Here is a 57,671-nt window from a genome sequence, read left to right as displayed (position 1 = left end):
CCGGAAGAGCAGGCAAAGGCGGCTGAGCGGCAGGGCGGGGGCCAGGGGTGATGGGTCTCGGCGACCTGATCGACGGAGGCAAGAACGTCCTCAACTCGGGCCTGGGCAAGCTCGAGGAAGGCTGGGAGGCCGGCAAGGAGCTGGTCGGCGAGGGCGTCGACCAGGCGACCGACGTCATCGGTGACGGCCTCGAGTACGTGGGCGCGGAAGGCATTGCCGACAGAGTCGAGGATTGGGGCGACGAGTTCGCCTCCGACATGGGCGCGCGGGTCGGTGAGCAGCAGCTCGGTGAGACGAACGAGGCCAACGAGCTGATCCACGGCAAGCCGGACAGGATCCGGAAGTCGGCCAAGCACCTCGATGACTTCCGCGCGGCCTTCGACAAGGTCGGCCAGGGCATGCGCAAGTTGGACTCGTCCCACTGGAAGGGCGAGGCCGCCGAGTCCTTCCGCGAGAAATTTGCCATGCAGCCGACGAAGTGGCTGCAGGCGGCCGACGCATGTGAAGCGGCGGGCAAGGCGCTGGAGTCGTACGCCGACACCGTCAAATGGGCGCAGACCCAGGCTCAGGAAGCCATCGAGCTCTACAAGCAGGGCAAGGACACCTCGACCAAGGCGGCCGACGCGTACGACCGGAAGATCGACGAGTATCGGGCGGCGGTCAGCGCGGACCGCGACCCGGGCCCTCAGCCCGGGCCCTTCCACGACCCCGGCAAGGCCGACCGGGAGCGTGCACACGAGATCCTGAACGAGGCCCGGCGGCAGCGCAACGAGGCCGCCACCACGGCGCAGCGGCTGGTGGACGCGGCAATGGCACACGCGCCGAAGGAGCCGCCGCCGTTGGACAGGGCGACTGCGATGTACGTGGACGGTATGGGCGCCATGGCCATCGAGACCACTCACCTGGTGGGCGGCGTGGTCAAGGGCACGGCGGGCGTCGTCAACTTCGCCCGCGGACTCAATCCGCTGGACATTTACAACCTCACACACCCCGCCCAGTACATACAGAACGTCAATATGACGCTGGCGGGCCTCGTGTCGACAGCGGCGCATCCGGAGCGGGTTCCGGGTGCGCTCATCGAGAGCTTCAGCAAGGACCCGGCAGAGGGCATCGGACGGCTCCTGCCCGAACTCATCGGGACCAAGGGGCTCGGTACGCTGCGGACCGTGGGGCGCGTGGCGGCGAAAGAGGGCATGGAGACGGCCGCAGAGAGCGCGGTGAAAAAGGGGCTGGACGACATTCCGGCCCAGCGGGTCCCGGATCCGCCGAGTCACCCGCCCACGGTCCACGACAAGCTGCACGCGGCCGCCGACCGGTCCGTCGACGTCTCGAAGATCCCGGACCACGCACAGTGGCGTACGACGGACGAGCCTCTGTGGCGCAACGACGACCGAGGTCCTGACGAGATCTTCCGGGACGGCTTCAAGCCGTGGAACAACCACAACACGGATCTCGACGGCTACGTGCGGCACAACGAGCACTCGGTCTACGTGGGCACCACCCGCGACCCCGATCTGGGCTGGGGGTCGCGCTACCGGTACGACGTCGACGCTCCCGGCGGTATCGACGTCAACGCGTCCATTCCGGACAACATCTTCGCCAACGAGAAGGAGATCGCGTTCCCGGGCGGCGTGCGGACGGAGAACATCAAGGGCGCCTGGGAGAAACTGCCCGACGGAACGACGCAGTACACGCCCAATCCCCACTACAACCCCCATGCCGGGGCAGGCGGCTCGGCTTCCCCGCCGCCCCCTGCACCACCGAACAGTCTGCTACCCCCTGGATGGACGCAATGAGCGAGAGGCTGCTGGGCAGCCGCGACGACGCCACCGCCGTGCACGGCACGGAGCAGGTGCGGTGCACCGTGCGGTGGTGGATCGACGACGCGCTGGCCATGCCGTACGGCGTCGAAGCGGCTGGGCCGTGGGGGTCCGCGCTGGCCCGGGGCAGAGACCTGTCCGGGGCGCTACGGGACGTACGGATCCGTCTGGAGGGCAGTGGCTGGCTGCTGGCCGTCAACGGGGCCCGGGCGGAGGTGCGGCAGAGTGGGATGCTGGCCGGCAGCGGGAGCGACCGGGCGTATGTGCTGAGGCCCGGTGAGCCCGCCGATCCCCAGAACACGGTCGGTCTCTTCGACGACGCTCCGGTCGAGAGTGTGCTGAGCGTCGAGCAGCAGGAGGCCGCGTACCGAAGGCTGATGGACGAGTGGGACCGTCGGGCGGCGGAGCGGCTTGCCCCGGCCAAGCCCCAACCTCAGCCGCAGGCCCAGCCCCGACCCCAGCCGCAGGTCCCGTCGCAGCCGCAGCCCCAGCGTGAGGCGGAGCGGCCCGTGCCGGAGCTCTCCGAGGAGCTGCGGGCGCAGGCGCGGCGGGCGCCGGGCACGTGGCTGTACTCGATCGACCCGATGTACGACCCGGCCGGGCAGGTGCCTCCCTTCGCCGTGATCGGGGCCTGGCAGGTGGACGCCCAGGGGGAGCCCGGAGCGTTCCAGCACAACCCGAACTACCGACCCTCTCCCGTGAGTCTGGGCTGGCCGCGGCCGACCGACCCGGTGGACGCGTCCCTGCAGCTCGCGGCGAGCGGGCACGGACCCGACGAGGCGGTTCCCGAGGCGCTCGCGGCGGCGACGGTGTACCTGCCGGACGAGGGCGCGGACATCGCCGTCTACACGGACGCCGACGGCCGGTTCGTCCCGGTGCTCACCCACCCCGACCACGCTCCGGCGAGCGTGCCGCGGCTGCGCCCGGTGAGCGGAGCGGAGTTGGCCCGCCTGCTCCCGCCCGATCTGGCGCTCAAGCTCAACCCCGGTGGTCGGGTCTCCGTACGGGTTCCTGTCTCCGATGTACGGGCCGCGGCGGAGCGGCTCGGCCACTAGGCTGATCCACACGCTTGATCACAGCACGAGGCTCGTTCACAGCACAGATAAGGATCGCGCCGATGGCCGACGCCAGTGAGAAGGAACGACAGAAGGAAGAGCTCTACGCGCTCGACATCTCCGACGTCGAGTGGCAGGGCGCTCCCGGGACCTCTCCGGACGAGGAGCGGGTGGAGATCGCCCAGCTGCCCGACGGGGCGGTGGCGATGCGGTCGTCGCTCGACAAGGAGACCGTGCTGCGGTACACGAAGGCCGAGTGGGACGCGTTCGTCCTGGGCGCGCGGGACGGCGAGTTCGACCTCAAGTAGGCCTCACGGCGAAGGGGCTGCCCGCGGTGTCGCGGGCAGCCCCTTCATGGTGAGATCGGCCGGTCAGCCCATCATCATGCGGAACCGGGCCGCGTTGCCCTTGTCGGTGTCCTGGTAGCCGACAACGGCGTCGCGGAGCAGGCGGGCGATCGTCCCCAGGTCCTGGTTCATGCCGTTCATGTCGGTCGCGAGCTGGCGCTGGATGGCCACGTAGGCCTCCTTGGCCTCACCCTGCCACGTCTCGGCGACGCGGCTGACGTGGCCCAGCAGGGTGTCGAGTTCACGCTCCAGGTCCGACGCGGTCTTGAGCGTGTCGCGGGCGGCCTGGGTCACTGTGTCGTAATTGACGGCAGTCGTCATTGTGTGCTCCTGGTGGCGAAGTTCGGCGAAACGACGGTCGGATCTGCCGGATCAGACGTCGAGAATGGCGCTGGTGTTGCCCTTCGCGTTCTCCATACCGGCGAAGGACGACAGGCGCTTGCGCTCTTCCTCGTCGAAGCCATCGGCGCTGATCTTCACCATGCGCTCGAGGTTCTCGAGGCTCTGCTGAAGGTTGCTCAGACGACGGTTCACCCGCGTCTGCACCGCGTCGTACTCCTGGCTCGCCGCACCCTTCCAGCCCGCCTGAATGGTGTCCACCACGCGGTTCAGGGATGTGATCCGGTTGCCCAGCTCGATCTGGAAGCTCTGGATCTTGCCACCGAGTTCGGTGATATCACCGGTGGTTACGTCGAGATTCTTGTCCGACATCGTGCCCCTTCTTCCTGCGACAGTGACTGTAGACGGAAGCCGTTCGGATGCCGCCCCCGTGCCGGACCAATGGTCCGACGGTCACTCTATCCACTTGGTACTACAGTTCCAACTGCAAAGCGGCCTACGGATGTTCGGCTCAGCGCGCCCGTTTTTGCGTGGTGTCCCTGATGACCGTCGCCGTGCCGGCGATCACCGCCACCAGTACGACGCAGATACCCACCGCGTAGGTTGCATAGCGCGCGTTGCGCTCCTGCACCGTCTCCGTCATGGCCAGATGGGCCGGTTCCGGCGCCGGCGGTTTGGCCGGGCCCGGGTCCGGGCGGGGTGCGGGCTGCGGCTTGTCGTCACCACTCAGCGCGCGTACGGGGTCGATCACGCCCCAGCCGACAAAATTGTCGTGGCCGTTGATGCTGCGGGTGGCCGTCTGCTCGATCTCGGTAATGATCTCGGCCGGCGTCCACTTCGGGTGCTTGGCTTTCAGCAGCGCCGCCACACCGGCGACATAAGGCGCGGAGAAACTGGTGCCGTTGTCGATGCACTGCCCGTTCCCGGGGACGGTGGAAACGACGTCGACACCCGGGGCGGCGACTCCGACGAACTCGCCGGCCTGCGAGAAGACGGCGCGCTCGTTGTTGCGGTCGGACGAGGCCACGGCAAGGACGCCCGGAAAGGCGGCGGGGTAGGTGTTCTTGAGTTTGCCGTCCATGCCGTCATTGCCCGCAGAGGCGACGACAACGGTGCCCGCCTTGATCGCCCGCTGCACCGCCCTGTTGAGGACCGAGTCGAGGCCGAGCGGCTTGGTGGTGTCCTGGGAGATGTTGATGACGTCCGCACCCTTGGCGATGGCGTGGTCGATCGCCGTGGCCATGGTCCGGTCGTTGCCGCTGTTGTTCTCGTCGTTCTGGCGGATGGGGATGATCGTCGCCTCGGGCGCGATCCCGACGAAGCCGGTGCCTTCGCGGGGGCGTGCCGCGATGATGCCGGCGACCTTGGTGCCGTGGCCCACCAGGTCGACTGTCCCATTGGTCTTGCCGCGCTTCTCGTCCCCGATCTTCTTGTCGGGTTTGAGGAGGTCCCGGCCTGCGGAGGCGTCGACGGCCGGTTTCAGCTGGACGTTGTCGTTGTCGACACCGGTGTCGATCACGGCGACCCGAACACCCTTGCCCTTGGTGTCCTGCCACAGCTCGTCGAGCAGGACCCGCTGGAGCGGCCACGGAGTTCCCTCGATCTGCTCCTTCATGGGGAAGGTGCACTCGCCGCTGCCGTTGACGGCGAGTTCGTGCGGGGCTTCGGCCGCCAGTGCGGCCGAAGGCGCGAGTGCGAGCGCGGTGAGCATCGAGGCGGCGGCGAGCGCTGCGGCTTTACGGAGCGGTTGCGACATCGGCCCCCCTCACGAACCCTGCGGCTGGCGTGCGCTGTTGGTGTCCAGACGTGGCCCCTTGGACACGAACTCCGACCAGGTGATCGGCACCAGCGAAGGGACGATCTTGCCGTATCCGAGCCGGATCTGCGCCTGGCTGGGCTCAGGACGGCCGTCCTGCTGCTGCCCTCCCTGCTCCCCCGCGCCGATGTCGGAGCGGTCGGAGTCGCTGTCGCCGTTCGCCTGGACCGCGTACCGCAGTCCCGTGTCGGTCACGAGGAAGAGAGAACCGTCGGGCTTGGTCTGCTTGCCCTGCACCTGGGTGTAGAGCAGACCGGACCCCGGGGTGACGTACGTGCTGGTGCCGCCCGCGGTGATCTCCGCGGGGTAGGCGGACCCGGCCCAAGTGGAGAGCGTCGTACGGCCCTTGTCGTCGACCTTGCGGAGCACGCTGCAGACGGTGTCACGGCCGCCGATCGCTGAGTTGACCTGTTCGGCCTTCTCCTTCGGCCAGCGCTTCTCCGCGGCGAAGTCCTCCGGTTCGGGGGCGAAGGAGGCGGCGTCGACGACCGTCGCCGCGCCTCCCATGTCGAGCTTGTCCGTCTGGGGAGAGTTGATCAAGAGCCAGGCGGTGAAGTCCGACACCGGCTGGACCTTGCCGGCGAGGACGACGTAGTGCTGCGGGCCGGCACCCGTCTGCGCCTGGAGCACCATGCCCACCTTGTCCTGCCCGGCGGTCAGCCCACCACCGACGCCGGCCGCTGCGCCCACGTCGCCGGGGATGACGGGGAAGTCGATCGGGCTTCCCTCGTGCAGAGTCGCGAGCCAGTCGTCCGTCACCGGCTGCGGCTGCGTCCGGTCGTCGACCAGTGCGCGCGTGAGGAAGTCCGCATCGGCCTCGGTGCCCCGGACGAGGTACTTGGTGCCACTCGCGTCGACCAGGTAGCGCCCGGTCTTCCCCTCGACGTACAGAACCTGACCGCCAGTCAGTTTCCCCTTGCCCTCGGTCCTCTTGAGGTCGCGGTCGGCGAAGATGAACGTCGCCTTCTGCACGGAGGCGCCTTGACCTGCGCCCGGCTGCTCGCACACCGCCCAGCGCTTGGCCTTGCCCGCTTCCTTCTCGCTCGGCAGCCGGTCGGGTGCGTAGGGGATGCCGAGGATGGGACCGCGTGGCGGCTTGCCGGAGTCGAGGATGTCGTCGGCGACCTGGATCACCTTGAACTGGTCCGGTGTGAGGAGCAGTCGGGCGGAGGCCAGATTCAGCACCGGGTGCAGCAGGGCCTTCTTGTCCTTGCCCTTGCCGGTCTGCAGCACCACGTAGCGGGTGGTGGAATCCTTGCCGACGATCACCCTGGTGCCGGGCGTCGCCCAGTCCTTGGGCGCCTTGGGCTTGAACATGCCGAAGGCACCGAAGCCCGCCAGAATCAGCACGCCCACGATCAGGCCCGGGAGGATCGCGCGCAACGGGCGGGGCGCGCCCTCCTCCGTGCCGGACACAGAGGGTTGGAGGAATGCCGCCACCGTGCGCTTCTTCGCAAAGGTGTACGCGTTGAGCTCATCCCGCCGTGATGCCATGAGTCCCCATTGGTAAAGAAGGCACTGTCTCCCCGCGGGGCCCTTGTGGTGAGTGCGGTCCCCGGGCCCTGCCTGTCGGACCGGCCCCCTACTATGCCTGTTGATCGATGGTGCTTGTGGGGCGGGTAGGGTGATCCAGCCGCCGGAAGCCTTGCTTGGCGGGGCTGGACAGGGGTGATCGGGATGAATTGGGGCCTAATGAACCGGGGGGTGCCGGAATAATGGCTTCCGCGACGCGCGCGCGGCCCACGGCTCGCAGACAGTCCTCCGCACCGCCCGCGACCGCTTCCTCCGGGCCGGGCGCCCCGCGCCTGCGTGCCCGGCCCGGTCACTTCGGGACGTTCCGACTGCAACAACTCGTACTGGTGGAGATAGCCGGCGCCCTGCTGCTGGTGGCGTGGGTGGTCAACCCGCTGCTTCTCCTGCCCGCGGGCGTACTGGCGGCTCTGCTGGTGCTGCTGGCGGTGGTGCGCAGGCACCGCCGTTCACTGCCCGAGTGGCTCTCCACGGTGTTCGCGCTGCGCGCCCGTACGCGACGGGCCAAGTCCCTTGTCATCGCACCGGACACGGAGCCGGGCCTCGCTCCTGTCGTCGAGTGCGACCCGGCGCTGCGGACCTACACCTACGGCGACCGCGACCGGCGTCCGGTCGGCATGATCGGCGACGGCACGTTCCTGACCGCCGTGCTCCAGATCGAGGCGGACGCGACAGCGCTGCGGCCCGATCGCACAGCGCGGCCACTTCCGATGGCCCTGATCAGGGACGTCCTGGATGTGGACGGCATCCGGCTGGAGTCGGCCCAGATCGTCCAGCACACACAGCCCGCGCCCGCGCCCCACCTGCCGCAGCAGTCGATCGCCGCACGCAACTACGCGCCGCTGCAGGCCCAGACGGGCTCGCCGGCGCTGCGGATCACCTGGATCGCGCTGAAGCTCGACCCGGAGCTGTGCCCGGAGGCGGTCGCCGCTCGCGGCGGCGGCCTCGAAGGTGCGCAGAAGTGTGTGGTGCGCGCCGCCGACCAGTTGGCCAGCCGCCTCACAGGAGCCGGGTTCCGTGCGACCGTGCTGACGGAACAGGAACTGACGGCGGCCATCGCCACCTCGTCCTGCGCCAGCCCGATGGCCATCGCCCAGGCAGGCCGGTCCGACGTGCCCGTACGGCGCACCCAGGAGACCTCCCGCACCTGGCGCGTCGACGACCGCAGGCACACCACGTACTGGGTCGGCCGCTGGCCTCAACTCGGCGGCGGCGGCGCTCCGATGCCGCAGCTCGTCGCGCTCCTGACCTCGATCCCGGCGCTGGCCACGACCTTCAGCCTGACGCTCGGCCAAGGGGACCGTCAGGGCGTGAGCATCACCGGCCATGTCCGGATCACAGGGCGCAGCGACGAGGAACTGGTCGCCGCCCGCCATGAACTGGAGCGCGCCGCTCGTGGCGTCAAGACCGGGCTGGTGCGGCTCGACCGCGAACAGCTGCCTGGGATGCTCGCCACACTGCCGCTCGGGGGTGCCCGCTGATGTCCGCGTCCGCCGCGAAGCCACGCCTTGGTTTCGGTCTCATCGGCCCCCGCCGCGACCGGCATGCGATGTCCCTGGAGCAACTGGCGGCGCTCACCCTGCCGGTCGGCGACGACGGCATGGTGATCGGTGTCGACGCCGAGGGCAGGCCGGCCGTCCTCGGCATCAATCGCCCCACGCCGTACGACGTGACACTGATCGGCGGGCTGTGGACGGCACAGGTCATGGCGCTGCGCGCGGCTGCGACCGGCGCCCGGGTCACGGTCGAGACGGGCCGCGCACCCGCGTGGACGTCCCTTGCGCAGGCAGCGGGCGGCGGGCAGCAGTGCATCTCGCTGCACGACGTGGGACGAGTGCCTCCGCAGGGCGCCTCCGCCGGCAGCCCGGTCGTCGTGATCCGTGACTGCGGAATGCGGCCGCCGCGGGGGCGCGTCGTCTCGGCACCGTGGCAGTCGGTGCTGACGCTGCTGCCCTATCTGAGCCCGGTTGCACCGCGTTTGATGGAAATGTCCGGCCTGGTCGGCATCCAGCGCGTCTCGCCGGACGAGGCCCGGCAGATCGGGCGCATCATGCATCTGCCGCAGGCGGAGTCCGAGGCGCTTTCGACGCTGGCGGACGGGGTCACCCTCTGGTGCACGCCCAAGGACAGGCGGTTCGTCATGACACAGGCCACCGACGCCGAGACCGGATTGTTGGGCAGCGCCCGACGGATGGACTGAGCTACCCCGGTCCGTACGCAGTTGTACTGGTTTGACGCGCCGGATTCCTCACGCTCTGCCGTACCAGGGTCACCTGGGGGCAGGCCGTGACGTACGGGACAGCAGCCCGGCGCCGGACGGGCCTGCCGGAGCGGTGTTGTTGGCGATTAGGCTGGGTCGGGGCGCGGCAGGAGAACCTACGGGAGGGCCGTCCGCGTCCCAGGGGGAGAGCCGGGCCGATCCGAAGAAGGCGGTGGCCCCCACCCACGACGGCACAAGGGTGCTCGACCACACCAGGAGGCAAAGTGAACGGCGATCGGGACGACATCCACGGGGGCTGGAACATTCCCGTCGACGAGTCCGACGCGGAGCCCGCCGAGCTGACGGGTGAGTTCACCATCGACTACACCCCGCCTGCCTGGTACACGCAGAACGCGTCGGGTGACACCTCGGGCGGCGGCGCAGGGCAGACGCCCCCGCCGCCTCCGCCGCAGGGTGCGCCTGTGGCGGTGCCGGGGCTGCCGACGGGCAGCGGCTACGAACCGAACTGGGCGCCGTCTGTTCCTGCACAGGTGCCTGCGCCGCAGGAACCTGCGCCCGCGCCGCAGCACCTCGCGCCGCAGCAGCCCGTTCAGCCGCAGCAGCCCGTTCAGCCGCAGGAGCCCGCTCCGGTCGCTGAGACCGGGTCTGCCGCCGAGCCTGCTCCGGCCGGTGAGAGTGCGAGCGCTCCCCAGGCCCCGCGGGAACCGGAGTTGTCATGGGAGTCCTTCGGGGGCGGAGATCTGGAGAGCGGCGCCACCATGCGCTTCTCCCCCGCCGCGCTGAGGCGCGAGATGGCCGAGCGGGCCGCCGCTGACGCTGCCGCAACGGATGCCGCAGGAACGGATACGGCCGCCGCCGAAGGCACGTCGGAGCCGGACCCCGTGGCGCCCGCGCCCGTGGTCGCGTCCTCCGACGTTGCTGCCAGCGACTCCGGCCCCGCAGCCGCGGACAACGGCGACGGGACCGAGGACGGGACCGGCGACGAGGAGACCGCGGCTCCGGCAGCGGACATCGAGGGCGACAGGTCCGAGGACAGCCCCGACGCCCCCCAAGGGGCCGCCCAGGCCGAGGCGTCCGCCACATCCGAGGCTTCCGCGCCTTCCGAGGAGACCGCTGACGCCGGCGGGTCCACCGAGACCTCAGTGGCAGGTGACGACGGTAACGACGGCGACAGCACCCCCGAGGACAGCGATGTCGCTGCCGCCACCGGTCCGTCGGCGAGTGAAAGCCCCTCCGACGCCGCTCCCGTGGCCGCCATGCCCCAGAACGCCGTCCCCGCAGCGGGCGAGCCGCATGACGCTCCCGCCGGCGGGCAGCCCTGGGCGCCTGTTCCGCCGCCCGCAGCACAGGGCGGCGGACTGCCGCCACTTCCCCCGGCATTCCAGCCGGCCGCGCCGACCACCGCGCCGCAGTGGCCCGCGCCGAACACCGACCACGCCGCCCCCGCGCACGCGCAGCCGCAGGCTCCCGCTCCGGCACAGCCGCCCGGCTACGGCTTCCCGCAGCAGCCGGGCCAGCCTGCCCCGACGCACGGCGGGTACGGGTTCCCGCAGACGGGCCAGCCCGGCCCCAATGCCCCCGCCCCCCAGGGCGGTTACGGCTTCCCGCAACAAGCCGGACAGCCCGGACAGCCCGGCCCCGCCCCACAAGGCGGCTACGGCTTCCCCCAGCAGGCCGGCCCGGTACCCGCACAACAGGCTCAGCCCGGACATCTCACCCAGCCCCAACCCGCCCCCAACGCCCCCGCCGCCCAGGGTGGTTATGGCTTCCCGCAACAGGCCGGCCCGGGACAGCAGGCTCAGCCCGGACATCCCGCACAGCCCCAACCCGGCCCCAACGCCCCCGCCCCGCAGGGCGGTTACGGCTTCCCGCAACAGGCCGGCCCCGTGCCCGGACAGCAGGCCCAGCCCGGGCCCCACGCGGCCGCGCCCCTGCCGCCCCAGGCCCAGGTGCCGCAGGCGCCCAACCCGGCCGCGCCCGGCAACCCGCAGCTGCCGCCGCAGCAGGGACACCCGCAGGCCGGGCAGATGGCGCCGCATGGCCAGCCGCAGCCGTCCGGTCCTCCGGTCGACCCGCGCACCGGTGGTGCCTGGCCCACGCCGGTCACGCACGACCAGCGCGAGCGTTCCGTTCCGGGCGCTCCCCTCGGTTACACGGCCGCGGTCGAGCTTTCCTCCGACCGGCTGCTGCGCAACAACAAGCAGAAGCCCAAGTCGAGCCGTAACCCCTCCAGTGCCGCCCGCTTCAAGCTCGGCGGCAAGAAGGAGGAGGCGGAGCGGCAGCGCAAGCTCGACCTGATCCGTACGCCGGTGCTGTCGTGCTACCGGATCGCCGTCATCTCCCTCAAGGGCGGCGTCGGCAAGACGACGACCACCACGGCGCTCGGTTCGACGCTGGCCACGGAGCGGCAGGACAAGATCCTGGCGATCGACGCCAACCCCGACGCCGGCACGCTCGGCCGCCGAGTGCGCCGTGAGACCGGGGCGACCATCCGTGACCTGGTCCAGGCGATCCCGTACCTCAACTCGTACATGGACATCCGCAGGTTCACCTCACAGGCTCCCTCCGGTCTGGAGATCATCGCCAACGACGTGGATCCGGCCGTCTCGACGACGTTCAACGACGAGGACTACCGGCGCGCGATCGACGTGCTGGGCAAGCAGTACCCGATCATCCTCACCGACTCCGGTACCGGTCTCCTCTACAGCGCGATGCGCGGGGTGCTCGACCTCGCCGACCAGCTGATCATCATCTCGACGCCGTCCGTGGACGGCGCGAGCAGCGCCTCGACGACGCTGGACTGGCTGTCGGCGCACGGCTACGCCGATCTGGTGCAGCGGTCCATCACGGTCATCTCCGGGGTCCGCGAGACCGGCAAGATGATCAAGGTCGACGACATCGTGCAGCACTTCCAGACCCGCTGCCGCGGCGTGGTCGTCGTTCCCTTCGACGAGCACCTCGCAGCGGGCGCCGAGGTCGACCTCGACATGATGCGGCCCAAGACGCGTGAGGCGTACTTCAACCTCTCCGCGCTGATCGCCGAGGACTTCGTGCGCGCCCAGCAGCAGCAGGGGCTGTGGACGGCGAACGGGAACCCTCCGCCCCAGGCAGCGCCGCCGATGCCGGGCCACGACCAGGGTCAGGGCCAGTGGCAGGGTCAGTGGCAAGGGCAGGGTCATCCCCAGGGACAGCCCCAGCCGTACCCGCAGGGGCAGCCGATGCCGGGACAGCCAGGTCCGGGCGTCCCCGGACAGCCGATGCCCGGCCAGCCGTATCCGCCGCAGCAGCCGTACGGCGCGCCGCAGCAGGGCCAACCGCCACAGGGATGGCAGCAGTCTCCTCCGTCGCAGGCCCAGTCACCGGCGAATCCGTCGGGTCCGCCGCCCGCGGCGGGCGGCGAACCCGACGCTCAGGGACATGTTCCGCCGGGACATGTCCCGCCGGGTCAGGTTCCCCCGCCGGGCTGGCAGCAGCAGCCTCCGCAGGCACCGCCAGCCCCTCAGCAGTAACGCGACAGAGGTCTGAACCAATGAGGGCCCGCACCGTTCTGACGGTGCGGGCCCTCGTCGTATTCCCGCAGCCCACACGGGGTTTGAGCGGCCGTTGACGCGGCATGACCACCCTGATAAACCTTCGCTTCACCAGCTGGCGAACCAGAGATCACAAACCCGCCCTCTCCGTGCGAGTAATGACGCGAGGTCACTGTCCATGGTCACAACGGCATCTCCCCAGAGCACCCGGCAACGCCCCCGCTTCCGATTGGTCCTCGCCAATGGCGCCGCGGCCTCCGCAGTGGTGATGGCGGGGGTCCTCGCCCCCCAGGCCCAGGCCCAGCCAGAGAACCGCTCCCTGGCCGGATCACAGGCCCGGCCGGCCGCCGACGACGGCAAGCAGGTTCTCACCGTCGCGGTGTCGCAGAGCATCGACTCGCTGAGCCCGTTCCTGGCGCAGCGTCTGGTCAGCACCACGATCCACCGTCTGGCCTACGACTACCTGACGAACTACGACGTCAAGGACGGCCGCGCCGTCCCCGGTCTGGCCACCGCGTGGCAGCCGTCCGCCGACAAGCTGACGTGGACGTACACCATCCGCGACGACTCCAAGTGGTCGGACGGAAAGCAGGCCACCGCCGAGGACGCGGCCTGGACGTTCAACAAGATGATGACCGACGAGAACGCGGCCACCGCCAACGGCAGCTTCACGGCCAACTTCAAGAAGGTCACGGCGCCCGACCCGAAGACGCTGGTCATCGAGTTGAAGAAGCCTCAGGCCACGATGACGGCACTCGACGTCCCGATCGTGCCCAAGCACGTGTGGGAGAAGGTCGACGACTTCTCCAAGTTCAACAACGACAAGCAGTTCCCGATCGTCGGCAACGGCCCGTTCGTCATCACGGACTTCAAGGTCGACCAGTATCTGAAGCTGAAGCCGAACAAGGACTTCTGGCGCGGTGCGCCCAAGTTCGACGAGCTGGTGTTCAAGTACTACAAGGACGGCGACGCCGCGGTCGCGGCCCTGCAGAAGGGCGAGGTCTCCTTCGTCCAGGGTCTGACCCCTGCCCAGGCCGCTGCGCTGAAGAGCGCCAAGAACATCAAGGTCAACGACGCGCCCGGCCGCCGTTTCTTCGCGCTCGCCACCAACCCCGGCGCCCAGTCGAAGGACGGCACGAAGTTCGGCAACGGCCACAAGGCGCTGCTCGACCCGGCCGTGCGCAAGGCGCTCTTCCACGCCACCGACCGCACGACCATCGTCGACAAGGTCTTCCAGGGCCACGCCGTCGAGGGCGAGGGCTACATCCCGCCGCGCTTCCAGTCGTACTTCTGGAAGCCCGACGCGAGCCAGAAGATCGCCTACGACCCGGCGAAGGCCGCGCAGATCCTCGACGACGCCGGCTACAGGAAGAACGGTCAGGGCAAGCGGCTCGGCAAGGACGGCAAGCCGCTCGACTTCCGCATCCTCTGCCACGCCACCGACCCGAACGACAAGGCGATCGGCAAGTATCTGCAGGAGTGGTGGGGCGAGCTGGGCATCGGACTGAAGGTCGACTGCCTCGACAACGTCTCCGACCCGTGGCTCAAGGGCGACTACGACCTGGCCTTCGACGGCTGGTCCGTCAACCCCGACCCGGACTTCGTCCTGTCGATCCACACCTGCGCGGCGCTGCCCGCCACGTCCAAGGACAGCGGCGCGACGGACAACTTCATCTGTGACAAGCAGTTCGACGCGCTGTACGCGAAGCAGGCCGTGGAGTACGACGCGGCCAAGCGCGCCGACGTCGTCAAGCAGATGCAGTCACGGCTGTACGACACGGGCTACATGAACGTCCTCGCGTACCCGAACGCCGTCGAGGCGTACCGTACGGACCAGATCAAGTCCATCACGACGATGCCGGAGGCGGCCGGCAACATCTACGGCCAGGACGGTTACTGGAGCTGGTGGTCGGCCGAGCCCGCCGCGGCCGAGAGCGCCTCCGACAGCAGCTCGTCCGCCGGCGTGGTGATCGGTATCGGCGCGGCCGTGGTCATCGCCGCCGCTCTCGGGCTGTTCGTCGCGATGCGTCGCCGTTCCACCGCGGAAGACCGTGAATAGTCGATGAGCACCACAAGTACGACCAGTACGACCGCTGTGGCGCGGGCCCCGGAGGCCCGCGCCGCGAGCGGCAGCGCACGCGCCTATCTCCAGTACGTGGCGGGGAAACTGGGCGGTGCGGCGATCTCGCTGCTCGCCGTCCTCGTCACCAGCTTCTTCCTCTTCCGGATCATCCCGGGCGACCCGGTCAGGGCGATGACCCACGGCATGCCGACGTCGGCCGAGCAGATGGCGACGCTGCGCCGCCAGTTCGGTCTCGACAAGCCGATGTGGCAGCAGTTCACGGACTACTGCGCCAGTGCCCTGACGGGCGACCTCGGCATGTCGTACCAGTTCCACGCGCCCGTCGGTGACCTGATCGCCCAGAAGGTGCCGGCGACGCTGCTGCTCACCGGGGTGGCGGTCCTCGTCTACTCGGCGATCGGGCTCTGGCTGGGGACTCGCTCGGCCTGGCGGCACGGCAGCCTCGGCGACAGGCTCAACACCGGTGTGGCGTTGACCCTGTGGTCCGTGCCGGGTTTCTGGCTCGGCCTGCTGCTGATCATCACCTTCTCGGTGGGGATCGGCCCCGTTCCCGGCATCTTCCCCACCGGCGGTATGGAGTCGGGCAACGAGAGCGGCTTCGCCTACGTGGCCGACGTGGCGCACCACATGGTGCTGCCCGTGCTGACCCTGGTCGCCGTCGGGTACGCCCAGACGCTGCTGGTGATGCGTTCGTCGCTGCTCGACGAAATGGGCAGCGACTACCTGACGACGGCACGCGCCAAGGGGCTGCGGGACGACGTGGTGCGGCGCAGGCACGCCGTACCGAACGCGCTGCTGCCGACCGTCACCATGGTGTTCATCAACCTCGGCCATGTGGCGGCCGGTTCGATCCTGGTCGAGACGGTCTTCTCCTGGCCGGGGCTCGGCGGGCTGTTCTATCAGGCGCTCAGCGTGCCGGACCTGCCGCTCGTCCAGGGGCTGTTCGTCGTCTTCGCCGGGGCGATGATCATCATGAATCTCCTCGCCGACCTGCTGTATCCGCTGCTCGATCCCCGGGTGGGCCGATGACGACGACACCGACGCCGCCGACGAAGACCACGGCCGCGCCCGAGGCGGCGCCGGCCGCCGAGGCCGGGCGGACCGCACAGACGGCGAGGTCCCTGGCGTGGGCGCGCCGCCGGCACTCCGTGGCACGCTTCTGGAGCGCGTACCGCACCCACCGGGCGGGCCTGTTCGGCCTGGCCGCGCTGGCGCTCATCGCGTTCACCGCGCTCGCCGCGCCGCTGCTGGTCGGTGGTGACGTGCAGAGCGTGACGAACGCGCCCGGAACGGCGATGGAGAAGCCCAGCGGCGAGTTCCCGCTGGGCACCGACCAGTTCGGACGCTCACTGCTCGGCCTGCTGGTGTGGGGGGCGCGGATCTCGCTCACCGTCGGTCTGCTGGCCGCCGCGCTGTCGGTGGCCATCGGCACGCTCGTCGGCATCATCGCCGGCCACTACGGCGGCTGGTTCTCCACGGTCCTGATGCGGATCACCGACTGGTTCCTGGTCATGCCGACGCTCGTGCTGGCGATCGTGCTCGCGACCGTCATGTCGCGGAATGTGTGGACGGTCATCATCGCCATCGGCGTCGCCAGCTGGCCCACCACGGCACGGCTGGTGCGGGCCCAGACCATCGCCGTGGAGTCGCGGCCCTATATCGAGCGTGCCAAGGCCCTCGGCGGAGGACACGGCCACATCATGAACCGGCATGTCCTGCCCAACGTGATGCCGCTGGTGCTGGCGCAGACCACGCTCGGGATCTCCAGCGCGATCCTCACCGAGGCGACGCTGGCCTTCCTCGGCCTGGGCGACCCGACCATCGTCTCCTGGGGCGGAATGCTCCAGGACGCGCGTGAGGCGGGCGCGGTGTCCTCCGGCCACTGGTGGTACCTGGCCCCGCCCGGAATCGCCATCGCCCTCGTGGCGCTCGCCTTCACCCTGTGCGGGCGTGCGATCGAGTCCGTACTCAACCCGAAGCTGGGAGTGGCGCGTTGAGCCTGCTCGAGGTCAGGGACCTCCATGTGACCTACGGCTCCGGTGCCCGCGCCGTGCCCGCCGTACGCGGCGTCGACCTGTCCCTCGCCGCCGGGCAGAAGCTCGGCGTCGCGGGCGAGTCCGGTTGCGGCAAGTCGACACTGGCGCTCGCACTGCTGCGGCTGCTGCCGGCCTCCGCGAAGCTGACCGGCGAGATCGTCCTCGACGGCGAGGACGTCCTCACCATGAAGTGGGGGCGGCTACGGGCTGTGCGGTGGGCGGGCGCGTCGATCGTCTTCCAGGGGGCGATGCACTCGCTCAACGCGGTCCACCGCGTCGGCGACCAGATCGCCGAGCCGATCCTGCTGCACCGCGGATCGACCCCGGCGGAGGCGAAGCGGCGCGTGGGCGAGCTACTCCAGCACGTGGGGCTGCCGGTCTCCCGCGCGAACGCCTACCCGCACGAGCTCTCGGGCGGGCAGCGGCAGCGAGTGATGATCGCCATGGCGCTCGCCTGCGACCCGCGGCTGATCGTCGCCGACGAGCCGACGACTGCGCTGGATGTGATGATCCAGGCGCAGATTCTGCGGCTGATCGAGCAGCTCGTCGCAGAGCAGGACATCAGTCTCCTGATGATCAGCCACGACCTGGGCGTGCTCGCCGACACCTGCGACCGCCTCGCCGTGATGTACGCGGGCCGCGTCGTGGAGGAGGGCCCCGCCCGGGCGGTCTACGACGCCGCACAGCATCCGTACGGGCGGGCTCTGTCCGCGGCCTTCCCGCGCATCGGCGACCCCGCCTCGCGCCGGGCACCGCGCGGGCTGCCCGGCGACCCGCCCGACCCGGCGTCTCTGCCGGGCGGTTGCACGTTCCACCCACGCTGCCCCGTGGCACTCGACACGTGCCCCGAACAGGACCAGGAGCTGGTCACGGCGGGCGAGAGCCACCGGGCGGCGTGTGTGCTGGTGGGCGGCCCGACGGACCGAGCAGGGGCCGGAGCGGGGACGGAGAAGCAGCTGTGACACAGGAGCACGTCATGACCCCGACCACCACGGCCGCACCGCTGCTGTCCGCATCCGGGCTGCACGTCACCTTCCCCGGGCGCCGGGGCGAACCGACGGCGCGCGCCGTGGACGGCGTCGACCTCGACATCGGCGCAGGGGAAATCGTGGCCCTCGTCGGCGAATCCGGCTGCGGCAAGACCACGCTGGCACGCTCGCTGCTCGGCCTGGTGACGCCGAGCTCCGGGCGCGTCACCTTCGTCGGGGAACCTCTCGGTTACGGCTCACGCGCGCTGAAGACGTACCGCAAGCGCGTGCAACTGGTACTCCAGGACCCGAGCGGATCGCTCAACCCCCGGCACACGGTGTACGACGCCGTGGCGGAGGGCCTGCGGATCCACGGCTACGCGGGTGACGAACGCGCCGCCGTCGCAGGAGCCCTGTCCCGGGCAGGTCTGCGTCCACCCGAGCGGTTCTTCCTCCGCTACCCGCACGAACTGTCCGGCGGACAGCGGCAGCGCGTTGTCATCGCGGGCGCCCTGGTACTCGAACCGGAACTGATCGTCGCCGACGAGCCGGTGGCGTCGCTGGACGCCTCCGTTCGCGGGGAGATCCTGGCGCTGCTGCTGCGGCTACGGGACGAACTGGGCCTGTCCGCACTGGTGGTGACGCACGACCTGGGTCTCGCGTGGAACATCGCGGACCGGGTGGCAGTGATGTATCTGGGGCGAATCGTCGAGTCGGGGCCGGTGGAGGATGTGCTGACGTCGCCGCAGCACCCCTACACGAAGGCGCTGTTGTCGGTGCTGCCGGAGTCGGAGGAGTCGCCGGTGGTCCTCACCGGCGAGCCGCCGGACCCGTCCCGCATCCCGGCGGGCTGCCGATTCCACGCCCGCTGCCAGATCCTGTCGTCGGGCGAGGCGGACCGGGCCGGCGTGGCGGACCTGTGCCGCACCCGCGACCTCCCGGTCCTCCCGAACGCCCCGACTCCGCAGGTGGCGTGTCACTGGGCGACAGCGTCCGGCTGAGGGGACACCCACACGGCCGGCACGTGCCCCCTTGGGGGAGTGAAACCGTCGGCCGGGGTGCGCCGGGGGCGTGTACGGGACGTGAAGCGGCGCATGCGCGGGCAGCGCGGTGAGGCAAGCACTCCCGGACACGACCCGATGAGCGGACCGCCCCCGAGCGGGCCGGGGGCCGGGCCACGCCCGCACAGGTCACCCGGGCCGGGCCCGGATCGTCAGCGACGCGCGTCGTACGCCGCCGTGAGCTCCCGGCACTTCTTCACGTCGTCCCCGATCGCCACCAGCAGCGACTCGATCGAGTCGAACTTCTCCTGCCCCCGCACATACGCCAGGAAGTCGACCTCCACATGCAGGCCGTACAGGTCGAGCCCCACGCGGTCGATCGCGTACGCCTCCACCGTGCGCTCGGTGCCGTCGAACTGCGGGTTCGTGCCGACGGAGATCGCCGCCGGCATGCGTGCGCCGGCCGCCGTGAGCCAGCCGGCATAGACGCCGTCCGCCGGGATCGCGGTGTGCGGCAGGGTCTCCACGTTCGCCGTCGGGAAGCCGAGCTCGCGGCCGCGCTGGGCGCCGCGGACCACGATGCCCTCGACACGGTGCGGGCGGCCCAGGATCTCCGAGGCGCCCTCGACGTCTCCCTCGGCGATCAGCCTGCGGGTGAGCGTCGAGGAGAACGGCTCGCCGCCGCCCGCCTCGCCGCGCACGTACAGGTCGACGACCTCGACCTCGTAGTCGTACGTCGCGCCGAGCTCGGCGAGGAACGCGACGTTGCCTGCCGCCCGGTGACCGAAGCGGAAGTTGGGACCCTCGATGACCGCGCGCGCGTGCAGCTTGTCGACCAGGACCTTGACGATGAAGTCGGCCGGCGACAGCTGGGAGAAGTCGGCGGTGAAGGGCAGGACGAGCACCGCGTCCACGCCGAGCTCGGCCATCAGGTCGGCGCGGCGGTGGTGCGGCGCGAGCAGCGGGGGGTGGCTGCCGGGACGGACGACCTCGCTGGGGTGCGGGTCGAAGGTGACGACGACCGACGGCACCCCTAGCTCGCGCGCCCGCTCCACCGCGCGACCGATGATCAGCTGGTGTCCGCGGTGTACGCCGTCGTAGGAGCCGATGGTGACGACGCTGCGTCCCCAGTCCTGGGGGATGTCCTCCAAGCCACGCCAGCGCTGCACTGTGACCGCTCCTCGCCCGAACCTGTGTACGTGATTGCCGATAACGCAGGTCTAAGACTGCCATGCCCGGCGCTCCCGGTCGGCATCGGCACCGGGCTGCCCGGTGTACGCAGGGCCCGCCGGGCGCCCGGGCCCACGACTGCGGCCCATTCCTGGGGGTCGTCGGCCAGCCAGCGCCCTGCCAGGGTGGCGAAGCCGGGCACGTCGCGGGCGAGCTCCACCAGCCGCCTGTCGAGGCAGGCGGCGCCCTTGGGTGTGCGGGCGAGCAGCAGGCCAGCACGGTGCACCAGCGCACGAGTGTGTTCCTCGGGGCGCTGGTGGCTGCCGTGGGCGGCGGCGCAGAGCAGCGCGTCGAGAACGGCCACCTCGCGGGCCTCGTACCGCTCGTAGCGCAGCATCACGTCGAGCAGCTCCGCCCGCAGCACCCGCGAGGACGCGCCGCCAGGTGCGGCGAGGACGGGTGCGAGGGCGCTGCGTACGTGTGCAGGCCGGCCTCGTAGCAGGTGGGTGACGAGGGGGAAGAGCACGTCGCGGGCGTCGGGGCCCCCGTCGAGGCGGCGGTGGACGTAGGCGGCGGCGTGCGCCGCGCCGTCGGGTCGGTGGTCGACGTACTCGCAGACCAGGGCGGCGGCGCGCCGCGCGGTCGCGGGGTCGGTGACGGCTTCGGCGAGCGTGGCGAGCAGCTCCCCCGCGTCGGCGCCGCCGTCCGGCCGCAGCAGCCGGGCCCGGAAGGCGGCGAGCACCGGGGCGGCGTGGGTGGTGAGTGCGTCCGCGACGGCGCCGGCAGGCAGGTGCGGGTCGCCCGCCACGAAGAGGTCGAGCGCCCGGTCCAGATGCCGGGGGCGGCTGACCGGGTCGCGGACGAGGAGGGCGAACGCAGTGCCGTGGTGCGCGGGGTCGGCGAGCAGCGCGCGTGCCGCGCCCCGCAGGTGTTCCCGGTCGCGGTCGGTCGTGGGCCTGGGGGCAAGGGCGTGGGCGGCGGCCGCGGCCCGACGTGCGGGCCGCGGGTCGCGCGCCCAGCGGTCGACGGCCCTGCACACCACGGACGGCTCGTCCTCGGCGAGCGCGTCGAGCAGCTCGGTGGCGCGGGGGTGGGCGGTGTCGACGAGGGCCTCGGTCAGATCGTCCGGCGCGAGGCCACGCCGTGCGTACAGCAGCGCCTGCGCGGCAGCGCCGACGGTGGGCCGTACCCCGGAGTCGGGGTCCGCGGCCAGGGGGGTGTCGTCACCGAACCAGCGGCACAGCAGGGGCTGCACGGCTCTGGGGTCGGCCGCCAGCCGTTGGTCGGCGAGCTCCAGGTAGCGGGGCGTGGCGGTGGCGCCGTGCGCGGGCGGGTCGGCGGGGACCAGGCGGCGCAGAAGGTCGAGACGGGCCGGGTCGTCGAGCGACAGCCGTTCCCAGAAGCGGGGCCCGAATTCCCTTTCGCGGTCGGGTCGTTCGGCCAGACGGTGCAGCACGCCCAGATGCCGTTCCGCGTCGGGTACGCGCGGCAGAACCTCATGGAGAAGCCGGGCCGCCCACCAGCGCGCGTCCACGGGCCGCTCGTCAGGGTCAGGCTCGTGGAGCGCGTCCACGAGGCCGGTGAGCCGGTGCTCCAGCGCCGACGCCTCGTGTCGCCGGCCGAGATGGAGGAGAGCCTGTACGACGGTGCCGACGCGATGCCGCGGTACGGGCGCCGCCTCCGGCCCTTCCTGGCGGAGGTGCAGCAGGGAGCGCAGTGCGGCGTCGAGATCGAGGTGACCGCCCTGGATCCAGTCCGCGAGTTCCTCGTGTGCGAAGCGGTAGCCGCTGCCGGCCGGGACGAGCAGGCGTTCCATGAGGACGGCGGACGCCCATCCGGCTCGCCACGGGAACAGCTCCTCGAACGCCGTCCCGTCCAGTTGCCCGTGCCCGGGGCCGAGGCAGCGTCGGCCAGCCTCGTGCATGCGGCCGGCGACCGCGGCGACGAGCCCGCGGAGCGCGGAGCCACGGGGCTCGGGGGCGGCGTCGGAAGCGATGCGTACGGCGATCCGCAGACAGACGAGGTCCAGATAGGCGCCCAGGACCTCTTCGCGCCCTGGTCTGCTCGGCAGGGCGCCGGGCAGTGCGCGGTGCACCTCGGCGAGCAGCCGGAGCGTGAGCGGATGCCGCTCGTCGACGGTGGCGACGGCCCCGGGTGGCAGGCCGTACGCCTCCCGCACCCGGCGGGCCTGGTGGGCATCCAGCTCTCCCATGCGCACAGCCGGCGGTGACTGGGTGTCCGTGCCAGGTCCGCGCCTGGCAACGCAGTGGGCGGGCACCCTGGCTTCGGACGCCGCCCAGGACGCCTCCGCACCACCAGCTGCGCCGCTGCCGCGTCCTGCACGGACGTCGGCGGGGTACGTCGGGCCCGGCGCCCGGTCGTCGCCCGCGCCGCCGACTCCGGCGAGGGCAGCCACGGGCGCCGAGGTCCGGGGCCCCGCCTCGGGTGGGAGCGCCGGGCCGCCGGGGCGGTGCAGTAGCCCCGGCGGGAACAGCGCCCCGGCCTGGTCCCAGTACTCGGGTCGGCACGCCACCGCCAGCCGGGTCCCGCAGGAGGCCAGCCACTCGGTGGTGGCCGTCGTCCACTCCCGCAGGTTGTGCGCCTGCGCGGGCGGCATCTCCTCGGGGCCGTCGAGCACGACGAGCAGCGGCCGTCCCGCGTCGTGGGCCAGGCGGGCCACCCGGGCCGGGCCGATGTCCTGCTCCGGTGCGGCGAGGATGCGGGCGGCCCGGTGCAGCGTCCGGGCCACCGCGTCGGCCAGGGAGGTGTCCCCGGCGCGCAGGTCGGCGCCGCGCAGCCACAACGTGGGGGCCGGTTCGGGTCCTTGGGCGCGCCGGGCGGCGAGCATGCGCAGTTCCGTCGTACGGCCTGTTCCGGGGGCGCCTACGAGTCCGAGGACCAGGGGCGCCGCGTGGCGCTCGGTGAAGTCGGCGAACTCCCCCGCGATGTCCGGGCGTTCGATGTGCTCCGGCCCGCTGCCCGAGGTGCCGGTCCGTGCGAGCGAGCCACCGGTGAGCTCCAGTACGGCGGCCAGGTTCAGGTCCTGCCCGTAGGCGGGCGCCAGTTCCGCGTTGCGGCGCAGCAGGGCTGCCAGCGGCTCCGGCAGAGCGGCGTGCAGGGTTCGTGCGCAGGCGCCTGCCGGAGCACCGGTCGGCGGCACTGCGCCGAGCACGGCCAGGACCGCTCCGGTCGCCGCGTCGAGCACGGGTCCTCCGGCGGCTGCTCCCGCGAGGCGCAGTGCGTCGCTGCCGTCGGTGCCGATGGCGAGCTCCAGCATGCCGCTCGTCGTGGCGAGCACGCGCGCCTCGCGCCAGCCTCCGGCCACGAGCCGCACATAGGTTCCCGGCGTGACACGGTCACGCGCGCCGATGGGCAGCGCGGGGACGCTCAAGCCGGTGGCGCGCAGAAGCGCGAGTCCGTGCTCCGGGTAGGCGGTCACGGAGTCGGCCTCGAGGACGGAGCCGCTGCCGTCCTGTGGCCGGAGGAGAGGGCGGGTGAGCCCGGCGATCACGTGGTGGCCGGTCACGACCGTGCCGAGATCGTCGGCGACGAAGCCGGTGCCGTGCGGCCGACCGGCCGGATCGCAGATCCGTACCAAAGTTGCCTGGTCAGCGCGTCCCATGGCGACGACGTTATGTCGATCATGATCGGCGGGAGAAGTCCGCATCACGAACGCGCCCCCCAGTGCACCCCGGTTCACTCCGAGCGCCTGCTCGTTGGGGTGAATCCCGGGTGCGCAGTGGATAGACCTATTGCGGGGGAAACGAGGGGGGATCGTGGGGCGGGCAGCATGGCTGCCCGCCCCACGACGTGTCACGGCCCCGGTCAGCCGAAGACGGCAAGGCTCTTCGCCTTGCCCTTCTGCTCCTCGACGAGCGCCAGGAAGCGGCCGTCGGGTCCGAAGACGGCGACGGGCGCGCGGTCGTAGGTCGGCATGTCCAGCCGTACGCCGTTGGTGAGCAGCTTGGCCCGTCGCTCGTCCACGTCCCAGCGTGGGAAGGCGGCCGCGGCCGCCTCGGCGATCGGCATCACGGTCAGCTCCTCCTGGAGCTGGTCGAGCGTCTTCGCCGCGTCGAGGCCGTAGGGCCCGACGCGGGTGCGCCGCAGCGCCGTCAGATGCCCGCCGACGCCCAGATCGGCTCCGAGATCGCGCGCGAGCGCCCGGATGTAGGTGCCGGACGAGCACACCACTGACACGACCAGGTCGACGACCCGGAGCCCGTCCTGCGTCGTGGTCTCCCGGACGTCGTAGACCTGGAAGGAGGAGACGGTCACCGGCCGGGCCGGGATGTCGAACTCCTCGCCGCCGCGCACCCGCGCGTACGAGCGCTTCCCGTCGATCTTGATGGCGCTGACCTTGGACGGCACCTGCATGACGTCGCCGGTCAGCTCGGCCACGCCCGCGTCGATCGCCTCACGCGTGACACCGGAGGCGTCGGTGGAGGACGTGACCTCGCCCTCCGCGTCGTCCGTGACGGTGTTCTGCCCGAGCCTGATGGTGCCGAGGTACTCCTTCTCGGTCAGCGCCAGGTGCCCGAGCAACTTGGTGGCCTTCTCGACGCCCAGCACCAGCACACCGGTGGCCATGGGGTCGAGTGTCCCCGCGTGTCCGACGCGCCGGGTCCGTGCGATCCCGCGCATCTTGGCGACGACGTCGTGCGAAGTGAAGCCCGACGGCTTGTCCACGATGACAAGGCCGTCGGGCGGAGTCGTGCGCTGCGTCATTCCGAGGCTTCGTCCTCGTCTTCCGGCTTGCGATACGGGTCGGCCTCGCCGGCGAACTTGGCGCCGGAGGACGCCTCCCGCACCTTGGCGTCGGATGCCCGCGCCTTGTCGAGGAGGTCCTCGATCGTCTTGGCGTTCTCCGGAAGGGCGTCCGCCACGAACGTGAGGGTGGGCGTGAACTTGGTGCCCGCGGCCGCCCCGACCGCGGAGCGGAGGACGCCCTTGGCGCTCTGCAGGCCCGCGGCCGCGCTCGCCCGGTCCTCGTCGTCGCCGTAGACCGTGTAGAAGACCGTGGCCTCCCGCAGGTCACCGGTGACGCGGGTGTCCGTGATGGTCACGTGCGAACCGAGGCGAGGGTCCTTGATGCCGCGCTGCAGCTTCTCGGCGACCACCTCCCGGATGAGGTCTGCCAGTTTCTTCGCCCGCGCGTTGTCGGCCACTGGTCTTCTCCTTCTTTGCCTTGCATTCAGTCTTCGTCGCTGTGGAGCCTGCGTCGAACCGACAGCAGCTCCACCTCCGGCCGGGCGGCGACCAGGCGCTCGCACCGGTCCAGCACGTCCGTGAGGTGCCCCGTGTCGCCGGACACCACGGCGAGGCCGATCTCGGCCCGCCGGTGGAGGTCCTGGCCGCCCACCTCCGCCACGCTCACCGCGTACTTCCGCTGGAGCTCGGCGACGATCGGGCGGACCACGGAGCGCTTCTCCTTCAGCGACCGTACGTCGCCGAGAAGCAGATCGAAGGACAGTGTCCCCACATACATGTCTGTCCGGATGTCCCGCCGGTACGGGTTTGTTGTGCCGGGGGTCCGAAGGCTCGCCCCCCGAGCCGGCACAGTTCGGTCCCCGCCCGTACTTGGCAGGGACATCCAAACCGTACACGCAACGGCCGGGGCCGATCGACGGAAATACTTCCGCCGACCGGCCCCGGACTGGTGCCGTGCGTCAGCCGCGCGGCTTCTCGCGCATCTCGTACGTCGCGATGACGTCGTCGATCTTGATGTCGTTGAAGTTTCCGAGGTTGATACCGCCCTCGAAGCCTTCACGGATCTCGGTGACGTCGTCCTTGAAGCGGCGCAGACCCTCGATGTTGAGGCTCTCCGCGATGACCTTGCCGTCGCGGATGAGCCGGGCCTTGGTGTTGCGCTTGACCTCGCCGGAACGGATGAGAACACCCGCGATGTTGCCCAGCTTGGACGAGCGGAAGACCTCGCGGATCTCCGCCGTACCGAGCTCGACCTCTTCGTACTCCGGCTTGAGCAAGCCCTTGAGGGCCGCCTCGATCTCCTCGATGGCCTGGTAGATCACCGAGTAGTACCGGACGTCGACGCCCTCGCGCTCCGCCATCTGCGCGGCACGGCCGGCCGCACGGACGTTGTAGCCGATGACAATGGCGTCGGAGCCCATCGCCAGGTCGATGTCGGACTCGGTGACCGCACCCACACCGCGGTGCAGGACCCGGATGTCGACCTCTTCACCGACGTCGAGCTGGAGCAGCGAGGACTCGAGAGCCTCGACCGCACCGGACGCGTCGCCCTTGATGATGAGGTTGAGTTCCTGGACCAGACCGGCCTTGAGCACCTTGTCGAGGTCCTCGAGGGACACCCGGCGGACGCGCTTGGCGAAGTTGGCGTTGCGCTCGCGCGCCGCGCGCTTCTCGGCGATCTGGCGGGCCGTACGGTCCTCGTCGACGACGAGGAAGTTGTCGCCGGCGCCCGGAACGTTGGTGAGACCCAGGACCAGAACGGGAGTCGACGGAGTCGCCTCCTCCACGTTGTTGCCCTTGTCGTCGAGCATCGCCCGGACACGGCCGTACGCGTCACCGACGACCATCGTGTCGCCGATGCGCAGCGTGCCTCGCTGGACCAGGACGGTCGAGACGGCACCGCGGCCGCGGTCGAGGTGGGACTCGATCGCAATACCCTGCGCGTCCTGCTCCGGGTTGGCCCGCAGGTCGAGCGAGGCGTCGGCGGTGAGGACGACGGCCTCGAGCAGGGAGTCGATGTTCAGACCCTGCTTGGCGGAGATGTCGACGAACATGGTGTCGCCGCCGTACTCCTCTGCCACCAGACCGAACTCGGTGAGCTGACCGCGCACCTTGGTCGGGTCGGCACCCTCGACGTCGATCTTGTTGACCGCGACCACGATCGGCACGTCGGCCGCCTTGGCGTGGTTCAGCGCCTCGATCGTCTGGGGCATCACACCGTCGTTGGCCGCCACCACGAGGATCGCGATGTCGGTCGACTTCGCACCACGGGCACGCATGGCGGTGAACGCCTCGTGACCCGGGGTGTCGATGAAGGTGATCGCGCGGTCCTCGCCGTTGACCTCGGTCGAGACCTGGTAGGCACCGATGTGCTGGGTGATGCCACCGGCCTCGCCCGCGACGACGTTCGTCTTGCGGATCGCGTCGAGCAGTCGGGTCTTACCGTGGTCGACGTGACCCATGACGGTCACGACCGGCGGACGGGAGACCAGGGCCTCTTCGCCGCCCTCGTCCTCGCCGAACTCGATGTCGAAGGACTCGAGAAGCTCGCGGTCCTCCTCCTCCGGGCTGACGATCTGGACGGTGTAGTTCATCTCGTCGCCGAGCAGCGTCAGCGTCTCGTCGGAGACGGACTGCGTCGCGGTGACCATCTCGCCGAGGTTCATCATGACCGCGACGAGCGACGCCGGGTTGGCGTTGATCTTCTCCGCGAAGTCGGTGAGCGATGCACCGCGCGACAGGCGAATGGTCTCGCCGTTGCCGCGAGGCAGCATCACACCGCCGACCGACGGGGCCTGCATGGCCTCGTACTCCTGGCGCCTCTGACGCTTCGACTTGCGGCCACGACGCGCCGGGCCGCCGGGACGGCCGAAGGCGCCCTGCGTGCCACCACGGCCGCCGGGACCGCCGGGACGACCGGCGAAGCCGGGACGACCGCCGAAGCCGCCGCCACCGCCACCGGGACCACCCCCGCCGGGACGACCGGCGAAGCCGCCGCCGCCACCAGGACGACCGCCGCCGCCACCGCCACCGGGACGACCGGCGAAGCCGCCGCCGCCACCAGGACGACCGGCACCGCCGGGACGACCGGCACCGGCGGGACCGCGACCGCCGCCGCCACCGCCGGGACCGCCACCAGGACGGGGACCGGCAGCAGGACGCTGCGGCATCATGCCCGGGTTCGGACGGTTGCCGCCGGGGCCGCCGGGGGCGCCACCGGGACGCGGGGCCTGCGGACGAGGCATGCCACCGGGAGTCGGACGGGCACCGCCCTGACCCTGCGGACGCGGAGCGCCGCCGGGGCCGCCCTGCGGACGCGGAGCGCCGGGAGCAGCGCCGCCACCGGGACGCGGAGCGCCACCGGGACGCGGCGCCTGCGGGCGCGCCATGCCGGTGGAGCCACCGGACGTGAAGGGGTTGTTGCCCGGACGGGGACCGGCCGGACGACCGCCGGGACGCGGGGCGCCCTGGCCGCCGGCGGGACGCGCCGGACGCTCGCCGCCACGGCCGCCGTCACGCTGACCGCCGGCCGGAGCCGGTCGGGCCGGGCGCGGACCGGGGGTGGCACCCGCGGGACGCGGGGCCTGCGGTGCGGCGGGCTGGGCCGGAGCCGGAGCCGAGAACTCGGCTGCGGGCACCGGTGCCGCGGGCGCGGGCTTGGCCGGTGCGGGCTTGGGACCCGGGGTGGGACGCGGGCCCGGTGCCGGGGCCGCGGAGGGGGTGCTGCTCGCCGCGGCCGGCTTGGGGGCCGGTGCGCCGGGCTTGGGGGCAGCGGGACGTTCCCCCACTGCCTTGGCGGCAGGAGAGGTGCCCCGAGCCTGCGCCGGGGAGGGCGCCGCGGGCTTCGAGGGCGTCGCCTTGCGGGGCGCGCCAGGCTTGGCAGCGGACTTGCCGGCGTTGCCGCCGGGCCCCTGCAGTGCGTCAGTCAACTTGCGTACAACCGGCGCCTCGATCGTCGAGGACGCCGAACGGACGAATTCACCGAGTTCTTGGAGCTTGGCCATGACGACCTTGCTCTCCACGCCGAACTCCTTGGCGAGTTCGTATACCCGGACCTTAGCCACTTCGCTCCTTTTAGGTCCGGGTTACCGCCGGACCGTCGCTACTTCATGGGCGTACTCATCGCGTACTCATCGAGTGCTCATCGCAATCTCGACCTACTTCCAACTCGCGAGGTACCTGACCGCACGGGGTTCCGTGCCGTACTTCTTTCTCTTACGGTGCTGCCTGTTCGACATGCCGCCGCAGCGCGGCGGTCTCGAGCGCCCCTGTGACCCTGAAGGCCCTGGGGAATGCCCGGCGGCGGACCGCCAGGTCGAAACAGACCGAGGCGGGGTGCAGGTACGCACCCCGGCCGGGCAGCGTACCGCGATCATCGGGGACACACTCGCCCTCGATCACCACGATCCGCAGCAGATCGCTCTTGGCCGCTCGCTCCCGGCATCCCAGACAGGTTCTCTCAGGGCACGCGCGGTCGTGCGTCCGGCCAGACACGGTTAAGTCTACCTCCCCGCACCGACCTCACCCCTTTGGGGCAAAAATCGAACGGTTGTTGTCCTGATCCTGGTGGGATCTTGCTCGCCCCTCGGCACGGGCGCAAACGGGATTCCGCCCCGAGGTGTTCCTCAGCGCTGGTCGGTGCCCTGTTCCGAGCCCTGCTCGGTGTCAGGCCGGATGTCGATACGCCAGCCGGTGAGGCGCGCGGCCAGACGGGCGTTCTGCCCCTCCTTGCCGATCGCCAGGGACAGCTGGTAGTCCGGAACGGTGACACGGGCCGAACGGGCGCCGAGGTCGACGACCTCCACCTTGCTGACACGGGCCGGCGAGAGGGCGTTCGCCACCATCTCGGCCGGGTCGTCCGACCAGTCCACGATGTCGATCTTCTCGCCGTGGAGCTCCGCCATGACATTGCGCACCCGGCCGCCCATCGGGCCGATGCAGGCGCCCTTGGCATTCAGACCCGAACGGGTGGAGCGAACGGCGATCTTGGTGCGGTGACCGGCCTCACGTGCGATGGCCGCGATCTCGACACTGCCGTCCGCGATCTCCGGGACCTCCAGCGCGAAGAGCTTCTTCACCAGGTTCGGGTGGGTCCGGGACAGCGTCACGGACGGGCCGCGCACACCCTTCGCCACGCGGACCACGTAGGTACGCAGCCGCAGTCCGTGCGTGTACTCCTCGCCCGGCACCTGCTCCTGCACCGGCAGGATCGCCTCGAGCTTGTCGTCGAGCCTGACCAGGACGTTCTTGGGGTCCTTGCCCTGCTGCACCATGCCCGAGACGACATCGCCCTCACGGCGGGCGTACTCGCCGAAGGTGACGTCGTTCTCCGCGTCACGCAGCCGCTGCTGAATGACCTGGCGGGCGGTGGTGGCGGCGATCCGGCCGAAGTCCGAAGGGGTGTCGTCGAACTCCTTGGGCTCCTGCCCCTCCTCCAGGTCGGCCGGGTCCTCCTTGGCCCACACGGTCACATGGCCGGTGTCCCTGCTGAGCACCACACGGGCGTGGCGGCGGCTGCCCTCGGTGCGGTGGTACGCGATGAGGAGGGCCGACTCGATGGCCTCGACCAGCAGGTCGAAGGCGATCTCCTTCTCCTGGGCCAAGCCCTTCAGGAGCTTCACGTCGATGTCCACGGCTACGCCTCCTCTTCCTTCTCGTCCTTGTCGCCTTGCTTGTCCTTGCGGCTGAACTCGATCTCGACGCGCGCCTTGGCGATGTCGTCGAACGCGACCCTGCGGGCCTTGGGCTTGCGCCCCTTCACACCCGGGATCTCGAGGTCGAGCCCTTCGTCGTCCACCTCGAGAATGCGGGCGACGAGTTCCTCGGCCGCTCCGTCGGCGTTCAGCTGCAGCTTCACCAGGCGGCCGGTGGCGCGCACGTAGTGGCGGTGCTGGGTCAGGGGGCGGTCGGCGCCGGGGGAGCTGACTTCGAGGACGTACTCGCCCTCGCCCATCACGTCCGTCTCGTCGAGCTTCTCGGAAATGGCGCGGCTCAGCTCCGCACAGGCGTCCAGTTCCACGCCCTCGTCGGAGTCGACGATGATCCTCAGCATGCGGCGTCTGCCCGCCCGGGAGACCTCGATCTCCTCCAGATCCAGGTCCGCGGCGCTGACGAGCGGTTCCAGCAGCCCGCGCAGCCTCTCGCTCTGGGTGGTGCTCATCCGGGTGACTCCTCGGCCGCGTGTGCTGTTGTGGGATCGTCGCGTGTCGAAGAAAGGGTATCCGGTCCCGGGGGGTGTTGCCGTCCACCCACGCTGGGCCCGCAGGTACGCTCGCCTGCGGCGATGATCACTGCGAGCCCGAGGAGACACGTGTGGGGCGCACGGGGACGACACGAAGACGTGCGCTCTTGGCGACGGGGGTGGCCGCCGCCGGCCTGTTGACGGGCTGTTCGAACGACGAACCCGCTTCCCGGCGCGAGCCGGGCCGCCCCGCCGACTCCGCTCGCGCCGAGGCAGCGCTGCGCCGGCGGCTCGCGGCCACGAGCGCGGCGCTGCGCGACGAGTACGACGCGGTCATCGCCCGCCACCCGGCGCTCGCCGACCGGCTGACGCCGCTGCGTACGGCGGTCGCGGAGCATGCCGTGGCGCTGGCGGGGCTTGCGGCGTCGGCCGCCCCGTCGCCGTCCGTTTCGGCCACCGCTTCACCCACTGCTTCATCCACTTCCGGCCCGGCCACGCCTCCGGCCGAGCCCGGCGCCGCGCTGAAGTCACTCGTCGCGGCTGAGCGCCGTACCGCCGACCGTCACACGGCGGCCCTCGCCGACGCGGAGCCGGAACTGGCCCGCCTGCTGGCCTCCGTGGCGGCTGCCGGTGCCGCGCATGCGTACCTGCTGGCGAAGGGGGACGCGTGATGAGCGCTGTGGACGCGGCAGGACAGCTGGACGCCGTACAGGCGGCGCTCGCGGCGGAGCACGCCGCCGTGTACGGCTACGGGGTGGTCGGGGGACGTGTCGGGGACGACCAGGAGAACGAGGCCGCCGCCGCGCACGCCGCGCACCGGGCCCGGCGCGACTCGCTGGAGCGGACGGTACGCGACCTGGGCGGAGAGCCCTCGGCTGCCGCCGCAGCGTACGCGCTGCCCTTCTCCGTGCCGGACGCCGCCGCCGCGATACGGCTCGCCGCGGTCCTGGAGGACCGAGTTGCGGGCGTCTACGCCGATCTCGTGCGGGCCACAGACGGCCCGTTGCGGCTGGACGCCGCGGGTGCACTGCGCGAGGCGGCCGTGCGCGCGGTGCGATGGCGGGGCAGCGGCGTAGCCTTTCCTGGGCTCGCCGAGCGGGCCGCCGACCAGGACTGACGGGGAAAGGGAACAACGGACGTATGGCTTTCGAACCGCCGCAGCGGCTGGTACGGGCACTCGGTGAGGACGACAAGTGGCTCAGGCAGCTGCCCGGCGCCGTCCAGGGGACGGTGGACCGGCGGAAGCTGGACGTCGAACGGACGGTCGTGCCGGGCGGCCGCAGCAGCCTGGTACTGCTCGTACGGCAGCCGGACGGCACCCCCGCCGCCCTGAAGGTGGCCCCGCCCTCCGCCGCGCCGGCTCTCGAGCGAGCCGCACTGGAGCACTGGAACGGCTGGGGAACGGTACGGCTCCTGGACGCCGGGGACGACGGGCTCCTGCTGGAGAGGCTGCACCCGGAGATGTCGCTGCGGTCGCTGCCCGAGGCGAAGGCGCTGCTGGAGGCGGCGGGCACGGTGCGGCGGCTGTGGACGGAGCCGCCCGCAGGCCATGGCTTCGAGACGGTCACGGAGCGCACGGGCCGGCAGGCGGAGGCGATGCGGCTTTCCGACGAACCGCTTGTCGCCGCGGCGCTGGCGGCGCGGGAGGAGTTGGTCGCGCTCGCCGCCGAGGAGATGCTGCTGCACGGCAACTTCCGGCAGGGGAAGGTACTTTCGGGCGATCGGACGCCGTGGCTGGCGGTGGGTCCGGAGCCGCTCGTGGGCGAACGCGCCTACGACCTGGCACGTCTGGTCCGCGACCGGGTCGAGGACCTCGTCGCCGCCTCGGCGGGCGCTGCGGCGGCACGCCGCAGGGTGAACAAGCTGGCGGACTCCCTGGAGGTGGATCGCGAACGCCTGCGGGGCTGGACGCTGTTCCGGGCGGTCGAGTCGGGCACGCGCGCGATTGCCACGGGCCGACGCGCCGAAGGTGAACTGGCGCTGGAGTTCGCGAGCTGGCTGTAGCGGGCGCGACGCTGCTACGCGGGGCTGCGTCCCCGACCTGCCCGAACGGGGCCTCTCGGCCCCGCGGTCGCCGCTGCGCCGGGCCGTCCCACCCGTGCCGGGCCTCGACCCCCGAACCGCACCCGCACGGTGCCCTCGGGCACCGGCACGCGGAATCCGTCCCCCGACCTGCCCGAACGGGGGCCGCCTCGGACCCGTACGGCGTCTGCGGTTACCGCTTCGCCGGGGCCACCCCACCCGGCGTGGGCCTCGACCCCCGAACCGCACCCGCAGATAGCGCCGCTGCGCCGGGGCCGTCCCACCCCGAACCGAACTGCCCCAACCGGACCTCACGGACCCCGCGGCCACCACTGCGCGGGGTACCCCCACCCGGCGTGGGCCTCGACCCCCGAACCGCACCCGCACGGTGTGCTCCAACGCCGGGCGGCTCCGTCGGAGCCGCCCGGCGTTGCAGGCGCAGGAACCCGGGGGCAGCGCCCCCGGGCCCCTGCCGCAGCAGCGTCAGCCGCGCAGGCGAGCCACGGCCTCCGCCACCGGGAGCTCCTCGCGCTCGCCCGTGCGGCGGTCCTTCAGCTCCACGACGCCGTCGGCCGAGCGGCGGCCGGCCACCAGGATCTTGGGGACGCCGATCAGCTCCGCGTCGGTGAACTTCACGCCCGGCGACACGCCCGCACGGTCGTCGACCAGCACGCGTAGGCCCGCCTCGCCCAGTTGGCGGGCGACGTCGAGGGCCAGCTCCGTCTGGAGCGCCTTGCCGGCCGCGACCACGTGGACGTCGGCGGGGGCGATCTCGGCGGGCCAGCACAGGCCCTGCTCGTCCGCCGTCTGCTCGGCGAGCGCCGCAACCGCGCGGGAGACGCCGATGCCGTAGGAGCCCATGGTCACGCGGACCGGCTTGCCGTTCTGGCCGAGCACGTCGAGCTGGAAGGCGTCGGCGTACTTGCGGCCGAGCTGGAAGATGTGACCGATCTCGATCGCGCGGTCCAGCTTCAGGCCGGTGCCACACGAGGGGCACGGGTCGCCGTCCTCGACGACCACGACGTCCAAGTGGTCGTCGACCTCGAAGTCCCGGCCCACGACGACGTTCCTCGCGTGCTTGCCTTCCTTGTTCGCCCCGGTGATCCAGGCCGTGCCGGGCGCGATGCGCGGGTCGGCGATGTAGCGGACCTTCTCGAGTCCCTGCGGGCCGACGTACCCACGGACGAGGTCGGGGCGGGCGACGAAGTCCTCGGCGGTGACCAGCTCGACGACCGCGGGGGCGAGGTGGTCGCCCAGCTTGCCGAGGTCGACCTCTCGGTCGCCGGGCACGCCCACGGCGACGATCTCGCCGTCGACCTTGACCAGCAGGTTCTTCAGCGTCGCGGAGGCGGGCACGCCCAAGTGGTCGGCGAGCGTCTCGATCGTGGGGGTGTCGGGGGTGTCGAGCTCCTCGACGGGGCCGTGGGCGGCGCCGTCGACCGGGGCGAGGGCGAAGGTGACGGCTTCGGTGTTGGCCGCGTAGTCGCAGGAGGGGCAGTGGACGAAGGTGTCCTCGCCGGCCGCGGCCGGAGCGAGGAACTCCTCGGACGCCGAGCCGCCCATGGCACCGGACACCGCAGAGACGATCTTGTGCTCGAGGCCGAGGCGCTCGAAGATCCGCACGTAGGCCTCGCGGTGCAGGGCGTACGACTCGGCGAGGCCCTCGTCGGTGGTGTCGAAGGAGTACGAGTCCTTCATCTGGAACTCGCGGCCGCGCAGGATGCCCGAGCGGGGACGCGCCTCATCGCGGTACTTCGTCTGGATCTGGTAGAGGATCACCGGCAGGTCCTTGTAGGACGTGCACTGGTCCTTGACGAGCTGGGTGAAGATCTCCTCGTGGGTCGGACCGAGCAGGTAGTCGGCGCCCTTGCGGTCCTTGAGGCGGAACAGCTCGGCGCCGTACTCCTCCCAGCGGCCCGTCGCCTCGTACGGCTCCTTGGGCAGCAGGGCCGGGAGCAGCACCTCCTGAGCACCGATCGCGTCCATCTCCTCGCGTACGACGCGGGTGACGTTCTCGAGGACGCGCTTGCCGAGCGGCAGCCAGGACCAGATGCCCGCGGCGTTGCGGCGGACGTAACCGGCGCGGACGAGCAGCTTGTGGCTGAGCGTCTCCGCGTCCGCCGGGTCGTCGCGCAATGTCTTGACCATCAGACGGGACATGCGCTGGACCTGGGCCATGGTGAACTCCTGCTCGGAACGTGTGATGTGCAGGAGGTTAGCCGGGGCGCACCTGCGGGCGGAAATCAGTTCCCCTGTCCGCTCGCCCGCCGCAGCGGCAGTGCGGCGCCCATCACCGCGTACGGGCTCGGTGCGCTCGGGAACAGCACGTGGCCCGCGAGGTCCTGGTAGCCGAGCGCGCGGTACAGGGCGCGGGCCGGGCTCTCGATGTCGATCGCGGAGAGGATGGAGCGCGGCTGGCCGACGCCGTCGGTGATGGTGGTGATCAGCCGGCGCCCGATGCCGCGGCCCTGGAAGGCGGGGTGCACGTGGAGTTCGGTGATGACGAAGGAGTCGTCGAGCCAGTGGTCGGTGCCGGTGCGCCGCAGGTACGGCTCGACGACGGTGGACCACCAGTGCGTGCGGTCGTTGGGCATGCCGTAGACGAATCCGACGAGTCGGCCGGCCGCGGTGGTGGCTCCGAGGGCGTGCGCTCCTGGGCTCTGCAGATGACGCAGCACGATGTAACGGCGGATGTCGATCTCGTCGTCGCCGAGACCGAAGGCGAGCGCCTGGACGGCGAGCGCCTCGTCGACGTGTGCGGCGAGTTCGAGCGGTCCGATCGCGACCTCGGGGTACTGCGAGCCTTCCCCGGTGAGTGCTGCCATGTGCCGAACCCTACTTGCCGTCGTGGCCGCTCAGCACGGTCCGCCGGGAATCAGAACAGCACGCTCATGAAGGCGCCGACCTCGCGGAAGCCGACCCGCCGGTAGGAGGCCCTGGCCGGGGTGTTGTAGTCGTTGACGTACAGGCTGACGACCGGTGAGACGTCCGCGAGGGCGTAGCGCAGGACGGCTGCCATGCCGGTCTCGGACAGGCCACGGCCGCGGTATTCGGGGGCCACCCAGACACCTTGGATCTGGCAGGCCTTCGGGGTGGCCGCGCCGATCTCGGCCTTGAAGACGACCTTGCCGTCGTCGATCCGCGCGAACGACCGTCCGGCGGCGACGAGTTCGGCGACCCGGGCCTGGTAGAGCAGTCCGCCGTCGCCGGCCATCGGCGAGATGCCGACCTCCTCGGTGAACATGGCGACGCACGCCGGCATGATCACGTCCATCTCGTCCTTGCGGATACGGCGGACGCCGGGGTCGGGCTCGATGTTCTTCGGCAGCTCCTCGGTGATCATGAGGGGCTGGTGGTTTCGTACGTCCCTGGCGGGGCCCCAGCTCGGTTCGAGCAGTCGCCAGAGCTGGGTGGTGGGCTCGGCGGGGCCGACGATGGACGAGCAGCGGCGGCCGGACCGGCGCGCGCGGTCGGCAAAGGCGCGCACAGCTTCGGGGGTGGCGCAGATGGGGACGAGGTTGGCGCCGGAGTAACACAGGGAGCGCAGGTGTCCGTCCGCGTACCAGCCCCACATCTCACCCCCGAGACGCCATGGGTCGAGACCGGCGACCTGAACACGTGCGGTGACGAAGGCATTCGTCACCGGCTCGCTCTCGAGGATGGCGAGCGCTGCGCCGAGTTCGCCGGGGTCGAGGACCCGGGTGGTGGTCTGCGTCAACACGAGGGCGCCTCATCACACGGTTTACTGGTCTGTGAACTGTACCTGGCGGGTCGGTGGCGTGGCGCGCTCACGCGAAGGCCCCGCGGACCCCGGGGAGGGGTCGGCGGGGCCTTGGACCGGCCGGGCGGTCAGGCGCCGGGTTCGCCCACGGCGACGACGTCCGGTGTGCCCGAGGCGACGCCGTCCTTCTCCATCTGCTCCGCGATTTTCAGGGCCTCTTCGATGAGGGTCTCCACGATCTTCGACTCGGGCACGGTCTTGATGACCTCGCCCTTGACGAAGATCTGGCCCTTGCCGTTGCCCGAGGCGACACCGAGGTCCGCCTCGCGGGCCTCGCCGGGACCGTTGACGACGCAGCCCATCACCGCGACGCGCAGCGGCACCTCCATGCCCTCGAGGCCGGCGCTCACCTCGTCGGCGAGCTTGTAGACGTCGACCTGGGCGCGCCCGCAGGAGGGGCAGGAGACGATCTCGAGCCGGCGCTGGCGGAGGTTGAGCGACTCCAGGATCTGGATGCCGACCTTGACCTCCTCGACCGGCGGGGCCGAGAGGGAGACGCGGATCGTGTCGCCGATGCCCTCGGCGAGCAGGGCGCCGAAGGCGACGGCGGACTTGATCGTGCCCTGGAAGGCGGGCCCGGCCTCCGTCACGCCGAGGTGCAGCGGGTAGTCGCTCTGGGCGGCGAGCTGGCGGTAGGCGTTGACCATGACGACCGGGTCGTTGTGCTTGACCGAGATCTTGATGTCGCGGAAGCCGTGCTCCTCGAAGAGGGACGCCTCCCAGAGCGCGGACTCGACGAGCGCCTCGGGGGTGGCCTTGCCGTACTTCTCCAGGAGGCGGCGGTCGAGGGATCCCGCGTTGACCCCGATCCGGATCGGGGTGCCGGTCTCGCCGGCGGCCTTGGCGATCTCCTTGACCTTGTCGTCGAACTGCTTGATGTTGCCCGGGTTCACCCGCACCGCGGCGCAGCCCGCGTCGATCGCCGCGAAGACGTACTTCGGCTGGAAGTGGATGTCCGCGATCACCGGGATCTGCGATTTCTTGGCGATGGTGGCCAGCGCGTCCGCGTCGTCCTGCGTCGGGCACGCCACGCGCACGATCTGGCAGCCGGAGGCCGTGAGCTCCGCGATCTGCTGGAGCGTGGCGCCGATGTCGGACGTCCTGGTCGTCGTCATGGACTGCACCGAAACCGGTGCGTCGCCGCCGACCGCGACAGAACCGACCTGGATCTTCCGGCTGACCCTCCGGTCGGCGAGCTTCGTCGGAACGGACGGCATTCCGAGAGAAATTGCAGTCATCTGCTGTGCAACCCCAAGGTGTGGATCGAGGTCCCGAGATCGGCGGGCTCCAGCACCCGAGATTACGGCACTGGCGTTCGCCCGGGCACATCGCACAGCGAAGTCCACTCAAAGGGGATGGCCGGACACGAACCGTGTCCGGCCATCCCCAGAGGCGGCGGCCGGGCCGCCACCCGCAGGGCTCAGCTGATCTTCACCGGGTTGACGATGTCGGCCACCAGCACGAGCAGCGTGAAGCAGATGAAGATCCCTGCCACCACGTAGGCGACCGGCATCAGCTTCGCCACGTCGAACGGGCCCGGGTCGGGACGCCGGAAGACCTTGGCGATGTTGCGCCGCACCGACTCCCACAGCGCTCCCGCGATGTGCCCTCCGTCCAGCGGCAGCAGCGGCAGCATGTTGAAGAGGAACAGGGAGAGGTTGAAGCCGGCGAGCAGCATCAGGAAGGTCGCGACGATGTTGGTCGTCGGTACGTCCAGATTGAGCACTTCGCCGCTGAGGCGCGCGGCGCCGACCACGCCGACCGGCGAGTCGTCCTTGCGCTCGCCGTCACTGAAGGCGGCGTTCCACAGGTCCGGAACCTTGGACGGCAGCGCGACGATGGACTCGGCGCCGTTCTCGATCATGCCGCCCATGCGGTCGACCGAATCGACGAACGACAGCGGAAGGATCTCGGTCTTCGCCGCGAAGCCCAGGTAGCCCGCCGGGACGAACTTCCCGGGGACGACCTCCCCGTCATCGTCCTTCTTCGCCACCGTGTTCTCGATGAGGGTGGCCTCGAGGGCTTTCTGGGCACCGTCGCGCTCGACGGTGATGGTGGCGGGGCCGATCGTCTCCCGGATACGGGTCGACAGGGTGGACCAGTCCTCGACGGGCTTGCCGTTGAACGCGACGATCTTGTCGCCCTCCCGCAGCCCGGCGGCGAACGCCGGCGACTCGGGGTCTCCCTTGGCGCAGGTGTCGCGGTTCTCACTCTGGGCGATGACGCACTTCTGGACGCCGGCGACCTCTGTGGTCTGGGTCGGGGAGCCGAACGTCATCATCACGCCGAGGAAGATCGCCACGGCGAGGACCAGGTTCATGAACGGTCCCGCGAACATCACGATGACGCGCTTCCACGGCTTGCGCGTGTAGAACAGCCGCGTCTCGTCGCCCGGCTTCAGCTCCTCGAAGGCCGCGGAGCGGGCGTCCTCGATCATCCCGCGCCACGGCGAGGTGGAACGGGCCTCGATACGGCCGTCCTCCCCCGGCGGGAACATCCCGATCATGCGGATGTAGCCGCCCATGGGGATCGCCTTGATGCCGTACTCGGTCTCGCCCTTGTGCCGCGACCAGAGCGTCGGACCGAAGCCGACCATGTACTGGGGCACACGGATGCCGAAGAGCTTGGCCGTGGAGAGGTGGCCGAGCTCGTGCCAGGCGATGGAGAAGAGCAGCCCGACGGCGAAGAGCGCGATGCCCAGAATGGTCAACAGAATCGTCATGCGCGAGCCTCCGCCGTTGCTTTCGCTGCCGTCTCACGGGCCCTGGCCCTGGCCCAGGTCTCCGCTTCGAGGACGTCCGCCACCGTCAGGGAAGTTCCCGACGCGGGGGTGCCGTGCTCGGCGACCACCTCGGTGACCGTATCCATGATGGCGTTGAACGGCAGCCTTCCGGTGAGGAATGCCTCCACGCACTCCTCGTTCGCGGCATTGAACACCGCCGGCGCCGTTCCGCCCAGCTCTCCCACGTGGCGGGCAAGACCCACCGACGGGAACGCCTCGTTGTCGAGCGGGAAGAACTCCCAGGTCGAGGCCGTCGACCAGTCGAAGGCGGGGGCCGCGTCCGGGACACGTTCCGGCCAGCCGATGCCGATGGCGATGGGGCCGCGCATGTCGGGCGGGGTGGCCTGGGCGAGCGTCGAGCCGTCGGTGAACTCCACCATGGAGTGAACGTACGACTGTGGGTGGACGACGACCTCGATGCGGTCGAAGGGGATGTCGTAGAGCAGATGCGCCTCGATGACCTCGAGCCCCTTGTTGACGAGCGTGGCGCTGTTGACCGTGATCACCGGGCCCATGGCCCAGGTCGGGTGCGCGAGGGCGTCCTCGCGGGTGACGTTCGCCAGCTCCGCCTTCGTGCGGCCGCGGAAGGGCCCGCCGGAGGCCGTCACGATCAGCTTGCGCACATCGGCGCGGGTGCCCGCGGCGAGCGCCTGGAAGAGCGCGGCGTGCTCGGAGTCCACGGGGATGATCTGCCCGGGCTTGGCGAGCGCCTTGACCAGCGGCCCGCCGACGATGAGCGACTCCTTGTTGGCCAGGGCGAGGGTGCGTCCGGCTTCCAGGGCGGCGAGCGTGGGGGCGAGACCGATCGATCCGGTGATGCCGTTCAGCACGGTGTGACAGGGGGAGCCGGCGAGCTCGGTGGCGGCGCCCGGGCCGGCCAGCACCTCCGGCAGAGGCTCGCCGCCGTACTGCTCGGCCAGTGCCTCGCGCAACGCGGGCACGGCGCCCTCGTCCGCTACCGCGACCGTGTCGACACGCAGCCGCCGCGCCTGCTCGGCGAGCAGACGGACCCGTCCGCCTGCGGCGGACAGCGCGGTGACGCGGAAACGGTCGGGGTTGCGCAGGACGAGGTCGATGGCCTGCGTGCCGATGGACCCGGTGGAGCCGAGGACGACGATGTCCCGGCGGCCTTCGGAGGCGTCGAAGACGAGATGCGGGTCTGCGAGGGGTGATGGGCTGTCGCTCATCCCCCCATTGTGGCGGCACTGCCTTTCGGCCCGGACAGGGAGCCCCGGTGACCGGACGGGTGCGGCGCACGGGAGCGGGGCACGTCCGGCGTGTGGACGTGCCCCGCTGCGGTTTCGTTCAGCGGATCGGGCGGTGGACGTTCTCCCGCTCGGTCGGGCCGGGCGTGGCGTCCGCGATCCACGGGCCTTCGCCGCTGGCGTCGACGATGCCGTCCTCCAGCCAGGTGTAGGTGCCGGACAGCACGCCGTTCACGACCTTGCGGTCGAGGTCGTCGGTGTTCGACCAGAGACGGGTGAACAGCTCCTCTACGCGGATGCGGGCCTGCCGGCAGAACGCGTCCGCGAGCTGGTATGCCTCACGGCCGTGGTCCTCGGAGGTGCGCAGCAGCTCCGCACGCACGCAGGCGGCGCTCATCGCGAAGAGTTCGGCGCCGATGTCGACGATCCGGCCGAGGAAACCCTGCTTGGTCTCCATCCGGCCCTGCCAGCGGGACATGGCGTAGAACGTCGACCGTGCCAGCTTGCGGCTGTTGCGTTCCACGTAACGCAAGTGCGTGGACAGGTCCCGGTGACCGGCGGGGTGGAACTCCGCGTACGTACGGGGAAGTTGGCCGGGTCCGGTGACGAGTTTGGGCAGCCAGCGGGCATAGAAGGCCGCAGCGTTGGCGCCCGCCTTCGCCTTGGCCGACATCGGCTTGTCGGGGTCGATGATGTCGCCGGCGACGGCGAGGTGCGCGTCGACCGCCTCGCGGGCGATGAGCAGGTGCATGATCTCGGTCGAGCCCTCGAAGATGCGGTTGATGCGCAGATCGCGCAGCAACTGCTCGGCGGGGACGGCCCGTTCGCCGCGCGCCGCCAGCGATTCCGCGGTCTCGAAGCCTCGGCCGCCGCGGATCTGGACCAGCTCGTCGGCCATCAAGCAGCCCATCTCCGAGCCGTACAGTTTGGCGAGGGCGGCCTCGATGCGGATGTCGTTGCGGTCCTCGTCGGCCATCTGGGAGGACAGGTCGACGACGGCCTCGAGCGCGAACGTGGTCGCGGCGATGAAGGAGATCTTGGCGCCGACGGCCTCGTGCCGGGCAACCGGCTTGCCCCACTGCTCACGTACCTCGGACCACTCGCGGGCGATCTTCAAGCACCACTTGCCGGCGCCGACGCACATCGCGGGCAGCGACAGCCTGCCGGTGTTGAGGGTGGTCAGCGCGATCTTCAGGCCCGCGCCCTCGGGGCCGATGCGGTTCTCTGCGGGGACCCGGACCCGGTGGAAGCGGGTGACGCCGTTCTCGAGGCCGCGCAGACCCATGAAGGCGTTGCGGTTCTCGACGGTGATGCCCTCGCTGTCCGCCTCGACGACGAAGGCGGTGATACCGCCCTTGTGCCCCTCCGACTTGGGGACGCGGGCCATGACGACGAGCAGGTCGGCGACGACGCCGTTGGTGGTCCACAGCTTCACGCCGTCAAGGACGTACGAGTCGCCGTCGGGGACGGCGGCCGTGGCGAGCCGGGCCGGGTCGGAGCCGACGTCCGGCTCCGTGAGGAGGAAGGCGGAGATGTCCGTGCGGGCCAACCTGGGCAGGAACCGCTGCTTCTGCTCGTCGGTGCCGAACTGCTTCAGTGGCTGCGGGACGCCGATCGACTGGTGCGCGGACAGCAGCGCGCCGATCGCCGGGCTCGCGGTGCCGACGAGCGCCAGCGCCTTGTTGTAGTACACCTGGGTGAGGCCGAGGCCGCCGTACTTGGGCTCGATCTTCATGCCGAGCGCGCCGAGCTCCCGCAGGCCGTTGATCACCTCGTCGGGGATCCGTGCCTCCCGCTCGATGAGCGCGCCGTCGATCTTCGTGTCGCAGAAGTGGCGCAGCTTCGAGAGGAACTCCTCTCCGCGCCGGGCCGCCTCACCGGTCGGCATCGGATGGGGGTGGATCAGGTCGAGACGGAAACGGCCCAGGAACAGCTCTTTGGCGAAACTGGGCTTCCGCCAAGCCTGTTCGCGCGCTGCCTCCGCGACCTGTCGTGCCTCGCGCTCGCTGATCTTCGGGGTGTGGGTCTGATGCAGGGGCTTGTCCGTTGGAGCGGACATGAGGCTCACCTCGCCGCGAATCGGGGGGGCCCGCCGGGGCATTTACCGGCCGGTGCTACCCGTTCGTACTACCCGATTCCCGGCACTCCCACCAGCCCGCGTACGGCAGTGGGAGCAACGACAGGACGGCCGGAGCCCCCGCACAGTGGGCTCCGGCCGTCGGTTCGTCGCGTACGGCGTTACAGCGCCAGTCCGGTGAGGACCAGCACCCGCTCGTACGTGTAGTCGTCCATCGCGAAGGCGACGCCCTCGCGGCCGACGCCGCTCTGCTTGGCGCCGCCGTACGGCATCTGGTCGGCGCGGTAGGACGGGACGTCGCCGACGATGACACCGCCGACCTCGAGAGCGCGGTGGGCACGGAACGCGGTCTGCACGTCGTGCGTGAACACACCCGCCTGCAGGCCGTACTTGGAGTCGTTGACCGCCGCGAACGCCTCGGCCTCGCCGTCGACCTTCGTCACGGTCAGCACCGGCCCGAAGACCTCCTCGCAGGCGAGGGTGGCATCGGCGGGCACGTCCGTGAGGACGGTGGGCGCGTAGCTCGCGCCGTCCCGCTTGCCACCGGCGAGCAGCTTCGCGCCGCCCTGCACGGCCTCGTCCACCCAGGACTCCACACGCTTGGCGGCGTCCTCACTGACGAGCGGGCCGACGTCGGTGGCGGAGTCGGACGGGTCGCCGGTGACCTGTGCCTCGACGGCCGCGACGATCTTCGGCAGCAGCCGGTCGTAGACGGTCGCGTCGGCGATCACGCGCTGCACGGAGATGCAGGACTGGCCGCCCTGGTAGTTGGAGAAGGTGGCGATCCGGGTCGCCGCCCAGTCCAGGTCCTGCTCGGACGCGAAGTCGGCGAGCACGACCGCCGCGCCGTTGCCGCCGAGCTCCAGGGTGCAGTGCTTGCGCGGGACCGAGTCCATGATCGCGTAGCCGACCTTGTCGGAGCCGGTGAAGGAGATGACCGGCAGGCGCTCGTCCTTGACGAGGGCGGGCATCTGGTCGTTCGGGACCGGGAGCACGGACCACGAGCCGGCCGGCAGATCGGTCTCGGCGAGCAGCTCGCCGAGGATCAGCCCGGACAGCGGGGTCGCCGGAGCGGGCTTGAGGATGATCGGCGCGCCGACGGCGATCGCCGGGGCGATCTTGTGGGCGCAGAGGTTGAGCGGGAAGTTGAACGGCGCGATGCCGAGCACGACGCCCTTGGGGAAGCGGCGGGTGAGAGCGAGGCGGCCCTGGCCGCCGGCGTCGGTGTCGAGACGCTGGGCCTCGCCGCCGTTGAAGCGGCGGGCCTCCTCCGCGGCGAACCGGAACACCGAGACCGCGCGGCCGACTTCGCCACGGGCCCACTTGACGGGCTTGCCGTTCTCCGCGGAGATCAGCTGCGCGATCTCCTCCGTCCGCTCCACGAGACGCTTCGACACGTGGTCGAGGGCGGCCGCGCGGACGTGCGCCGGGGTGGCGGAGAAGTCGTCGATCACGGCGTGGGCGGCGGCGACGGCCTCTTCGACCTGTGCCTCCGTCGGTACGGAGACCGTGCCGACGAGACGGCCGTCCCACGGGGAGGTGACGTCGAAGGCGGTCTCGCCGTTGGCCTGGCGGCCGGCGAGCCAGAAGGCGTGGGTGGAAGTCATGCGGGTTCCGGCCCTTCCGAAGTAGTGGGATTTGCGCTCGGTTGCTCTCCCCACACGGTAGGGCCGCAGGCCTCCGGGGTCGTTTGTCCGGCATGGAGTGGTCGCGCGCCTCGGCTGGCCGCTTTGGCGAGTCAACGGCGCCGCTCCGTGGACACGATCAGGCACACGCCCGCCACGACGACGGTGCCGCCCACCGCGATCGGCCAGGACAGCCGCTCGTCGAGCACCAGCGCGCCGAGCAGCACGGCGACGACGGGGTTGACATACGCGTAGGTGGCGACCAGCGAGAGCGGGGCGGTGTGCAGCAGCCAGGCGTACGCCGTGAACGCGAGCAGCGAGCCGAACACGACGAGGTAGGCCAGCGCGACCCAGGATCGGGTGGAGACGTCACCCGGATCGAAGTCGTGATGTTCGCCCCGGCCCAGCGCCACAAGCGCGCAGCCGATACCGGCCGCCACCATCTCGTACGCACTGGCGGCGAACGGGTTGGCCGGCATGGGGAGGCGCGACGACGAGAAGGAGCCGACCGACCACATCACGGTCGCGGCAATCACGGTGAGGACTCCCCCGATGCGCACGTCACCGCTGAGCCCGGGCAGGGTCAGCACGGCCAGGCCGGCGAGCCCGAGCGACACACCGGCGTAGGCCCCGAGTCCGGGACGCTCGCCGAAGGCCCTGCGCAGGACGACGACCCAGGCGGGGACCACGGCGATCAGCAGCGCGGCGAGACCGGAGGGGACGGAGGTCTCCGCGAGGACAACCAGGCCGTTTCCGCCGAGGAGCAGCAGCAGACCGACGGTCGCCGCGGAGGCGAGCTGCGGCTTCGTGACCTTGAGCGCCGAGGGGCCGTGCCGCCAGGCCACGAGCGCGCCGAGAATCAGACCGGCGACGACGAACCGGCCTGCCGCGGAGATGAACGGCGGCATCGTTTCGACGACGATGCGGATGCCGAGATAGGTGGAACCCCAGACGACATAAACGATGCCGAGGGCGGCCAAGACGGCCCCGGATATCCGGCGGCGGCCGGACGGGGAGGCATCGGAAGGGGCCGGGGAGGAACCTCGGACATCGGGTGCCGGCTCTGCGGCGGGGCTTGTCATGCGCAGGAGATTAGGGATTCGGGGGACTCGAAGCCAACAATCCTGCCCGCCTTCGGGCAGGATTCGACGATTCCCGCTGCGCTGGGCGCGCAACGGGGTGGACGCGGGTGGCTGACGCGGCGGTGCGGGCCCGCTGTCGCGGCTGGCGTGACTCGCTGCAGCGACTGCGGCGGCCAGCTAGCGCGACGGTGCGGCGGCCGCCGCCGTTTGCTGATGCCGCCGTTGCGTGCCGTGGCCCGCCGGCGCAGCAGGCCCGGCCGATGTCGCGCCGGTCACGGCTCGCCACCGGAGACGGGCGCGGCGGTGCGACTCGGTGTCGTGGCTGACGTGGCCGGCCGCCGCGAGTGCGGCCGCCGCCGTGGCTCGCTATCGCGACTGCTGCGGCTCGCCCGTCGCCTTCAGCGCCAGCCACAGCTCCATCCGCACGTCCGCGTCGTCCAGCGAGCGCCCCAGGATCTCCTCCACCCGGCGCATCCGGTAGCGCAACGTGTGCCGGTGCACGCCCAGGTCGGCGGCGGCCGCGTCCCACTGGCCGTGGCGCGAGAGCCAGGCGCGCAGCGACGCGACGAGGTCGCCGCGCCCTGTCGCGTCATGCTCATACAGCGCACGCAGCATGCCGTCCGCGAAGGCGCGCACCGCGTCGTCGGCGAGCAGCGGCAGGATCGACCCCGTCGCCAGCTCCTCGTGCTCGACCAGGGCGCGGCCCCGCCGCCGTGCCACGGAGAGCGCCTGTTCGCACTGCTTGTACGCCCCGGCGGCCGCAATCGGGCCGGTCGGCGCGGACAGTCCGACGTAGACCTGAGCTTCGTCCGCGTCCTTGGCCGCGTATGCGGCCGTGCACGCGGCGGCCACCGCGCCACCGTCCACGGCGAGCACCACGACCCGGTCCTCGGTGCCGTCGGGGACGGCGAGGACGGTCTCCCCGGCACGCGCGGCCGCCGACTCGAGGGCCTCGGTGAAGGCGCCGAGTGCGCTCGACGTGCCGTCTCCGTCCGGTTCCCCGGCGGGTTCGGCGATCAGGAGCCGGAACGGGGCGTCGAGCAGTCCGCCGTACAGATCGCCGGCAACCGCGCGGGCGTGGTCCGGCTGCCCGGACAGCAGCATCCGCAACACCGCTGCGCCCAGGCGCTGTTCGGCGGCCTGAAGCGAACGGGACCGCTCGGTGGACAGGGTGAGCAGGGCGACCGCGGAGTGCACGGCGTAGCGCTCGGACGTGCCCAGCGGGGCTCCCGTGCCGACGGCGAGGGCGCCGCGGACCCGGCGTCCGGTGCCCAGCGACTGGAGCTCGACCCGGTCGTCCTCGTCCGTGCCGCCGACCACGGCGCTCGCGGGCGCGGCGCGTTCGCGCAGCCGCTCGACGTCGGCGGTGAGCCGGGCCGCGCGGCGGGCGGCCCACTCGGGCGCCGCGGCGACGACCGCGCCGGAGGTGTCGTACAGGGCCGCCCACCCGTCGACGTACGCGGCGAGCCGTGCGACAACCGCGGGCGGTCCCTCGGCGAGCGCGGCCCGGGTGAGCTCGCGTTGGGCCTCGAATCCGGCGGTCACGGCCCGGTACTGGTCGGCCGCGATCGCGGCGGAGACTGCCTTGCTGATGGCGAGGAAGGGCGTGCGGCGCGGTACGGCGAGGAGCGGCAGCCCCTCCTCGCGTGCGGCCTCGACAAGGGCGTCCGGGATGTCCTCGTAGTACACGCCGACCGCGAAGCCGAGACCGACCACTCCCGCACCCACCAGCCGGCGCACATAGCGCCGCATGGCCTCGCGGTCCTCCGCGTCCAGGGTCATGGCGGTGACGAGCAGCAGCTCGCCGCCTTCCATGTACGGGACGGGATCGGCGAGTTCGCTGACGTGGGCCCACCGTACCGGCGTCTCCAGCCGGTCCTCCCCGGCGCGCACGGTGAGCTTGAGCGCCGAGTGCTGGACGAGCGAGGCGAGGGTGGGCGGCATGGGACCAGGGGCCCTTCGAGGCAGGGAACGGCGGTTCGGATTTCGCCGTCCCGTATGAACGGCATACGTCGATTCTGCCAGGGCGTAGCAGTCGGTGACGCCGCTCGGCCGACCGCGCACGTCTCAGTGGCACCGCTCGGCCCGTCGCGCACGCCTCAGTGGCACCGGTCGGCCGGTCGCGCATGCCTCAGTGGCACCGCTCGGCCCGTCGCGCACGCCTCAGGTGAACCCGCTCGGCCGGCCGTCCGCTTCTCAGGTCCGCAGATCCACCAGCAGTGGCGGCGCGTGCTCTCCCCTGACGGTCGTCAGGGACAGCACCGCGTGACCGGCCGGTACGGCGTGGGCAAGGTCGGACGCCGACCAGCGGGCCCGTTCGACCTCGCGCACCGTGATCGCCTCCGCGGTGGCCGCTCTGCCGGTGACCAGGCGGCGCATCATGTGCAGCGCCTTGGTGAAGGGCTCGTCGGAAATGATCTGCCGGTTGGTCACGTCACGGGTCTGGACCCACTCCGTGCCCCAGGTCTCCGCGAACCGGCCGCCGTCCCAGGGCGCGAGCCCGGAGAAGGCCATCCGGCAGCCGACCGCGCCGAGCAGCGGACCGCGCAGCGGCTCCGGCACGTCCTCGAGGGTGCGCAGCGCGAGGACGACCCCGGCGTGGGCGGAGCGCAGCCGCTGCAACGCGCGGACCGAGTCGGCGGTGACGGTGCAGGTCGCGTCGTCGAGGACCAGACAGGCGAAAAGGGAGCGGTCGGAGCGGGTGAGCGCGGCCTCCGTGAACTGGGCCAGCACCAACCGGGCGATGATCCGTGAGGCTTCGGCGTGGCCGCGCTCGGGAAGGTCGACACGGACGCGCAGGGGGTGCTCGATGGCGCGCAGCGAGAAGGGCCGCCCGCCGCCGTCGGTGCGGAAGAACTGCGCGAACGCGGGCCGGTCGAGGAAGGCGATCCGTTCGGCGAGCAGCACGCCGATGTCGTCGGCTCGGGCCGACTGCCGTTCCCGGGCGTCCAGTTCACGCAACTGGGAAGCCTCCCCGGCCTCCTCCAGGGCGGTGCGCAGCGCACTGGTCGCGGCGGGCGCGCCGCCGAGCAACTCGCGGAGCTCCGCGACGGCGGGGAAGTGTCCGTACACGCACTGGTAGGGCCCGATCAGCTGGGCCAGGGCGGTGGCGGCGCGCCGGCTGTCGCCGCCGGGCAGACCGGTGGCGAGGTCACCGACGAGGGCCTCCGCGAGCATCCGGGCGGCCTCGTCGGGGTCCTCCGCTCCGCCGTAGAGGTCCAGGTCGTGGGTGGAGTCGGCTCGGCCGACGGAGATCACCAGGTCGAAGTCGCCGTCGGGGGCGACAGCCGTGCCGTGGGCCGTGACGGCGACGACGGCGGCGCGGTTGGCGAGCGCCAGCAGGCACAGGGATTCGACGACGGGCCGCACGAGCCGCACGCTCTTGCCGGACCCGGAGGGGCCGACGGCGAGCAGCGACGTACCGAGCAGCGCGGGCTCCAGGGCCACGCCGGTGGTCCGGCGGGCGTAGGGGTTCCGGGCGTCGTCGACGACGGTACCGATCTTGACCTGGCCGGTCGCGAGGTCGTGTGTCGCCGTGCGCACCGGGAGGTCCCGCATGCCGGACGGGTGGGCGCAGGCCGCCGGACCGTGCCTGCGCACGGTGTCGGCGAAGGCGGAGAGCCGCTCGGGCCTCGCCTGAACGCCCTGCCAGGCGCGCCGGATCCTCGCGTAGTCCACGTCGCCCAGCGTTCCGGCGCGTGCGGACTCGGCGAGGTGTCCTGCGGCTTCGGTCAGCCCGGCGCCGCGCAGCTCGGGCCAGTCGGCGGGGTCCGCGTCGGGGGCGGGCGGGGCCGGGGGGACGGGCTTGTCCCCGCGGACGACGTAGCGCCGCCAGATCTCCGGCACGTTGCCGATGCGGGCGAAGAACACCAGCATGCCGCCGCCGATGATCGCGTAGTAGACGTAGCTTGCGTTCGCCCAGGCCGTCGCGTCGGCGCGCCAGGAGTCCGGGGTGAGGACCAGGAGGGGCCAGAGCCAGTAGCGGCCGAGGTAGCCGTTCCACAGCAGGGACCAGAGCAGCCACCCGGTCAGCAGGGCGATGAGGGCCCCTGAGAACAGCCGCCTCGCGGGAACGAGCTCAGGCTCCTCGTCGGGTCGCGGCAGGTGACCGAGCCGCCACACGCCGGGCTCCGCGGGCGGCCGGGGCGTCCGCAGCCACTCGAGCAGGGCGGGGCGGGTGGTGGGCGCGTGGCCGGGCAGGGCGGGTGTTCCGGGCGGCACGGGCGGTACCTCCGCCGGTGGTTCGGCGGGACGAGGCACGGGATTGGCGCGTGTGCCGCGTGCGTCGAATGTGCCTTCGGATTCCATGAACCGCTGCCCCCTGACCAGCCAGGCCCGCTCTGTGCACCGTCAATCTAGTGCGTAAGCCCTTGCGCGGCCGGCACTCCGGTCAACGCTTCGGGGCGTGGCCCCGTCCGTGACCCCGGTTCGGCCCGGTCGGGCCGACGCTCATGGGGTACCCGGGAAGGCGCTGCGGGCCGCGCACGAGGGCCGCGCAGCGAAGAGCCCCCGACGAGGAGGGCCTATGGCCGTCGCGGACAACGACACACCCCCCAACACTCCCGAACGGCGCATGCCCGCATCCCCGCCCCGCGCCTAGCCTGCGGAGAAAGACAACAAGCGTCCGGATACACCCCCAGGAGCCCCGCATGACCGCAATCCCGCAGGAGCGCCGCGTCGTCACCGCCATCCCCGGCCCGAAGTCGCAGGAGCTTCAGGCCCGCCGCACGGCCACGGTCGCCGGCGGTGTGGGGTCCGTACTGCCCGTCTTCACGGCCCGCGCGGGCGGCGGGATCATCGAGGACGTCGACGGCAACCGTCTGATCGACTTCGGCTCCGGCATCGCCGTGACCTCGGTGGGCGCCTCCGCCGAAGCTGTCGTACGCCGGGCGAGCGCCCAGCTGCAGGACTTCACCCACACCTGTTTCATGGTGACCCCGTACGAGGGTTACGTGGAGGTGTGCGAGGCCTTGGCGGAGCTGACGCCGGGCGACCACGCCAAGAAGTCCGCCCTGTTCAACTCGGGCGCCGAGGCCGTCGAGAACGCCGTCAAGATCGCCCGCGCGCACACCAAGCGCCAGGCTGTCGTGGTCTTCGACCACGGCTACCACGGCCGTACGAACCTGACGATGGCGCTGACCGCCAAGAACATGCCGTACAAGCACGGCTTCGGCCCGTTCGCGCCCGAGGTCTACCGCGTCCCGGTCGCCTACGGCTACCGCTGGCCGACCGGCCCGGAGAACTGCGGTCCCGAGGCCGCCGCCCAGGCCATCGACCAGATCACCAAGCAGATCGGCCCGGAGAACGTCGCCGCGATCATCATCGAGCCGGTCCTCGGCGAGGGCGGCTTCATCGAGCCGGCCAAGGGCTTCCTCCCGGCGATCGTGAAGTTCGCCAACGACAACGGCATCGTGTTCGTCGCCGACGAGATCCAGTCGGGCTTCTGCCGCACCGGCCAGTGGTTCGCCTGCGAGGACGAGGGCATCGTCCCCGACCTGATCACCACCGCCAAGGGCATCGCGGGCGGTCTGCCGCTGGCCGCCGTGACCGGGCGCGCCGAGATCATGGACGCCCCGCACGCCGGCGGCCTCGGCGGCACCTACGGCGGCAACCCGGTGGCCTGCGCCGGCGCGCTCGGTTCGATCGAGACGATGCGCGAGCAGGACCTCATCGGCAAGGCCAAGCGGATCGAGGAGGTCATGAAGGGCCGTCTCGCCGCGATGCAGGAGAAGTACGACGTCATCGGCGACATCCGCGGTCGCGGCGCGATGATCGCGATCGAGCTGGTGAAGGACCCGGCCACCAAGGAGCCCGACCCGGAGGCGACGGGCGCGCTCGCGAAGGCCTGTCACGCCGAGGGTCTGCTCGTCCTGACCTGCGGCACCTACGGCAACGTACTGCGCTTCCTGCCGCCGCTGGTGATCGGCGAAGACCTCCTGAACGAGGGTCTCGACATCCTCGAGCAGGCGTTCGCAGCGCTCTGACCGGCGGCGACGGACCCGCTCTGTGAAGAAGCTGTGGGGGGCCGATGGCGGGATGGAGATCCGGCTGTCGGTCCCCTTTCGCCTGACGTACGGTTCCTGCAGATGAGAGAAACACCCCGCTCGCAGGAGACTGCGGGCGACCCCAGGCCGGAGCCTCCCCAGCCTCGACCTGGCCGTGCCCTCGCGCACACCACTGGAGCTTCAGGCTCCGGAACTCCTCACCGATCGGATGGCCGCCCGCCCCACACCCCCCGGGGCGCGCGGCAAACCGGTCCGGCCGGCCGTCTCGGAACCACCCCCCCTGTTCCGAGGCGGCCGGCCTCTCGGCGTTCCGGCACCGGGGCGGCGCTGTGCGCCGTGCTCTTCGCCGTCGTCACCTGGCAGGTGGCCGCCGAAGGGCCGCTGCTGAGCGCGGACGTACGGCTGGGCCGCGCGCTGTTCGGCACCGGACCCACCGTCCTCACCGAACTGCTCGCCGACCTCGGCAGCACGACCGTCGCCCCCCTCGCCCTCCTCGCGGCGATCGCGTACGTCCTGCTGCGTGACCTGCGGCAGTGGCGGGCGGCACTGATCGCCGCGCTCGCGATGGCGGCCGTGCCCGCGCTGGTCGTACCGCTCAAGCTGTGGATCGCCCGCCCGGGCCCGCTGGAGCCGGACATCGGCTGGTACCCGTCGGGCCATATGGCGACCGCGACGGTCGCCTACTTCGGGGCCGCGCTGCTCGTCACGCCATATCTGCGCCGGAGATGGGCGATGCCCGTCGCCGCGGTCCTCACGGTAACGACGGGCGTCGGCCTGGTGCTGCGCGGCTATCACTGGCCGCTGGACGTGCTGGGCAGCCTGTGCCTGTTCGGGGCACTGCTGCCCTGGCTCAGCGCCATGTGTAGGCGTCGAAGTTCTTCGAGAACTCGTACTGGTTGAAGCGGTCCCAGTTGACCGACCAGGTCATCAGTCCGCGCAGGGCGGGCCAGGTGCCGTGGGTCGCGTAGCCGCCGCAGTCGGTCTTCCTCGTCAGGCAGTTCAGCGCCTTGTTCACCTCGGTGGGCGAGGTGTGGCCGTTGCCCGCCTGGGGGGAGGCCGGCAGGCCGATCGCGACCTGTTCCGGCCGCAGTGCCGGGAAGAACTTCGCCTGGTCACCGGCGACCGGGAAGCCGGTGAGCAGCATGTCGGTCATGGCGATGTGGAAGTCCGCGCCGCCCATCGAGTGGTACTGGTTGTCCAGGCCCATGATCGGGCCCGAGTTGTAGTCCTGGACGTGCAGCAGGGTGAGGTCGTCGCGCAGGGCGTGGATGACCGGCAGGTACGCGCCGGCGCGCGGGTCCTGGCCGCCCCAGGGCCCGGAGCCGTAGTACTGGTATCCGAGCTGCACGAAGAAGGTCTCGGGGGCCATGGTGAGTACGAAGTCCGAGCCGTACGTGGCCTTGAGGGTCTTGAGGGCGGAGATCAGGTTGACGATCACCGGCGAGGTCGGGTTGCGGAAGTCGGTGTCGCCGGTGTTCAGCGACAGGGAATGGCCCTCGAAGTCGATGTCGAGGCCGTCGAGGCCGTAGTCGTCGATGATCTTCGAGACGGAGGAGACGAAGGTGTCCCGCGCGGTCGTGGTGGAGAGCTGGACCTGGCCGTTGGCGCCGCCGATGGAGATCAGGACCTTCTTGCCCGCGGCCTGCTTGGCTTTGACGGCGGCCTTGAAGTCGGCCTCCGATTCGACGTTCGGGCACTCGGCGACGGGGCAGAGCTTGAAGCGGATGTCTCCGGAGGTGACGGAGGTCGGCTCGCCGAAGGCAAGGTTGATGACGTCCCAGGAGTCTGGCACGTCGGCCATGCGGGTGTAGCCGGAGCCGTTGGCGAAGCCGGCGTGCAGATAGCCGACGAGGGCGTGGGCGGGCAGGTCGCCGCCGTTGCCGCCGCCGCCCGATGCGGTCGTGGCGCTCAGGGTCGCGGACTTCGGCGACTCGCCCGCCTCGTTGGCCGCCGATACCTGGAAGGTGTACGCGGTGGAGGCGGTGAGGCCGGTCACGGTGGCCGAGGTGCCGTTGACGGTCGTGGCCCGGGAGCCGTCGCGGTACACGTGGTACGCGGTGGCGCCCGGCGAGGCGTTCCAGCTCAACGGGACGGAGGTCGAACCGGGGCTGCTCGCGCGCAGGTTGGTGGGTGCGGCCGGAACGGTGACCGGGTCACCGCCCGGACCGAACAGGGAGATGTCGTCGGCGAGGTAGGCGGGCGTGCCGTACCAGCCGTGGGTGTGGATCGTGACGGAGGTCGTCGAGGCGCCGGTGCGGAAGGACGTCGTCAGCTTCTGCCAGCTGGGAGCGGACCCGGTCCAGGTGGAGACGTCGGTGGTTCCGGTGCCGGACGCGCCGAGGTAGACGTAACTGCCCTGCACCCAGCCGCTGAGGGTGTAGTCGGAGTTCGGTTTCACGGTGACGGTCTGGCTGCACTTGGCGTTGTCACTGCCGGCCGGGGTGGCCTTGAGGGCGGATGTACCGCCGTGGGTGGGCGAGGAGACTGCGGCGCCGCTGCCGGCCGTGCAGCTCCAGCCGGTCAGTCCTGCCTCGAAGCCTCCGTTGCGCGTGAGTTCGGCGTCCGCCGCTTGTGCTGTCGGGGCGGTGGCGACGAGGCCGGTGACGGCGAGGACGGCTGCCGCAAAGGCAGCGGTAAATCTGGTGCGGTCCACAACAGCCTCCGGGCATGGGGGGTTTGAGTGCGGCGCCGCACAACATGGTCCAGACCAATCAGGTTGTCAAGACCTCTGGCGCCACGCCCCCACCCGCCTGCCTCGTCACTGCCACCGGCCACCTCTCCCGCAACCACCAGCGATACCGGCCGCTGCCTCGTGCATCGCGAGCTCCAGCAGCAAGGGGTCGGTGAGCGTCCCGGAACCGTCGGGCGTGACCAGCCAGCGCACACCGTCGGCCGTACGGCCCGGGTACGGGACGACGATCCACGTGCCCTGCCCGGCCGTGCGGACGCCGGCCCCCATCCATCGCCCGGCCGTGCCCGGCGGGACGAAGAAGCCCATGCGCGACTCGGCGGAGCCGACGAGGACCGGCCCGGGCCGGTCGACCAGCCGGGAAAGCACGTTCAGTGTGGGAGAGCCCAGTTCACCCGGCATGATCAGCACGTCCCAGCGCCTGCCGGCCGGCAGGAGAGCGATCCCGTACTGGTTCCGCTCCCACTCCCACCGGCAGGCGTCCGGGTCCGGCACCACTGCCACCAGCCACTCCAACGCGGTCCTGGCCCCCGAGCCGTTCATCGTCCGGCCTCCATTTCCGTGCGCAGAGACGGTGCTTGCACACGGAAGAGCGGACTGCGGCCGTTTCATGACGCGGCTTCGACCGGCCGCCGTAAGTGAACTACGTCACACGAACGGTGGCGACTGGTCAGCTGTCGAATCCGAGACCGAACCGGTCCATCGTCCTCAGCCACAGATTGCGCCGGCCGCCGTTGGCATCGGCCCTGGCCATCGACCACTTGGTCAGGCCGATTCCGGCCCATGCCGCCGGCTCCGGCGGGAACGGAAGCGGTTTGCTGCGCACCATCTTCAACTCGGTCCGTTCGGTCGGCTCACCGCCCAGCAGGTCCAGCATCACATCGGCGCCGAAGCGGGTGGCGCCGACGCCGAGGCCCGTGTAGCCGGCCGCGTAGGCGACCTTTCCGCCGTGCGCGGTCCCGAAGAAGGCGGAGAACCGCGAACAGGTGTCGATGGCCCCGCCCCAGGCGTGACTGAACCGGAGTCCCTCCAACTGCGGGAAGCAGTGGAAGAAGTGCCGGGCGAGCTTCAGATATGTCTGCGGCCGGTGGTCCATCTCGGCGCTCATCCTGCCGCCGAAGGGATAGATCGCGTCATAACCGCCCCACAGAATGCGGTTGTCGGCGGTGATGCGGAAGTAGTGGAACTGGTTGGCGCTGTCGCCGAGCCCCTGGCGCCGCTTCCAGCCCACGGAGGCGAGTTGCGCGGCGCTGAGCGGCTCGGTCATCAGGGCATAGTCGTAGACGGGCACGGTGTAGGCGCGCACCCGCTTCACCAGCGAGGGGAAGACGTTCGTGCCGAGCGCGACACGGTGGGCGAGGACCCGGCCGTAGGGGGTGCCCACGACGATGCCGGGTCCGGAGGCGGCGATCCGCAGCCCTGGTGTGTTCTCGTAGATACGGACGCCGAGTTCCTGGCAGGCCCGCTTGAGGCCCCAGGCCAGCTTCGCCGGGTGCAGCATCGCGACACCGCGCCGGTCCCACAGGCCGCCGAGGAACGTCGGCGAGTCGACCTCTGCGCGCACGGCGTCGGCGTCCAGGAGCTCAAGGCCGGTGAAGCCGAGGCGGGAGGCCTCGTCGTGCGTCTCGTGGAGTTCGGCGAGCTGGTGCGGCTCGGTGGCGACGTCGATCTCGCCGGTGCGCTCGAAGTCGCAGTCGATGCCGTAGCGCGCGACGGCGTCCTCGATGGCGTCGAGGTTGCGCGCGCCGAGCTCCTCGAGCTTCACCATCTCGTCGGGCCAGCGGGCGAGCCCGTTGCCGAGGCCGTGGGTGAGGGAGGCGGCGCAGAAGCCGCCGTTGCGGCCGGAGGCGGCCCAGCCGGTCTCACGCCCCTCGATCAGCACGACGTCCCGTGCGGGATCGCGTTCCTTGGCGAGCAGCGCGGTCCACAGTCCGCTGTAGCCTCCGCCGACGACGAGAAGGTCGCACCGCTCGTCGCCGGCGAGGGCCGGCAATGCGTCCGGCTTGCCTGGGTCTTCCAGCCAGAAAGGCGCGGGCCGGGCGTCGGAGAGTGATTTCGCAAAGGTCATGGCGGCTGGAGCCATGGTTTCCACTCCTTCTGGTGCTGCGACTACTGCGCGAGCGCGCGTTTCCTGCGACGGCCGCTGATGAACTGGGCACCCGCCACGATCAGAACGGCAACGGCGAACATGGCGGTGCCGATGACATTGATCTGGACGGGCGTGCCGCGCTGCGCCGAACCCCACACGAACATGGGGAAGGTGACGGTGTTGCCCGAGTTGAAGTTGGTGATGATGAAGTCGTCGAAGGACAGGGCGAAGGCCAGCATCGCCCCCGCCGCGATGCCGGGCGCGGCGATCGGCAGGGTGACACGCAGGAACGTCTGGACGGGCCCCGCGTAGAGGTCCCTCGCCGCCTCCTCGAGCTTCGGGTCCATCGACATCACCCGTGCCTTCACTGCCACGACGACGAAGCTGAGGCAGAACATGGTGTGTGCGATGAGGATGGTCCAGAAGCCCAGCTCGGCGCCCAGGTTGAGGAAGAGCGTGAGCAGCGAGGCGGCCATGACCACCTCGGGCATCGCCATCGGCAGGAAGATCAGCGAGTTGATGGTGCCGCGCGCCCGGAACCGGTAGCGGACCAGCGCGAAGGCGATCATCGCGCCGAGCACGGTGGCGCCGATCGTCGCCCACAGGGCGATCTGGAGGGACAGCACGAGAGAGCCGCACAGGTCGGCGACGCCGCACGGGTCCCGCCACGCGTCGGTGGAGAACTCCCGCCAGGAGTAGTTGAAGCGCCCGGCCGGCTTGTTGAAGGAGAACACCATCACGACGATGTTCGGCAGGAGCAGATAGGCGAGCGTGAGCAGGCCCGCGATGACCACGAGATTCCGCTTGATCAGGCGCATCAGACGAGATCCTCCGTTCCGGCCCGCCGGATGTAGACGGTGACCGTGATCAGCACGACCGCCATCAGGATGAACGACAGCGCGGCCGCCGTCGGGTAGTCGAGGACCCGCAGGAACTGCGACTGGATGACGTTGCCGATCATGCGGGTGTCCGTGGAGCCCAGCAGCTGGGCGTTGACGTAGTCGCCGCTCGCCGGGATGAACGTCAGCAGCGTCCCGGAGACGACGCCCGGCATGGACAGCGGGAGGGTCACCTTGCGGAAGGTGGTGGAGGGCTTGGCGTACAGATCGCCCGCCGCTTCGTGCAGCCGGGGGTCGATCCGCTCCAGCGAGGTGTAGAGCGGAAGGATCATGAACGGCAGGAAGTTGTACGTCAGGCCGGTGACGACGGCGAGCGGTGTGGCGAGCACACGGCTGCCCTCGGTCAGGCCGAGCCAGCTGGTGACGTCCAGGAAGCCGACGGTGTTGAGGACCTCCACCACCGGTCCGCCGTCCGCGAGGATCGTCTTCCAGGCCAGCGTCCGGATCAGGAAGCTGGTGAAGAACGGAGCGATGACCAGCACCAGCAGCACGTTGCGCCAGCGCCCCGCCTTGAACGCGATCAGATACGCGAGCGGGTAGCCGAGCAGCAGGCACAGGGCCGTGGCGGTGCCGGCGTACAGCAGCGACAGCAGGAACTGCGGGTAGTACTC

The 57,671-nt window shown here is 71.0% G+C and carries 46 protein-coding genes (2 of these 46 running past the window's edge); 17 read left to right on the top strand and 29 right to left on the bottom strand.

Translation table 11 applies throughout. The features are described from left to right. From ACIQ7Q_RS29765 to ACIQ7Q_RS29750, 4 genes are all read left to right on the top strand, one after another. Positions 1 to 51 carry the final stretch of a hypothetical protein gene (locus tag ACIQ7Q_RS29765; protein ID WP_403868716.1) on the top strand. The gene continues 597 nt to the left of window position 1, outside the view, so 51 of the gene's 648 nt are visible here — the last part of the coding sequence; the start codon falls outside the window, past its left edge; the stop codon is at positions 49 to 51. Further along, complete coding sequence (locus tag ACIQ7Q_RS29760) at positions 51 to 1,796, top strand: WXG100 family type VII secretion target (protein ID WP_403868714.1); 1,746 nt, start codon at positions 51 to 53, stop codon at positions 1,794 to 1,796. Before ACIQ7Q_RS29765 ends, ACIQ7Q_RS29760 begins: the two co-directional genes overlap by 1 nt. After that, positions 1,793 to 2,875 (top strand): type VII secretion system-associated protein, encoded by a 1,083-nt coding sequence (locus ACIQ7Q_RS29755; RefSeq protein WP_403868711.1) that lies wholly within the window; start codon positions 1,793 to 1,795, stop codon positions 2,873 to 2,875. The genes ACIQ7Q_RS29760 and ACIQ7Q_RS29755 overlap by 4 nt, the downstream gene beginning before the upstream one ends. 62 nt (positions 2,876 to 2,937) lie before the next feature. After that, entirely contained in the window at positions 2,938 to 3,183 is a 246-nt protein-coding gene (locus ACIQ7Q_RS29750) for a DUF397 domain-containing protein (protein ID WP_403868708.1), read from the top strand. 63 nt (positions 3,184 to 3,246) lie between these two features. Here the strand turns inward: ACIQ7Q_RS29750 and ACIQ7Q_RS29745 are convergent, their stop codons facing one another. From ACIQ7Q_RS29745 to eccB, 4 genes are all read right to left on the bottom strand, one after another. Further along, positions 3,247 to 3,543 carry a WXG100 family type VII secretion target gene (locus ACIQ7Q_RS29745; RefSeq protein ID WP_403868705.1) on the bottom strand — a complete coding sequence of 99 codons (297 nt, stop codon included), beginning with the start codon at positions 3,541 to 3,543 and terminating at the stop codon, positions 3,247 to 3,249. Positions 3,544 to 3,594: 51 nt separating this feature from the next. Further along, the gene (locus ACIQ7Q_RS29740; protein ID WP_403868702.1) at positions 3,595 to 3,933 is read right to left on the bottom strand and encodes a WXG100 family type VII secretion target; all 339 of its coding nucleotides are present in this window, start codon (positions 3,931 to 3,933) and stop codon (positions 3,595 to 3,597) included. A gap of 139 nt (positions 3,934 to 4,072) precedes the next feature. Further along, complete coding sequence (mycP, locus tag ACIQ7Q_RS29735) at positions 4,073 to 5,317, bottom strand: type VII secretion-associated serine protease mycosin (RefSeq protein WP_403868698.1); 1,245 nt, start codon at positions 5,315 to 5,317, stop codon at positions 4,073 to 4,075. Between the two features lie 9 nt (positions 5,318 to 5,326). Continuing rightward, positions 5,327 to 6,871: a type VII secretion protein EccB gene (gene eccB / locus ACIQ7Q_RS29730; RefSeq protein WP_403868695.1), complete on the bottom strand. Its 1,545-nt coding sequence runs from the start codon at positions 6,869 to 6,871 to the stop codon at positions 5,327 to 5,329. 221 nt (positions 6,872 to 7,092) lie between these two features. Here eccB and eccE point away from each other — a divergent pair, with 221 nt between their 5' ends. The 8 genes from eccE (at position 7,093) to ACIQ7Q_RS29690 (ending at position 18,746) form a co-directional block, all read left to right on the top strand. Beyond that, positions 7,093 to 8,388: a type VII secretion protein EccE gene (gene eccE / locus ACIQ7Q_RS29725; RefSeq protein ID WP_403868692.1), complete on the top strand. Its 1,296-nt coding sequence runs from the start codon at positions 7,093 to 7,095 to the stop codon at positions 8,386 to 8,388. Then, the gene (locus ACIQ7Q_RS29720; protein ID WP_403868689.1) at positions 8,388 to 9,107 is read left to right on the top strand and encodes a hypothetical protein; all 720 of its coding nucleotides are present in this window, start codon (positions 8,388 to 8,390) and stop codon (positions 9,105 to 9,107) included. The genes eccE and ACIQ7Q_RS29720 overlap by 1 nt, the downstream gene beginning before the upstream one ends. Before the next feature lie 284 nt (positions 9,108 to 9,391). After that, positions 9,392 to 12,637 (top strand): SCO5717 family growth-regulating ATPase, encoded by a 3,246-nt coding sequence (locus tag ACIQ7Q_RS29715; protein ID WP_403868686.1) that lies wholly within the window; start codon positions 9,392 to 9,394, stop codon positions 12,635 to 12,637. A gap of 199 nt (positions 12,638 to 12,836) precedes the next feature. Further along, positions 12,837 to 14,717, top strand: a complete 1,881-nt coding sequence (locus ACIQ7Q_RS29710; RefSeq protein WP_403868683.1) for an ABC transporter substrate-binding protein — start codon at positions 12,837 to 12,839, stop codon at positions 14,715 to 14,717. Positions 14,718 to 14,720: 3 nt separating this feature from the next. Next, positions 14,721 to 15,770, top strand: coding sequence for an ABC transporter permease (locus tag ACIQ7Q_RS29705; protein WP_403868680.1), 1,050 nt, complete (start codon positions 14,721 to 14,723; stop codon positions 15,768 to 15,770). Continuing rightward, on the top strand, positions 15,767 to 16,738 hold the full coding sequence (locus ACIQ7Q_RS29700; protein WP_403868678.1) for an ABC transporter permease: 972 nt from the start codon (positions 15,767 to 15,769) through the stop codon (positions 16,736 to 16,738). The genes ACIQ7Q_RS29705 and ACIQ7Q_RS29700 overlap by 4 nt, the downstream gene beginning before the upstream one ends. Then, positions 16,735 to 17,739, top strand: coding sequence for an ABC transporter ATP-binding protein (locus ACIQ7Q_RS29695; RefSeq protein WP_403868675.1), 1,005 nt, complete (start codon positions 16,735 to 16,737; stop codon positions 17,737 to 17,739). The genes ACIQ7Q_RS29700 and ACIQ7Q_RS29695 overlap by 4 nt, the downstream gene beginning before the upstream one ends. Before the next feature lie 14 nt (positions 17,740 to 17,753). Beyond that, positions 17,754 to 18,746 carry an ABC transporter ATP-binding protein gene (locus ACIQ7Q_RS29690; RefSeq protein WP_403868672.1) on the top strand — a complete coding sequence of 331 codons (993 nt, stop codon included), beginning with the start codon at positions 17,754 to 17,756 and terminating at the stop codon, positions 18,744 to 18,746. Positions 18,747 to 18,958: 212 nt separating this feature from the next. On the opposite strand, the gene ACIQ7Q_RS29685 is transcribed toward ACIQ7Q_RS29690, so the two are convergent. From ACIQ7Q_RS29685 to rimP, 9 genes are all read right to left on the bottom strand, one after another. After that, on the bottom strand, positions 18,959 to 19,915 hold the full coding sequence (locus ACIQ7Q_RS29685) for a bifunctional riboflavin kinase/FAD synthetase (protein WP_403868669.1): 957 nt from the start codon (positions 19,913 to 19,915) through the stop codon (positions 18,959 to 18,961). Continuing rightward, a complete protein-coding gene (locus ACIQ7Q_RS29680) occupies positions 19,816 to 23,538 on the bottom strand; it encodes a trypsin-like peptidase domain-containing protein (RefSeq protein WP_403868666.1) in 3,723 nt (1,240 codons plus the stop codon). Before ACIQ7Q_RS29680 ends, ACIQ7Q_RS29685 begins: the two co-directional genes overlap by 100 nt. A gap of 203 nt (positions 23,539 to 23,741) precedes the next feature. Next, positions 23,742 to 24,641: a tRNA pseudouridine(55) synthase TruB gene (truB, locus tag ACIQ7Q_RS29675; protein ID WP_403868663.1), complete on the bottom strand. Its 900-nt coding sequence runs from the start codon at positions 24,639 to 24,641 to the stop codon at positions 23,742 to 23,744. Beyond that, the gene (gene rbfA, locus ACIQ7Q_RS29670) at positions 24,638 to 25,081 is read right to left on the bottom strand and encodes a 30S ribosome-binding factor RbfA (RefSeq protein ID WP_403868660.1); all 444 of its coding nucleotides are present in this window, start codon (positions 25,079 to 25,081) and stop codon (positions 24,638 to 24,640) included. The genes truB and rbfA overlap by 4 nt, the downstream gene beginning before the upstream one ends. Before the next feature lie 26 nt (positions 25,082 to 25,107). Next, positions 25,108 to 25,401 carry a DUF503 domain-containing protein gene (locus ACIQ7Q_RS29665; RefSeq protein WP_264247582.1) on the bottom strand — a complete coding sequence of 98 codons (294 nt, stop codon included), beginning with the start codon at positions 25,399 to 25,401 and terminating at the stop codon, positions 25,108 to 25,110. Positions 25,402 to 25,582: 181 nt separating this feature from the next. After that, positions 25,583 to 28,687, bottom strand: a complete 3,105-nt coding sequence (gene infB, locus ACIQ7Q_RS29660) for a translation initiation factor IF-2 (RefSeq protein ID WP_403868657.1) — start codon at positions 28,685 to 28,687, stop codon at positions 25,583 to 25,585. A gap of 151 nt (positions 28,688 to 28,838) precedes the next feature. Then, positions 28,839 to 29,117 carry a YlxR family protein gene (locus ACIQ7Q_RS29655; RefSeq protein WP_356629677.1) on the bottom strand — a complete coding sequence of 93 codons (279 nt, stop codon included), beginning with the start codon at positions 29,115 to 29,117 and terminating at the stop codon, positions 28,839 to 28,841. A gap of 131 nt (positions 29,118 to 29,248) precedes the next feature. Further along, positions 29,249 to 30,256 carry a transcription termination factor NusA gene (nusA, locus tag ACIQ7Q_RS29650; protein WP_403868654.1) on the bottom strand — a complete coding sequence of 336 codons (1,008 nt, stop codon included), beginning with the start codon at positions 30,254 to 30,256 and terminating at the stop codon, positions 29,249 to 29,251. A gap of 2 nt (positions 30,257 to 30,258) precedes the next feature. Further along, positions 30,259 to 30,783 carry a ribosome maturation factor RimP gene (rimP, locus tag ACIQ7Q_RS29645; protein ID WP_403868651.1) on the bottom strand — a complete coding sequence of 175 codons (525 nt, stop codon included), beginning with the start codon at positions 30,781 to 30,783 and terminating at the stop codon, positions 30,259 to 30,261. A gap of 188 nt (positions 30,784 to 30,971) precedes the next feature. On the opposite strand from rimP, the gene ACIQ7Q_RS29640 reads away from it, so the two are divergent. The 3 genes from ACIQ7Q_RS29640 to ACIQ7Q_RS29630 are packed head-to-tail and all read left to right on the top strand — an operon-like array spanning position 30,972 to position 32,808. After that, complete coding sequence (locus ACIQ7Q_RS29640; protein WP_403868648.1) at positions 30,972 to 31,475, top strand: hypothetical protein; 504 nt, start codon at positions 30,972 to 30,974, stop codon at positions 31,473 to 31,475. Further along, positions 31,475 to 31,921 (top strand): DUF4439 domain-containing protein, encoded by a 447-nt coding sequence (locus tag ACIQ7Q_RS29635; RefSeq protein ID WP_403868645.1) that lies wholly within the window; start codon positions 31,475 to 31,477, stop codon positions 31,919 to 31,921. The genes ACIQ7Q_RS29640 and ACIQ7Q_RS29635 overlap by 1 nt, the downstream gene beginning before the upstream one ends. A 23-nt stretch (positions 31,922 to 31,944) precedes the next feature. Next, entirely contained in the window at positions 31,945 to 32,808 is an 864-nt protein-coding gene (locus ACIQ7Q_RS29630) for an aminoglycoside phosphotransferase family protein (RefSeq protein WP_403868642.1), read from the top strand. 501 nt (positions 32,809 to 33,309) lie between these two features. Here ACIQ7Q_RS29630 and ACIQ7Q_RS29625 read toward each other — a convergent pair. The 11 genes from ACIQ7Q_RS29625 to ACIQ7Q_RS29575 all read right to left on the bottom strand — a co-directional run bounded on the left by ACIQ7Q_RS29625 (position 33,310) and on the right by ACIQ7Q_RS29575 (position 49,686). Further along, positions 33,310 to 35,004, bottom strand: coding sequence for a proline--tRNA ligase (locus tag ACIQ7Q_RS29625; RefSeq protein WP_403868639.1), 1,695 nt, complete (start codon positions 35,002 to 35,004; stop codon positions 33,310 to 33,312). Positions 35,005 to 35,069: 65 nt separating this feature from the next. Then, positions 35,070 to 35,651, bottom strand: coding sequence for a GNAT family N-acetyltransferase (locus ACIQ7Q_RS29620; RefSeq protein ID WP_403868636.1), 582 nt, complete (start codon positions 35,649 to 35,651; stop codon positions 35,070 to 35,072). 50 nt (positions 35,652 to 35,701) lie between these two features. Next, positions 35,702 to 36,547, bottom strand: a complete 846-nt coding sequence (locus ACIQ7Q_RS29615; RefSeq protein ID WP_403868632.1) for a GNAT family N-acetyltransferase — start codon at positions 36,545 to 36,547, stop codon at positions 35,702 to 35,704. Between the two features lie 128 nt (positions 36,548 to 36,675). Further along, positions 36,676 to 37,845, bottom strand: coding sequence for a flavodoxin-dependent (E)-4-hydroxy-3-methylbut-2-enyl-diphosphate synthase (gene ispG / locus ACIQ7Q_RS29610; protein WP_403868629.1), 1,170 nt, complete (start codon positions 37,843 to 37,845; stop codon positions 36,676 to 36,678). A 182-nt stretch (positions 37,846 to 38,027) separates the two neighbouring features. Beyond that, entirely contained in the window at positions 38,028 to 39,329 is a 1,302-nt protein-coding gene (locus ACIQ7Q_RS29605) for a M50 family metallopeptidase (RefSeq protein WP_403868626.1), read from the bottom strand. Then, positions 39,326 to 40,576: a 1-deoxy-D-xylulose-5-phosphate reductoisomerase gene (gene dxr, locus ACIQ7Q_RS29600; protein ID WP_403868624.1), complete on the bottom strand. Its 1,251-nt coding sequence runs from the start codon at positions 40,574 to 40,576 to the stop codon at positions 39,326 to 39,328. The genes ACIQ7Q_RS29605 and dxr overlap by 4 nt, the downstream gene beginning before the upstream one ends. 118 nt (positions 40,577 to 40,694) lie before the next feature. Beyond that, positions 40,695 to 42,653 carry an acyl-CoA dehydrogenase family protein gene (locus ACIQ7Q_RS29595; protein ID WP_403868621.1) on the bottom strand — a complete coding sequence of 653 codons (1,959 nt, stop codon included), beginning with the start codon at positions 42,651 to 42,653 and terminating at the stop codon, positions 40,695 to 40,697. A 179-nt stretch (positions 42,654 to 42,832) separates the two neighbouring features. Next, positions 42,833 to 44,278, bottom strand: coding sequence for an aldehyde dehydrogenase family protein (locus tag ACIQ7Q_RS29590; RefSeq protein WP_403868618.1), 1,446 nt, complete (start codon positions 44,276 to 44,278; stop codon positions 42,833 to 42,835). A gap of 131 nt (positions 44,279 to 44,409) precedes the next feature. Further along, positions 44,410 to 45,378: an EamA family transporter gene (locus tag ACIQ7Q_RS29585; RefSeq protein WP_403868615.1), complete on the bottom strand. Its 969-nt coding sequence runs from the start codon at positions 45,376 to 45,378 to the stop codon at positions 44,410 to 44,412. Between the two features lie 366 nt (positions 45,379 to 45,744). Beyond that, on the bottom strand, positions 45,745 to 47,322 hold the full coding sequence (locus ACIQ7Q_RS29580) for a PucR family transcriptional regulator (protein WP_403868612.1): 1,578 nt from the start codon (positions 47,320 to 47,322) through the stop codon (positions 45,745 to 45,747). A 252-nt stretch (positions 47,323 to 47,574) separates the two neighbouring features. Then, positions 47,575 to 49,686 (bottom strand): ATP-binding protein, encoded by a 2,112-nt coding sequence (locus ACIQ7Q_RS29575; RefSeq protein WP_403868609.1) that lies wholly within the window; start codon positions 49,684 to 49,686, stop codon positions 47,575 to 47,577. A gap of 341 nt (positions 49,687 to 50,027) precedes the next feature. Between ACIQ7Q_RS29575 and gabT the strand changes: the two genes are divergently transcribed. Both gabT and ACIQ7Q_RS29565 read left to right on the top strand, forming a co-directional pair. After that, the gene (gene gabT / locus ACIQ7Q_RS29570; RefSeq protein WP_403868607.1) at positions 50,028 to 51,362 is read left to right on the top strand and encodes a 4-aminobutyrate--2-oxoglutarate transaminase; all 1,335 of its coding nucleotides are present in this window, start codon (positions 50,028 to 50,030) and stop codon (positions 51,360 to 51,362) included. 357 nt (positions 51,363 to 51,719) lie between these two features. Next, positions 51,720 to 52,283 (top strand): phosphatase PAP2 family protein, encoded by a 564-nt coding sequence (locus ACIQ7Q_RS29565; protein ID WP_403868604.1) that lies wholly within the window; start codon positions 51,720 to 51,722, stop codon positions 52,281 to 52,283. Here the strand turns inward: ACIQ7Q_RS29565 and ACIQ7Q_RS29560 are convergent. From ACIQ7Q_RS29560 to ACIQ7Q_RS29540, 5 genes are all read right to left on the bottom strand, one after another. Beyond that, positions 52,234 to 54,036, bottom strand: coding sequence for a chitinase (locus ACIQ7Q_RS29560; RefSeq protein ID WP_403868601.1), 1,803 nt, complete (start codon positions 54,034 to 54,036; stop codon positions 52,234 to 52,236). The two genes, ACIQ7Q_RS29565 and ACIQ7Q_RS29560, sit on opposite strands and share 50 nt — an antisense overlap. A gap of 105 nt (positions 54,037 to 54,141) precedes the next feature. After that, positions 54,142 to 54,615 carry a hypothetical protein gene (locus ACIQ7Q_RS29555; protein ID WP_403868598.1) on the bottom strand — a complete coding sequence of 158 codons (474 nt, stop codon included), beginning with the start codon at positions 54,613 to 54,615 and terminating at the stop codon, positions 54,142 to 54,144. A gap of 127 nt (positions 54,616 to 54,742) precedes the next feature. Beyond that, a complete protein-coding gene (locus ACIQ7Q_RS29550; RefSeq protein WP_403868595.1) occupies positions 54,743 to 56,155 on the bottom strand; it encodes an NAD(P)/FAD-dependent oxidoreductase in 1,413 nt (470 codons plus the stop codon). Between the two features lie 26 nt (positions 56,156 to 56,181). Continuing rightward, positions 56,182 to 56,979, bottom strand: a complete 798-nt coding sequence (locus ACIQ7Q_RS29545) for an ABC transporter permease (RefSeq protein ID WP_403868592.1) — start codon at positions 56,977 to 56,979, stop codon at positions 56,182 to 56,184. Next, a protein-coding gene (locus ACIQ7Q_RS29540) for an ABC transporter permease (protein WP_403868589.1) crosses the window boundary here: on the bottom strand, positions 56,979 to 57,671 show its 3' portion. 237 nt of this gene lie beyond the right edge of the window; 693 of the gene's 930 nt are visible here — the last part of the coding sequence; the start codon falls outside the window, past its right edge — the gene reads right to left on this strand; the stop codon is at positions 56,979 to 56,981. The genes ACIQ7Q_RS29545 and ACIQ7Q_RS29540 overlap by 1 nt, the downstream gene beginning before the upstream one ends.

Origin of the sequence: Streptomyces sp. NPDC096176, assembly GCF_044763255.1 — a bacterium.
GTDB lineage: Bacteria > Actinomycetota > Actinomycetes > Streptomycetales > Streptomycetaceae > Streptomyces.
The sequence above is the reverse complement of the archived record's forward strand: the minus strand, read 5'-3'. Positions and strand labels throughout refer to the sequence as shown.

Bases quoted from the DNA above. Each gene is read 5' to 3' on its own strand.
- truB (WP_403868663.1), bottom strand. From the start codon at position 24,641: ATGACGCAGCGCACGACTCCGCCCGACGGCCTTGTCATCGTGGACAAG.
- ACIQ7Q_RS29590 (WP_403868618.1), bottom strand. From the start codon at position 44,278: ATGACTTCCACCCACGCCTTCTGGCTCGCCGGCCGCCAGGCCAACGGC.
- ACIQ7Q_RS29680 (WP_403868666.1), bottom strand. From the start codon at position 23,538: ATGGGACGCGCTGACCAGGCAACTTTGGTACGGATCTGCGATCCGGCC.
- ACIQ7Q_RS29625 (WP_403868639.1), bottom strand. From the start codon at position 35,004: ATGGCCCAGGTCCAGCGCATGTCCCGTCTGATGGTCAAGACATTGCGC.
- ACIQ7Q_RS29750 (WP_403868708.1), top strand. From the start codon at position 2,938: ATGGCCGACGCCAGTGAGAAGGAACGACAGAAGGAAGAGCTCTACGCG.
- ACIQ7Q_RS29630 (WP_403868642.1), top strand. From the start codon at position 31,945: ATGGCTTTCGAACCGCCGCAGCGGCTGGTACGGGCACTCGGTGAGGAC.
- ACIQ7Q_RS29755 (WP_403868711.1), top strand. From the start codon at position 1,793: ATGAGCGAGAGGCTGCTGGGCAGCCGCGACGACGCCACCGCCGTGCAC.
- ACIQ7Q_RS29595 (WP_403868621.1), bottom strand. From the start codon at position 42,653: ATGTCCGCTCCAACGGACAAGCCCCTGCATCAGACCCACACCCCGAAG.
- ACIQ7Q_RS29545 (WP_403868592.1), bottom strand. From the start codon at position 56,979: ATGCGCCTGATCAAGCGGAATCTCGTGGTCATCGCGGGCCTGCTCACG.
- eccE (WP_403868692.1), top strand. From the start codon at position 7,093: ATGGCTTCCGCGACGCGCGCGCGGCCCACGGCTCGCAGACAGTCCTCC.
- ispG (WP_403868629.1), bottom strand. From the start codon at position 37,845: ATGACTGCAATTTCTCTCGGAATGCCGTCCGTTCCGACGAAGCTCGCC.
- ACIQ7Q_RS29705 (WP_403868680.1), top strand. From the start codon at position 14,721: ATGAGCACCACAAGTACGACCAGTACGACCGCTGTGGCGCGGGCCCCG.
- ACIQ7Q_RS29585 (WP_403868615.1), bottom strand. From the start codon at position 45,378: ATGACAAGCCCCGCCGCAGAGCCGGCACCCGATGTCCGAGGTTCCTCC.
- rimP (WP_403868651.1), bottom strand. From the start codon at position 30,783: ATGAGCACCACCCAGAGCGAGAGGCTGCGCGGGCTGCTGGAACCGCTC.
- ACIQ7Q_RS29575 (WP_403868609.1), bottom strand. From the start codon at position 49,686: ATGGAATCCGAAGGCACATTCGACGCACGCGGCACACGCGCCAATCCC.
- ACIQ7Q_RS29720 (WP_403868689.1), top strand. From the start codon at position 8,388: ATGTCCGCGTCCGCCGCGAAGCCACGCCTTGGTTTCGGTCTCATCGGC.
- ACIQ7Q_RS29605 (WP_403868626.1), bottom strand. From the start codon at position 39,329: ATGACGATTCTGTTGACCATTCTGGGCATCGCGCTCTTCGCCGTCGGG.
- ACIQ7Q_RS29555 (WP_403868598.1), bottom strand. From the start codon at position 54,615: ATGAACGGCTCGGGGGCCAGGACCGCGTTGGAGTGGCTGGTGGCAGTG.
- ACIQ7Q_RS29690 (WP_403868672.1), top strand. From the start codon at position 17,754: ATGACCCCGACCACCACGGCCGCACCGCTGCTGTCCGCATCCGGGCTG.
- ACIQ7Q_RS29760 (WP_403868714.1), top strand. From the start codon at position 51: ATGGGTCTCGGCGACCTGATCGACGGAGGCAAGAACGTCCTCAACTCG.
- ACIQ7Q_RS29635 (WP_403868645.1), top strand. From the start codon at position 31,475: ATGAGCGCTGTGGACGCGGCAGGACAGCTGGACGCCGTACAGGCGGCG.
- ACIQ7Q_RS29550 (WP_403868595.1), bottom strand. From the start codon at position 56,155: ATGGCTCCAGCCGCCATGACCTTTGCGAAATCACTCTCCGACGCCCGG.
- gabT (WP_403868607.1), top strand. From the start codon at position 50,028: ATGACCGCAATCCCGCAGGAGCGCCGCGTCGTCACCGCCATCCCCGGC.
- eccB (WP_403868695.1), bottom strand. From the start codon at position 6,871: ATGGCATCACGGCGGGATGAGCTCAACGCGTACACCTTTGCGAAGAAG.
- ACIQ7Q_RS29665 (WP_264247582.1), bottom strand. From the start codon at position 25,401: ATGTATGTGGGGACACTGTCCTTCGATCTGCTTCTCGGCGACGTACGG.
- ACIQ7Q_RS29745 (WP_403868705.1), bottom strand. From the start codon at position 3,543: ATGACGACTGCCGTCAATTACGACACAGTGACCCAGGCCGCCCGCGAC.
- ACIQ7Q_RS29710 (WP_403868683.1), top strand. From the start codon at position 12,837: ATGGTCACAACGGCATCTCCCCAGAGCACCCGGCAACGCCCCCGCTTC.
- dxr (WP_403868624.1), bottom strand. From the start codon at position 40,576: ATGAGCGACAGCCCATCACCCCTCGCAGACCCGCATCTCGTCTTCGAC.
- ACIQ7Q_RS29580 (WP_403868612.1), bottom strand. From the start codon at position 47,322: ATGCCGCCCACCCTCGCCTCGCTCGTCCAGCACTCGGCGCTCAAGCTC.
- ACIQ7Q_RS29700 (WP_403868678.1), top strand. From the start codon at position 15,767: ATGACGACGACACCGACGCCGCCGACGAAGACCACGGCCGCGCCCGAG.
- ACIQ7Q_RS29620 (WP_403868636.1), bottom strand. From the start codon at position 35,651: ATGGCAGCACTCACCGGGGAAGGCTCGCAGTACCCCGAGGTCGCGATC.
- mycP (WP_403868698.1), bottom strand. From the start codon at position 5,317: ATGTCGCAACCGCTCCGTAAAGCCGCAGCGCTCGCCGCCGCCTCGATG.
- ACIQ7Q_RS29740 (WP_403868702.1), bottom strand. From the start codon at position 3,933: ATGTCGGACAAGAATCTCGACGTAACCACCGGTGATATCACCGAACTC.